Below are 56,155 nucleotides of genomic sequence, written 5' to 3'. Positions count from 1 at the left end.
AGGGCGCCATCGCGCGCCTCGAAGCGGTGCTGGACGAGTCGAAACAGTTGATGCGCGACTTTCCCCACCTGGCCGCGTTCCTGCAAGCCACCCGGGTGCAAAGCACCAGGCAGTCCGGGCGCAGCGGGCCGAGGTACCCGGGTTCCAAGGCGCTACGCGACGTCGTCACCGATATCGTCGAGGACGCGCAGCGCGCCGGGACCCTCTCATGCAATGCCACGCCGGCGGTGGAAACCATCTGCGCCCTCACCCGCGGGCTGTCCGAGCAAGCCGCCAGGCTGCCAGGCGAGGACTATGACGCCACCCTGGATGCAGTCAAGCGATTGATCCGGGGAACGCTGTTCGGCCAGGCCCGGCTGGCCTGATCCGGGCGGCTGAAACACAGCTGCCTACCGTTGGTCGAGCGGGGCTATGGACAGTGCGTCTATGCTGGTCACCGTCCTATGCTGATGATTTCGCCCGACCGTCGAAAATCGCTGTTTTAGGAGGTAATCCCGTGGGCACATACTGCGTCATGAATGCACGTCAACTCGTTCGTTTCCTTGCTCCCGCGGCAGTCGCAGCTTCGGGTCTGTGTGCTTCCGTAATTCCCGGCTTGCCCGTTCCCACCGCGGCAGCCGCGTGTCCCGATGTCGAGGTCGTTTTCGCCCGCGGCACCGGCGAGGAACCTGGTGTCGGCCCGACGGGTCAAGCGTTCGTCGACAACCTGCGGCCGCGCCTCGGTGCGCAGTCGATGGAGGTCTATCCCGTCAATTACCCGGCCAGCGATGAATGGGCGACCGGTGTGGACGGCGTTCGCGACGCCGGCGCTCACGTCAACTCAATGGCGGCCAGCTGCCCCAAGACCAAGATGGTGCTTGGCGGTTTCTCGCAGGGCGCGGCTGTGATGGGCTTTGTGACATCGGCCGCGGTGCCGGACGGCATCGACCCGGCGACCGTGCCGAAACCACTGGATCCCGCTGTGGCTGACCACGTCTCCTCGGTTGTCCTGTTCGGGCTTCCGAATGTCCGGGCCATGGAATTCCTCGGCCAACCGCCGGTAGCCATCGGCCCGCTGTATCAGGCAAAGACGATGAAGGTCTGCGCCACCGACGACCCGGTGTGCTCCCAAGGATTGAACTTCGCCGCGCACAACACCTACGCGGACAACGGCGCGATGATTGACCAGGGTGCAGCTTTTGCCGCCAGTCGCCTCGGTGGGGGCTCACCGGCCCCGGTGCCGCCGCCCGGTTTCGGGGAATGAACGTCCGCGACTGATTTCACGGTCTCAGGGTCAGGCGGGCAGCCGTTCCACTGGCTCGGCTACCGCCGATCCTGAGACCTGCGAAGCCGAGAAAGATCAAGCACTCGGCAACGGGCCCAGGTGCGCAACCGACGGCGTGAGAGCTACTCAGCCGCATAGCGATCGCGCAGCTTGGTCAGCGTGGACTCGATGCCGGTCGCGTTGGCTTTTGCGAACCCCATCCGCTCGTAGTACTTCAACTTGTTCTTGAGCTTGCCGGCGTCGTGATAGTCGAAGGTCTCAGTGACCCGCGTGCGGGTCGGAGCGAGCGACTCGAACTGCCACCGCCAGCGGTGGCCAAGGGGGTGCCGCCATTCGATCACCTCGTCCGGCGTGAACTCGGTCACCGTACTGGTGATCCGATAAGGCACTCCGAGCATGCGCATGTTGGTCGAGAATTTCGATCCTTCGCCGAGCTGGGCTGGCGCCTTGACGTTGTCCCGAACCGTGCCCGATCCGTCCAATTCACTGTGACGCCGGGGATCGGCGGCCATCGCGAACAGTTCGTTCGCCGGTGCGGCCACCTCGACGGCTCGACTCACCCTGCGGGGTCCGGCGTCGACAACCGTGACAGTCATTCGTTACTCCTTCCGGTTCACTCCTTCGCTGAAGTCAGGGTCGCAGCTTTGTGATCGCAAAAACAGACGGCTGCTCGCCCGGCGTTCCATCCGGGAATTTCACGCCGATGGTGGTACGGTTCGCTGCTGTGGTGTCGTCGCTGGTCAAGCCTGGTAATCGTCCGAATGCGGGCGTGCCTGCTGTGCGGCGCACCGGGAGATCGAGTTTGGCCGACGCATGTCCGACCTGAGCCGCCGCCGTTTTCTTGGCTCCCTCGCTGTCTCCACCGTTGCCAGCGTGGGTCTCGCGCGGTGCATGGTCGATCCCCAGCCGCGGACCTTCGCCCAAACCCCCGCCGGGCTTGCGCCACCCACCGGACCAACCGCCGCGGGCCTGCTCCCGCCGCCCCCTCCGACGGCTCGCGTGCGCCTTCCCGGCGGAGGCGTGCTCAGCCAGCTTCCGGGTGATGGCGACCTGCTGGCACTGACGGTCGATGACGGCACCAGTAGCGAAGTGGTCCGTGCCTACACCCAGTTCGCCAGGGACACCGGCATCCGGCTGACTTTCTTCGTCAACGGCACATACGACTCGTGGACCGACAACGTGTCCATACTCCGGCCGCTGGTCGAATCCGGGCAGATCGAATTGGGCAACCACACCTGGTCCCATCCTGACCTGACCACGCTGCCGAGGGGCGAGATCGCCAAACAGCTGATGCGCAACGACGAATTCCTCAAGAAGACGTATGGCGTTGCCGCCAAACCCTATTGGCGACCGCCCTATGCGAAGCACAACGCTGACGTGGACTCGGTGGCCGAGGACCTTGGATACAGCGTTCCGGTGCTGTGGTCGGGCTCCCTGTCGGATTCGACACTGATCACCGAGGAATACATCGTCAAGATGGCCGACCAGTACTTCACGCCGCAGGCCATCGTGATCGGACACCTCAACCACCTGCCGGTCACTCACGTCTATCCGCAGTTGGTCGAGATCATTCGCGAGCGGAAGTTGCGCACCGTCACCTTCAACGACGTATTCCTGAAGACCCCCTGAGTTCCTGAAGACCCCCTGAGTTCCTGAAGCCGCCCAAAGTCATTGACGCGTAGTGCTCGGCGCCCGTCGGTCCCCCTTCGGATATTAGTGTCCATTGTGGGTGACACGAAACTGTGATTTCATGTACATCAACATGGACACCAAATCGCGACGCTATGAGATGCGGGCCCGCAAGGAAGCCACGCAAGCGACCCGTGACTCCATCATGGCGGCAGCCTTGTCCGTCGTTGCCGCGCGACGATCGCTGGACGTCACCCTCAAGGCGGTTGCCGAGCGCGCCGGCGTCACCGTCAAAACAGTGTTGCGCCACTTCGGCAGTCGGGAAGCACTCATCGATGCCACCTGGGCTATGGCAAGGGCGGATACCGTGGCCGAGCGCGCCGTTCCGCCGGGCGAGCCGGCACAGGCGATAGCCGCGCTCGTCGAGCACTACGAGAATCGGGGCGCCATGGTTCTGGGTTTGCTTGCCGAGGAGCACGAAGAACCGCGCGCCCGACTGATGTGCGACGACGGCCGGCTACTGCACCGGGAATGGGTTGCGCAGGTCTTCGACGCGGGTTTGCCTACCGAATCCCCTGTCCGCGATCGCATGATCGACGCGCTGGTGGTGTCGACGGACGTGTATTGCTGGAAACTGCTGCGGCTCGACCGCGGTTTAACTGTCGAAGACGTTTGTGACCGTATGCAGTTCATGACGGGCGCCGTCCTCACCGCATTGCAGCGGACCGAATGATGAAGGTGCTTTTCGCCGTGGTCGACGGGGGTGGCAACATCCCTCCGCAACTAGGCGTCGCTCGTGCGTTGCGCAGTCGCGGCGTACAGGTCCGGTTCCTGGGCCACGACGGGGTTGCGGACCGGTTGCGCGATGCCGGGTTCGACTTCGAATCGTTCAGTACAGGAACACAATTCGATCCCTGTCGGCGTAGTCGGGGTACCGGCGTCATGGGTGGAATCGCCCGGGTGATCACCGATCGCCGGTTCAGCCGCGACATCATCGCCGCGGCGCGGCACCACGGCGCGGACGTCGTTGTCGTCGACATGCTGCTGACGGCCGCATCAGCGGATGTCGTGGCGGCCGGCCTTCCCACTGTGGTATTCGTGCACTGCTTCTACCGCGCGGTCCAAGATGCGGCCGCGGGACCGCTCGGCTGGCTGCTACGTCTTCGAGGCGTCCGACCCCTGGGGGCCGAACACAATGGAGCGCTCCAGATCGTCGCTGCGCGTGCGGATCTGGATCCCGTCCGCGGTGTGCCGCCAGTGCACCATGTTGGTGTGGTGTGGCAGGGCGTGCCGACGCAGTCACAACCGCGGCCTGTTCCGCATGTCCTTATCAGCCTGAGTACCTGCGCATACGCCGGTCAACGTCGCATGCTGCAGCACATACTCGACGCGGTCGAAGGTCTGCCGATACGGGCGGCGGTGACAGTCGGACCCGCCATTGACGGCAGCGGTCTGCGCGTACCTGCCAACGCAACAATTCACCGATGGCTGGACCACGACGAGGTTTTGGCGACGGCCTCGCTGGTAATCGGTCACGGCGGACACAGCACAGCCATGCGCGCGCTGTCTTTCGGTGTCCCCCTGGTGATCATGCCGGCCAACGGGCTGATCGATCAGAAGCGTGTGGGTGCGGCGATACAGCGAGCGGGTGCCGGGATGCTGCTACCCAAGAGCGCCGGCGCGCAACGCATTCGCGCTGCCGTGACTGCCGTGTTGGGGGACCAGCGCTACCGCGAAGCTGCCGGCCTGCTGGGCGAACAGATCCGCCGGCGCGATGGCGCCGAAGCGGCAGCTGACGCCATCTGCCGATTGGTGAAGACACCCTCATGCTGAGGCTTTGCTAGTCACGCGCGTCAATGAATGCGTGATCTGACAGTCGATCAGCGAAGATGTAGGCATGGTGGCGGTAACCGCGGGTCGCGTTCTGCGCGGGATTTGCACTGCCCGCCGAACTCGTCACGGACCGCATGGCTCGGAGAAGTTTGCAGAAGCTTGGAGAAGCCCTGCGGCACAACTACAGTCGCTCCGGCGACACCATGAGAGGTGGATGACCGGTGCTCTTGCTCGGTGAGTGCTGAGATGCTCCGAGACCGCCGCTACCTCATCCTGGCCCTACTGCCGCTGTTGACCGCCTGCCCCGGCGGTTCACACCAGCCCGCCAACCTATCTTCCCCAGCTTCGACCACCACGAAGCAGGCGATGCACGGCCCGCTCTTCCCCGACTGTGGCGGCGTGACCGACCAGACCATTGCACAACTCACCGGGGTCGCGGGACTGGTCGTCACCGCGCATAACTCGTTGGGCTGTCAATGGCTGGTGAACGGCCGCATCGACGGCCCCTGGTTCTCCTTCAGCTGGTTTCGCGGTAGCCCTATCGGTCGCGAACGCAAGAACGAGGACCTCAGCCGCTCCTCGGTCAACGACATCACCATCGACGGGCACACCGGTTACATCGCAGTTGCAACCGACCGGCTTGGCACCCGACTCTGCGATATCGGCATCCAATATCAGGACGACTTCTTCGAGTGGTCAATCCAATTCGTCAGGAAACCGTTCCCCGATCCGTGTGAGATCGCCACCGAACTGTCCCGCCGGACCATCGCGGCAGTGAAATGACCGGACCGGTCAGGGCCAAGGCGTTGCGTAGTTGGCGTAGTTCGCGTTGAACGCGCCGCAGAAGTCGCCGGAAGTGCCGGCCAGCAAGATGTAATAGGTCTCCGGGCGGTGGTTTTCGCCGGACGTCGGATAGGTCCACCCGTTGGCGCACATCCCGCCGACAGTGGATCCGGGCCATATCGACTTGACACAGCTTGTCAGCGCCTCGAGGTCAGCCGTCGCACTCTTGGCGATGACGAGCGCGGCGCCGCCCCATTGCCCGTCGGCCCGGCGGTAGGCGCGCGCCCCGAATGAGGTGTTGTCTTTCTGGCATCCCAACGCCCGCCGCAGCGGAACGAAGGGAGAGCTGAAGCGGGGATCGGTCAACCCCGCCGAATCCATGATGAAGGATGCCGCGTCCGCACCGTCGGCCTGCGGCACATCGGCGGGACCGATGTTGGTGAGCTGCATCATGATTCGGTTCTGGGCCGCCTCGTCGCCCCCACCGATGATGGGTCCGCCGCCGGTGGATGCGAGCGGGGGCAGCACCTCGCCGGGATCGGCCGCGGCCGGTGGCGCCGCGACGGCTGCGGCCAGCGCCAGCACGCCTGTCGCGATGCTTACCCCGATACGAAATGCCATGGTGTTGGGCAGCTTACTCGATACGCCCCGCTCTACAGCTTCTTGAGTGCCCGTACGATCTTGTTGAACGACGTCGTCGCCATGAGCCCCTTGCGCAAACTCTTCTGCATGGTGCTCAGATTCACCAGCACCACATAACGGACTCCCCCGTCGCGCCACTGCGCGACTTGCTCGACGATTTCGGCGGGTGTTCCGTTCACCAGAAAGTCCCGCACCACCGCAGGCGGGATCTTGGCGGCATGCGACAGGGCCGTCGGCTCGTCCATGTCCTGGGGCACCAAGTCTTGCGCGCCGGAGAACCCCGCCCCCAGCGGGTGCTGAGCGCCTCGGCGAACGAACATCTCGTCGGACGCGTTCAATCCGAAGATCCGCAACGTCTGAGAATCAAGTGCTTCCTCGACATCGTCGCGTGTGCGACCGGTCACCACGAACAGTTGCAGCGCCGGCAGGATGGACATCGGGTCGCGACCTGCGTCCGAGGCCGCGTTCCGGACGGCGTCCAATCGCTGGGCGTAGTCCGCGGGCGGATGGGGGAAGGCCGGAAAGTAGGCATCCCCGTACCGCCCCACGGCACGCAGCATGCGCGGACCGTGCGCGCCGATCCAGATTTCGGGCCACTTGCCGCCGTAGGGCGCCAGGTCGAATACCGCGTTGCGCAACGGAAAGTACGGAGAGTCCCGGTTGACCAGTTCTCCACCGGAATTCCACAGCGCGCGGATGGTCGCCATCGCTTCTTCGAAGCGTGCGACAGGTTTGGACCACTCGACGCCGTAGGGCTCATTTCCCTCCCGCTCGCCGGGGCCGATACCCAGAATCGCTCTGCCCCGGGTGAGCAGGTGTAGTGTCGCTGCGGCCTGCGCGGTGACCGCCGGGTTGCGTCGGCCGGTGTCGGTCACGCCCACCCCTAACCGCAACCGGCCGAGTCGGTTTCGTGCCGCGGTATGGCCGAGCATGGTCCAGGGCTCCATGACGGCATCGATCTTGGGAATTAGTCTGGCTGCGCCACAATACTTTTGCTGCCACAACGAACGTGGAAACAACTGGTTGAGGTGATCTGGAACCCAGAATGAGTCGACGCCGTTCGCGACTGCACCGAGGTAACCGACTCGTGTCAACACCTCGGCATAGGGACGCGCGGAGAGGATTCCATCACTCACTCCGACCCGGAACCTCGTCATGGTTGGCCCTCTCACGCGGTGGTGTCAAAAGGTCGGTAGCAACCGCTCCCTATTCGTCCTCGAGCATTCCGTCGATCATCCGATGCAGCACCCGGCCGATCTCCTCGCGGGCACGCTCCTGATCGTCGGCAGTGGCGATAGCCATGGCTGCCTCGTCGAGCGCACCGATCAGCACGGTAGCCAGTGGTCGCACCGGCAGTTCCTTGAGCTGTCCGGCCTTGATGGCTTCGCTGATCAGTTGTTCGGTCATCCCCAGGCTGTAGCGCTGCGCAACGTCGCGGAATGCGGTCCACCCGAGCACAGCGGGCGCATCCAGCAGGATCAATTGCCGCACTTCGGGATCGGCGGACACATCAAGCCAGGCATCGACGGCGGCCCGGATCATGCCCGCCGGCGTCGAAGCTCCCGAGGTGGCCACCAATCCCGCCATCCGGCCCATTACATCCTGTTCCACCGCCTCCACGACGTCGCGGAAAAGCGCTGCCTTGTCGGCGAACTGGTGATACATCGCACCGCGGGTCACCCCCGCCTCTTTGGCGATCTCGGGTGTCCCGACGTCGGCGTAGCCACGCCGGCCGAACAGCGTGCGCGCAGCCGAGATCAACGCTTCGCGGGTCGCCGCGGAGCGTTCCTCTTGGGTACGCCGCTTGATTTCCATACAACCTGTTGGTAATTTACGAACAGACAGACTGTTTCTAAATTGTATCTTTCTTAGGGGTGATCCATGCCGACGATCGAGATTAGCGCCGGAACGATTCATTACGAAGCAACGGGACCCGAAAACGGCAGGCCCGTCGTGTTCGTGCACGGCTACATGATGGGTGGCCAGCTCTGGGGTCCGGTAAGCGAGCGACTGGCCCAGCTTGGTCTGCGTTGCATCGCCCCGACCTGGCCGCTCGGTGCGCACCCAACGCCGCTGCGCCGCGGAGCCGACCGAACCATTACCGGCGTCGCCGGCATGGTGGCTGAGGTACTTGCCGCTCTCGATCTCGACGATGTGGTCTTGGTTGGCAATGACACCGGCGGGGTGGTGACCCAACTCGTCGCGGTGCATCATCCGGACCGCCTCGGCGCGCTGGTGCTGACCAGTTGCGATGCGTTCGAACACTTCCCGCCCCCAATTCTCAAGCCGGTGATCCTCGCGGCCAAGTCGAAGTCGTTGTTCCGAACGGCAATCCAGACCATGCGGGCACCGATGGCGCGGCGGCGCGCCTACGAAGGTCTCGCGTATGGCGAGATCGACGACCTGACCCAGGTCTGGGTGCGTCCGGCTCTGTCGGACCCGGAGGTCGCCGAAGACCTTCGCCTGCTGTCGCTCTCGCTCCGCACCGAGGTCACCCTCGATGCCGCGGCCAGGTTGCCCAGCTTCGACAAGCCCGCGCTGATCGCCTGGTCGGGTGATGACACGTTCTTCGAGCTCGAGGACGGACGACGCCTCGCGGCGACCATTCCCAATGCCCGGCTCGAAGTCATCGAAAGAGCGCGGACCTTCTCGATGGTTGATCAGCCGGATCGGCTTGCCGATCTTCTGTCATCGGTCGCGGTGCGCGCCTAGGACGCGGCGAAAGATTAGTTTCGCCAGGCGCGTTCGGCCACCCGGGCGAAGTTTCCACCGAGCACCGCGACAATGTCTGCGGTTCGCCAGCCGCGCTGGTCGAGATGCTCGGTGAGGGTCAGCAACGTCTCGGGCGGCATCCACTGGATCGTGCCCCAACGGGTGTAGCTGTCGTCGAACAGGTGCGGGTTGCGAGTGAATTCTTCCACGAAATCGGCGTAGTCGAAGGAGAAGTCGCTGCTGATCCCGACGTGATCGATTCCGACCAGCTCCACCGCGTATTCCAGATGTCGGGTCATCGCCTCGAGGGTGGGAGTGTTGGGTCCCAGGAAGATGCCCACACCGGTGATGCCGATGACCCCACCGCTGGCTGCGCAGGCGCGTGCCTGATCATCGCTGATGTTGCGCGGGTGGTCCCACACCGCACGCATACATGAGTGGCTGTAAATCACTGGGCCGGAGGATACTTCGCACATGTCGAGGCCGGTGCGGGTGCTGCAGTGTGACCCGTCCGGGACGATGCCGACGTTGTTCATCTCGGTGATGATCGAACGTCCCCAGCCGGTGAGGCCGTCGTCCCTGGCGTCCAGGCAACCGCTGCCGGCACGGTTGGCGTGGTTGTAGGTGGGTAACAGCGTCCGCACACCGAACTGGGCCAGCACCGCGAGGTTGTCCAGGTCATCGTCGATGGGCCGGGAGTCTTCGAGGTCGAAGACCACCGCGATACGGTTGTTGCGCGCAATGGTTTCGACGTCGGCGACAGTGGCGGCCAGCTCTAGGTCGGGGTGGGCATTCACCGCGCTGCGGAAGTGGTTCAGCAGCGTCATCGTGTCGTTGAAAGTATGTGGCGAATAACCGGCGTTGACCGACACGAATGCGCCGCCGCGACGCTGATATCTAGTCAGCGGGTCGATATCGGCGTCGGCCTGCAGAGGCAGGCAGGTGTGCTGGTCCCACAGCAGATGCGGCATAACTACCGATACTGCCCGATAGCCGGTTAGCGTTCTCTCCATGACCGAGGCGACGCCGTTGCAAGGCCGACGAATTCTGGTGACGGGTGGCGCCACCGGCATCGGTGCGGCAGCGGTCGCCGCGTTGGCCGAGGCGGGCGCTCAGGTCGCCGCCACCTATCACCAGACGCCGCCACCGGACAACCTCGTGGCGAAGTGGCTGCAGTGCGACGTGCGCGACGCCGATGCGGTTGCGTCCACGGTGCACGCAGCCACCGAGTATCTGGGTGGACTGGATGTCCTGGTGAACGCCGCCGGCCTGTGGCAGCCGGGCATACCCGGCTACATCGGTGCCGACGAGATCTCGTTCCTGTTGGACACCAATGTGAAAGCCACCATCCTGACGAACCAGGCCGCTTACGGCGTGATGAAGGGCCACGGCGGGCGGATCATCAATTTCGGTTCGTCCGAAGCTGTGATGGGCAGTCCGATCTCGGCCGTCTACGCCGCGACAAAGGGTGCCGTGCAGGCGTGGACACGGTCGGCTGCGCAGGCCTGGGCTGCCGACAAGATCACAGTGAACGCGCTGGCGCCGGCCGTGCAAACCCCCGGCGCAGACCGGCTGCGTGACTTCCTGGGTCCGGAGGCGGGCCACTTGATCGATCAGCAACTCCAGGCCAGGATTCCGCTCGGCGGTGCACTCGGGGACCCGGAGCGAGACCTGGGACCGGTCCTGGTGTTTCTCGCCGGGTCCGGCTCAGGCTTCATCACCGGCCAACTCCTGGCGGTCGACGGCGGCCTGATCATGGTCGGCGCCTGACCGGGCTCAACTTCTGGACGCGCGGCGCCGCATCTGCCCCTTGGGCCGTCGTACCCGGCGGACGGGATCTCTTTGTGTTCCCGCGGCGATCTCGTCGCGCAACTGCCCGATATTGGAGATCTCCGCGTATAGACCGCGGATGGCGTAGTCGAGCACTGCCAGCGAGTAACGCTGATCCGGGTCGTCCGGGATGCCGACCTCGCGGGAACGCTGCCGCGACCAGAGCGCCTCGTCCAATCGGGATCGAGTCGCTTCGAGATGGCGGTCCAAAGTGTCCACGACACGTTCGGGATCCTCGCCACGGGCCAGCCACGTCCGCAGGATGACCGGATGCTTGATCACCACCTGGTCCTCACCCGGGAAGTGGTGCACCCAGCTACGCAGCCCGTCGAGCCCGGAATCGGTGGTCTCGTACAACGTAATGGCGCGCTTACCGGCCCTGGCTTCGATCTCGTTGACCATGCCCCGCGCCAGCAGCCGGTTCAATTCGCGCCGCACGTGACTGACCGACGGCGACCAGTAGAAGTGACCGACCGAGAGTTCGGCGCGCATCTTGATCTCGCCGGCGGTGAGTTGTTCGTCGTTGCCCGCCAGCACGCCCAGCACCAGATAAGCCGTCACCGGTAGACCATTGGCCGTGTGCCGGGGACTCATGGCGACCTGGTGAAGCATGGCAGCGTGAGATCGTCTGCGACGGCGTGGAATTGGACCCGCACCCGCATGCCGACCGCAATATCCTCGGGTGCCATGCCCACCAGGTTGGTCAGCATCTGGTAGCCCTCGTCCAGCGTTACGATCGCCGGCGCATAGGGTGGTTCGAACTCTGCGGTCACCGGTCGGTAAACCACTGTCCAGCTGTAGATTTCGCCGACACCATCGCTCGACAGCCAGACCAGGTCGGCGGACAGGCAGTGCCGGCAGTGCTCGGTGGGGGGGAAGTTCGCCGCATCACAACACCGGCAGCGTTGATATCTCAGCTCCTCGGCACGGCAGCCGAGCCAGAACGGTGTGCTGAGCTGGCTGCTGGCGTGCGGCACCGCGCCGGTCTGCGGCCGCAGCACGTTGTCGGCATTCACCGCGGTTCATCTCCGAGTAACAGCACCGTGGTGAACAGGGCGCCAGCTCCTCCGTTGCTGCACAGGGCAACATGGGCATCCGGGACCTGCAGGGCGCCGGCGTCGCCGCGCAATTGCTGCACGGCGCGGACCGCGCGCTGCATCATCTGCGGGTTGGCGCCGGCGTGGCTGAAGGACATAGTTCCTCCGTCCGTGGTGATCGGATGACTACCGCCGATGTCGATATGACCATCGGCGACGAAGGGTCCCCCTTCGCCCTCCCCGCAGAATCCGAAGGCTTCCAATTGACGAATGATCTCGAACGAGAACGGATCATAGAGTTCCAGTACGTCCACTTCGTCGCGCCGCAGACCAGCGTGCGCGAAAGCCCGATCGGCGGCGCGCCGGCCCACCACGCCGTTGACGTGCTCACCGCGGCGGCCCGTCAGATCCCATGCAGGCGGGTGCTGATACGACGGGCCGTGGAAGTCTGCGCCACTGCCCAGGATGAAGACGGGTTTCGCCGAACCCTGCGTCCTTTCCAGATTGGCGACCACCAGTGCGCAGCCCCCTTCGGATGTGGTTGCGCAGTCGAGAAGATGAAACGGATCGGCGATGCGGCGGGATGCGGTGATGTCAGGCGGGCGGAACGGACCGCGTTGGTAATAAACGGCTTCGGGGTTGCGCGAGCCGTTGTTTCGGATCGTCGCGGCCACGATCGACAGCTGTTCGCGGGTAGTGCCGTAGACGTGCATGTGCCGGCGCGCAATGAGGGCGAACTCTGCGGCGGTGAACATGCCCCAGGGAGCGACGAATTCGTTCTCCGGCCTGGTCCACGGCGCCGTCGCTTCGTGGTCGCGGTATTCACCCGCTTGGGCGGCGACCAATACCACGACGTCGGCCATGCCGTGTTCGATCGCGGTGGCCGCTTCGGTGATCATTCCGACGCCGAAACCGAGGCCCTGCCACGCCGGTCCGATCCGCAGGTCGTAGATCAACGCGGTCGACATCGGACCGGCGCTGATGCCGTCGACGTCGTCCAGGCTCAGGCCGGCATCATCGAGGGCGCCGTTGATGGCCTGGATCGCGAGGCTCCGCGAGGTCTCGCCGTCCAACCGGCGGCCTTGTCGAGTGTTGAACACGCCCACGATCGCTGCGGTGGGTTTGGTCCCGCGGTTACGCACATCCCTCCTCAACGTCTGGCGCGCTTTAATTTTCGTCAGCTACGACGCCGAGGTAGGTGCCCACGATGTCGTACCGTCGTTCGTCCCGCATGATGCTCCCGATAAGCCGGGCCCGCCCGTCGACTCGCGATGCGGGATCGGCGACGACATCGATTCGCACGTCCACCGGCCGCGCAGTCTGCGGGTCGGTGATTTCCACCACCATCACAACGGCCCGTTCGCTCTCATCCCATTCGACACCGGTAATTCGGTGCCGCGCAGTCAGTTCCATCACTACCGAGTCCTGGCGCAGCAGAAAGCGGACCGGCGCGCACAACTCCCCAGGGCGGGGCGGCACACACAGGGTTACTGCCATGTCACAACCCCGCCGGCCGGGGCGCAGTGATCCCGGCTGCCGTCAGAGCGGCCAATTGCGCTGAACCGTAACCCAGAACACCGGTCAGGACCTCAGTGGTGTGCTGACCGTACAGCGGAGCGACCCGGCGGATCCAGCCTCGCGGTTTGCCGACAAACGCAAAAGGCATGCCGGTACACAGAAACGAACCCGCTGCCGGATGGTCGACCCGTTCCCAGAAACCCCGGTGCCGCAGTTGCGGGTCGGTAAGCAAGTCGGCCGGTGGTTTCACCGGCGCGGCGGCCACGCCACCCGCACGCAAGGCCCTGACCGCGTCAGCCACCGTGCGGTTTGCCGCCCAGTCCGCGATCAGCTTGTCACGTTCGTCCGCTTGATCTCGCCAGCCGGCCTCGCCGTGCCCCAGGTCGGGCCGCCCGATCAGCCGAGCCAAGGAACCGCGGGCGGCGTCGTCCGTCGCGGCCAGCGCAACCCACTGATCGTGGCCCTGGCAGGAATAGATGCCCTGCGGGGCCGCGCCGGGGCCACGGTTACCGTTGCGGGCCAGTTCTACTCCGTTGCACGAGTATTCGACCAGCATCTCCGCCGATACGTTCAGCGCCGCCTCGGCCATGGTCGACTCGACATGCACACCAATCCCGTCGCGGTCCCGGATCACCAGTGCCGCCACGGCGGCGAAGGCCGCGTGCAGTCCAGCGATCGGGTCACACACGCCTCGCGGAATCAGGGGCGGCCCGTCGGCATGACCAGTCATCCATGCCATTCCGGTGGCCTGCTCCATGGTCTGCGCGAAACCTACCCGGTCGCGCCACGGCCCGTCGAGCCCGAAGGCCGGCATCCGGACCATCACGGCTCTCGAGTTGGTCGCGCGCACCGTCTCCCAATCCAGGCCGAAATTTTCCATCACGCGCGGCGAGAAGTTCTCGATGACGAGATCGCTTGCGGCAATGAGGTCAAGCGCCACCCTACGACCGGCATCGGTACCGAGTTCGATACTCGTCCCACGCTTATTGTTGTTGCTGCACAGAAAGACCGGACCCCATTCCCACCACTGATCCCAGGTCGGTGGGCGGCCTGCCGAGAACCGCATGCCGTCGGGTCGTCGCACCCCCTCAACCTTGACCACGTCGGCGCCGAGGGCACCGAGGAATTGCGTGGCGACTGGACCGGCCCAGAACGCGGTCAAGTCGGCGACTCGAATGTCGGACAACGGAAGCGCGTCGGCACAGCCAGGGTCGGGGCGCTCGGCCCGTGACGGCCATGCCGCCGTGCCGGTGTCGGCGCCGAGTTCCGGCACCTGTCCGGGCGGTCTGGTCGGGATCGCTTCGCCGCGGTACGGCACACGCGGTTGCAGGACACCGCGTGCGGACTCGACGAATACCTGCCGTTCCACGAAATGGTCGATCGTAGGCAACGTGGCCGGGGTGGCAATGGGCGCCACCGGGATTCGGAAGGCCACCGCGAGGTCGACGATCTCCTGAGTACTGCGCTGCTCTGTCCATTGCGTGACCATGCCCAGGAATTCGTCACGGCGGGCGATCCGCCCATCGATCGCCGCCAACTCGGGGTCGGCAATCAGATCGGCGCGCTCGATCAACACCAGAAAGTCCTGGAATTGTTGCGCGGTGATGGTGCAGAAACCCACCATGCCGTCGGCGGTGGGAACGATCGACGGTAATTCCAGACTGCGGGAATTGATCACGGAGTCCGCCCCCATCACGCTGGCCGACATCGCTGGCAGGCCGCCCATCGCGATCGCCATCGCCTCATACGTTGACACGTCGATGATTTCGCCGCGGCCGCACCGCGCGGCATGGCGCGCCGAAGCAGCGCCGACAGCGGCCGCGAAGGCGCCCGCCAGCCACTCGCCGAGCCGGCCACCCGCCTGCACCGGTTCGTCACCCGGCCAACCGCGACTGGCGATCGAGCCGGACAGCGCCTGCAGGATGAACTCGTTGGCGACCACTTGATCGTCGACATACGGACCCGTGGTTCCGAAGGGCGTCACCGCTACCACCACGGTTGCCGGGCCGGTCTGGGCCGCAAGGCTTTCCAGCGTCCACCCGTCGGTCAGATCGGTGAACACCACGTCGGATGCGGCCAGCAGGTTGGTGATCTGTGCGCGGTCATGGGCGACCACCGACCTCTTTCCCGCAGCCAGATAGTCGAACAGTGCCCCGGGCGGCCCGCCACCGGCTGACCACTTCCGCATCGAATCACCTTGTTTAGACTCGACTTTCACGACGTCAGCACCCGCATCGGTAAACATCTTGCCGGCATAACCCGCCGCGATCCCGTTGGACAGTTCAAGCACGCGCCAGCCTGCGAACGCCGGTTGAGGGGCCACGTTCAGTTGCCCAGGGCGGTCGCGCGCCCGGCGATTCCGGGGGCCTCCACGGTCACCGGCCCGGCACCCTGGGCTTGCAGGGCGAATTGAGTCATTCGCGTCCACGCGTCCCGGTCGCGCTGGCTGGCCTCGTGGCCGACATGGGTCACGACGTCGACGTCACCCGCCTGGCTGCGTAGCCGGCCGGCGCGCGCCTGTTCCTTGGGGATGTGCCGGAAGGGGTCGAAAGAGTAGGCGGCCATGGCGTTTTCGTGGGTGATCTTATTGATGACGGCATCGTCGAGGTGACCCATCGTCTCGATCACGTCCTCCGGCGCGAAGGGCCAGTTGCTGTCGGAATGCGGGAAATCAGACTCCCAGCACAACATGTCCTCGTTGAACCAGTTCATGTTCTGTACGCCGACCTTGTCGCTGATGAAGCAGGTGTAGAAGTGTCGCCGAAAGACATCGGCGGGTCCCGCGTAACCCTGCGGGAACTTGGCCAGCGTCCACCCCGAATGGCGTTGATAGACATGCTCGGCGCGCCACAGGAAGTACGGCATCCAGCCGACGTCACCCTCGGTGAGCGAGAACTTCAGCTTCGGGAAGTCAGCCCAGAACTCGGCCCAGATCAGCTCGGTGAAGGTGAACATGCTCATCATCGACGAGGCCGTCATCATCACGCTGGCCGGAGCGTCCATCGATACCATCGGTGAACGCGAGGCCGAGCCAACGTGGGTGCACAGCACAGTGTCGTTGTCGCACACCGCTTCGAACAGGGGATACCAGTACTTGGTGTGGATGCTGGGCATCTGCAGCGCTTCCGGATTCTCCGAGAACGTCACCGCGTGACAGCCCTTGTCCGCGAGTCGCTTTACCTCTTTGGCCGCTTCGGCCACGTCATAGAGCGGCAGGATGCCGCAGGGAATGAACCGGCCCGGGTAGGCGGCGCACCACTCGTCCACATGCCAGTCGTTGTAGGCCTTGATCATCACCAGGTTGACGTCGCGGTCAGGTCCCTGGTTGAGCACCTGCCCGGAGAAGCCGGTGAAGTTCGGAAAATTCAAGCCGGCCAGCTGCCCGCCCGCGTTCATATCGCGGACCCGCTCGTCGACATTGAAGCAGCCGGGCCGCATCTCGTCGTAGCGTGAGGCGTCGACGTTGTACATCTCGCGGGGTTTGCCCGCGACCGCATTCAACTCCATGTTCCGTCCGCGGATCTCCCCGTAATACCACTGCTGAATGCCGTCGGGTTCGACGACCACCCGGGGGGCGAGGTGTTTGTACTTTGCGGGCACATGCGCATCGAACATGTCCGCCGGCTCGGCGATGTGGTCGTCGACGCTGATCAGGATCAGATTGTTTTTGTCCATGGTCTGCACCCCGTTTCGCTGACTAGTAGACAATGGTTCCAATCGCAGTGTCAACGATGTAAGACCTGTTGTACGAGGTTGTGCGGCTTCTAGATACCGATAGTCCTCGTCTGGTGACGCACTATTAGTCGATCTGGATCGGCTGTGAGGCGTGCACCGCTCACCGCGATCCGGCTGGGCGTGCCACGATGAGGCATCACGGTGCCCGGAAGGTGACGAGTTGAGCACGGATAAAGGTGTGCGGCCCACCACCGCCGACGTGGCTCGCCTGGCGGACGTGTCGACCGCCACCGTCAGCTATGTCCTCAACAACGCCGAGGGCCGCCGGATCTCCGCACAGACCAGGGACGCGGTCAACCGCGCCGCGAAATTGCTCGGTTACCGCCCCAATCTGGCGGCGCGCAATTTGGCCCGCGGCAAGAGCGGCGTGGTGCTCTACGTCGTGCCGCACGTGGCGGTGGGTGACATGCCCATGCAAGCGGGGAGTCGGATGACCACCGAGCTGGCAAGGCTGGGTTTGCTGCAGGTGCAGATCTTCGAGACCGAGGACGACCATCACGTCGTCGACGCGATCGAGAATCTCGATCCGGTCGCGGTCACCAGCCTGTTCCCGCTCAGCGAGGCAGCTTCTCGCGCGGTGACAACCGCGGGCATCCCACTCGTCGAGATCGGAACGTTGCCGGCCCTCGGCGATCCTCACCTCGCGGTCGGTGAGATGCGCATCGCGCATCTGGTGGCGCGCGGCCACCGGCACATCGCCTTCGCCAATACCGGCATCGCCAAGTGGCGGGCGCTGGGCGAGTACTGGCTTGAAGGCGTCGCCCGCGCGGCCGAGTCGCGCGACCTGCCGCCCGTACCGGTCGCCGAGATCACCGTGGACAACGCCGCTGCGGTGGTCGCCGACTGGGTGCGCGCTGGGGTGACGGCGGTCTGTGCGCAGAGTGATGAGATCGCCTGCCTGGTGCTGTACGGCATGCACCTGGCCGGACTGCACTGCCCGACCGATCTCGCCGTCATGGGGGTCGACGCCAGCACCATGGGCATGGTCAGCACCCCGCCGTTGACTACGGTGCAGTTCGACCCGAATGCCGTCGCCGATGCCGCCATCGCCGCCGTTTACGAACGGCTGGGATACCCGGCCCCGCCGTCTCCCGACATCACCGACATCGCCCGGGTAGTCGTGCGCATGTCTACCTGAACCACCCGCTGTGCAACTCTGGACATTGCTTGGTTAAGCGCATAACCTCGCCATGACGAGGCAGATACTCAAGGAGGAGTACCGATGACGGTCCAGGCTGTTTTGGACGAAATCCGGGAGCGCCCGGGCACCGGTGAGGTTATTCCGATCATCGATCCCGCCACCGAAGAACAGATCACCGAGTTCACCGACTGCGGCACGGAAGCGGTCAACGACGCCGTCGCGCGGGCGAAGGAGTCGTCTGAGTCGGGCGTGTGGAAGCTGCTGCCCCCCAGCGAGCGGGCCAAGGTGCTGTGGAAAGTCGCCGACTTGATCGACGAGAACAAGGACATCCTGGCCGAATTGGAAGCGCTCAACGCCGGCATGCCGCCGGGTCAAGCCGAGATGATTGTCTCGGTGGGTTCCGAGTGGTTCCGGTACTACGCGGGATGGTGCACCAAGATCGAGGGCATCGCCGTGGACGTGAACGCGAGCGGGCTTACCGGCATTGACTCGCGCCTGCACGCCTACACGCTCAAGGAACCGTATGACGTTGTCGGACTGATCTTTCCGTGGAACGGTCCGGTGTTCAACTTCTGCGCCAAGCTCGCGCCGTCACTCGCGGCGGGCTGCAGCAGCGTTGTCAAGCCCGCTGAGGAGACTCCGCTGTCGGCGATCGTGCTGGAACGAATCCTGGCAGAAGCCGGCGTGCCGGACGGCGTCGCGAACATGGTGATCGGCTACGGCCACACCGCCGGTGCTGCAATCACCGCGCACCCCGACGTCGACAAGGTCGCGTTCACCGGATCGACCGAGGTCGGTAGGGCCATCGTGGCGGCCTCGGGCCAGAGCAACCTGAAGAAGATCACGCTGGAACTCGGCGGAAAGTCGCCGGTCGTCATCTTCGACGACGCCAATCTGGATCTGGCCACGGCCGTCGCATCCTTCGGCACCTTCATCCACTCCGGCCAGGCCTGCGTGTGCGGGTCGCGCATCTTCGCGCAGCGTGGCGTCTACGAGGAGGTCGTGCAGCGCGTCGCGGCGATGGGGAACAACCTGAAACTGGGCGGCCCCAAGGAAGACGGCGTCATGATCGGCCCGCTGATCAGCCAGAAGCAACTCTCCCGCGTACTGGGATATATCGACCAGGGCAAGTCCGACGGTGTCGAGGTCGTCACCGGTGGACACCGCCTGGATCGAACCGGATATTTCGTGCACCCGACCGTGCTGACCAACGTCTCGACCAGCAGCCGGCTCTTCCAAGAGGAGATCTTCGGGCCCGTGGTGACGATTCTTCCGTTCGAGGACGAAGACGAAGCGGTCGCATTGGCGAACGACAGCACCTACGGGCTGGCCGCCACCGCGTGGACCACAGACCTCGGTCGCGCACACCGGATTGCCAAGCGGCTCAAGGCCGGAACCGTCGGCCTGAACTGCCAGATGCAATTCGACCACTCCGTACCATTCGGCGGGTACAAGCAGTCCGGTTGGGGCTACGAGTCCGGCAAAGCGGGACTCGACGCATACCTGCAGACCAAAATCGTGTGGGCGCAGATGTGATCTTTTCCTGCGCGAGCAACGTCAGGCGGGCTCGTACCGCAGCATCGTGACGTCGTGCTCGGGGTAGTCGCAGAACACCGGCCGTACCCGCATGCCCACGCTTAGCCGATCGGGTTCGACATTGACCATCTCGGTGGAAAACCTTGGCCCCTCGTCCCATTCGACGATGGCCAGCAACTGCGGGACAGCATCGACGAAATGCGGGCTGACCGGCCGGCGTGCCACGGTATAGGAGTACAGCGTGCCCATCCCGGAGATCTCCCGCCATTCCAGGTCGTCGGCCAGCGTCCGCGGTGCCCGCACTCTCGGGTAGAAGACATAGGTCTGCGATGACGGGGAGTACTGAATGACGATGCGGTGCTGAGCCAGCGCATCCCAGAATGGCGCGGTGGTGGGTGTCTTGACCGGCATTGGCCGTTCGAAGCTGATCGCCATGGTTGTTCCCCTCAATCGCCTTGGAGAATGAGCGCCGTCTGCTCGGACAGGATTCCGCCATTGCCCGACACGAACGCCCGGTTGCAGTCGGCAACTTGAGCCGCACCGGCACGGCCCATGATCTGCCGTGTGGCGTCACACACGTGGTGCATACCGCCGGCCAATCCCGCTTGCCCGAAACCCAATTGGCCCCCGGCGGTGTTGAGAGGGAAATCCCCACGGAAAGTGAGGTCGTGCTCAGCGATGAAGTCCAGGCCCTTGCCCTTCTCGCAGAAGCCCGCGTCCTCCAGTGACAGCATCACGGTGATCGTGTAGCAGTCGTAGATCGAGACCATGTCCATCTGGTCGCGTGCCAGGTCCGTCATACCGAACGCGGTATCAGCGGCCGCCTTCATCGGGGTGTTCAGCAGATCGTCGGCATAGGTTGGAGTTTTGAACGGCACATGTTCGCCGAATCCCCGGATCCACACGGGCCGATGCCGGGATCGCCGCGCGAGATCGGCGTTGGCGACGACGACGGCGGCACCACCCACGCAGGGCATCACAATCTCCAGCATGTGCAGAGGATCGGCGATGACGGGGCTGGCGAGCACATCGTCGATGGTGAGGGGTTTGTGTCTCCAGATCGCGCCGTCCGTGTGGTTGGCGTTGACCCGTTGGTCGACAACAAGTTTCGCCATGGCCCGCTCGTCGTATCCGTAAACGGCCGCGTAGCGCTGTGCTACCTGGCCGTAGGGTCCGTTCTGGCCGAGGTTGCCGTAGGGGATCTCGAATTCTGCTTGCGGGGAGCCGTACTGGTTGCTCGACGAGCCGAAGAACATGGCGTCCACGATCGGTCTGGGCTTCTTCTTGGACGACGGCGTGATGTAGCGCGCCGGCAGCGCACACAGCACCGCGTCGCAGATGCCGAGTTCGATCGCGGCGGCGGCCCGCCACACCATGGCGGCGGCGCTGGCGCCCCCGAGGTCTACGAGCTCGGCGAATCGTGCTGGGACACCGAGATATTCGGCGATAGTCGAGGGGACGAAGATCTGTGACTCGGCCAGGTGTGATGCCACGATGCCGTCTACTACGTCACCGGTGAGGCCCGCATCCTCGAGTGCGCTTGCGGCCAGTTCGGCCCACTGTTCCAGCACGAAGGGCGCGGGCGAGGCCTTGTTGAGACGTTCGGGCGGCAATTCGACATACCCGACGATTGCGGCTTCTCCGCGTAATCCCATGTCGCTTCCTCGTTGTGTTATTTGCGGGGCAGGCCAAGGATCATCTGAGCGATGATGTTCAGCTGAATTTCCCTGGTCCCGCCGCCGATCAGCTCCGCGGGCAGGTGCAGGTACGGCTCGACGATGGGGGGGTCGGAGACCGCTACCATCGCCAGCCGGCCAGTCATCTGCAGCGTGGCCTCGAAAGTACGGCGCAGCAACACATTCATCGCAACCTTGGCAATGCTGGACGCCGGCCCAGACGGCTGGCCGTCGAGGAGGCGGATCGTCTCGCGCACACCGAGCGCCCGGATGGCGTTGGTGTAGGCGTCGAGTTCGCCAAGCGCACGCAGCGCGTCTTCGCGGTCCGGTCCGGCTTCCGAGGCGATTCGACGCAGGGCCGCGGCACGGTCGAACTTGACGTAACCGCTGATGGCCGAACGTTCTTCGGCCATGGTGGCAATGGCCAGATTCCAGCCGCCGACCGGGTCTCCCAGCAGCATGTCGTCGGGCACGAAGACATCGGTCAGGAATACCTCGTTGAAATGTGCCTCACCCGTCGCGGTCTTGATCGGTTGGATCTCGATGCCGGGGGTGCGCATATCGAGGATGAAGTAACCGATGCCGCGGTGCTTGCTGGCCGCCGGATCGGTGCGAGCCAGCAGCGCACCGTAGTCGGCCCGCTGGGCCACCGACGTCCAGATCTTGTGTCCGTTGATATTCCAGCCGTCCTCGACCTTGGTGGCGCGAGTGGTCAGCGCGGCCAGATCGGAACCCGCGGCAGGTTCGCTGAACAGCTGGCACCACGCGATCTCACCGCGCTGGGTCGGCGGTATCAGCTTCTCCTGCAGATCTTCGGGTGCGGCACGGAGCACCGAGGGCAAGATCCACTCGGCGATGCCCAGCGACGGGCGGACGAGTTCCGGGCGCTTGGCGAATTCGTCGTCGATGATGAGCTGGCGCAGCGGACCGGCGTCCAAGCCCCATGGTGGCGGCCAGTGCGGCGCGATCAACCCCGCGTCGGCGATCAGTGTGCGTTGCGGCCCCGTCTTGAAGTCTTCGTAATCACCCTGTCGTCCAGGTTGGTCGTTGCGCAATTGCAGTGCCGCGTCCAATTTTTGGGCCACCCAGGAGCGGAATTCCGAGTCTGCGTCGCCCAAGTTGACCGACATGTCACGTTGCTGCGTGCAGGTCAGCCGCCCCAGCCGGCGTGCCCAGCGGTTCGCGTGGCCGATTGATGCCGCCAGGCTGATCGCCCGCCGCCAGTACAGATGCACATCGTGTTCCCAGGTGAAGCCGATGGCACCGAACATGGTCAGCGCGTCCAGCACCAGGTCGGGCACCGGCGAGATGGCTATAACCGCCGCGCCGGCCGCAGCAATCCGGTGCTGGTCCAGCGATTCGTCCTGGGCGCGCACCGCATCCCACGCCGCCGCGGTGGCCAACTCGCTGTTGATCAGCAGCATCGCCGCGCTGTGCTGCAGCGCCTGGAAGGTGCCGATGACCTTGCCGAACTGCTCGCGGATGCGCAGGTGCGCCGTGACCGCTTCGACACACCACTGGGTGATGCCGGCCGTCGTAGCGGCCACTAGCCCGACGACGACGCATTCGGCCCGCTCGGGATCGATGCCGGTCAGTACCTCGTCGGTGCGGTGGTCAGCCAGGCGCAGTCGACCGACGTCGGTCACGATGTCGGTGCCCTCGACCGATTCGATTGTGGCCGTGCGCTTTCCGGGATCCACGCTGACCCATACCAGGTCGTCGTCCGGGTTACGGGCCGCGACCAGGATCACCTCGGCCGAACACGCTCCCGCGGTGACGTCCGATGCGCCGGAGACCAGCCAATGGTCACCGTCGGGCCGGGCGTGGAAGTGGCCGTTGCCGGGTAGTACCACCAAGGCGGGCCTACCGGCGGCCAACCCGCTCAACAGCGCTTCCCTGGCCGGTGTCGGATCTGCTTGCAGCGCAACAGCACCCGCCGCCACCGTCGGCAGCAACGGACCGGGTAGCAACGCCTTTGCCGCGGCTTCCAGCACACATGCGCTGTCGATCAGTTGCCCGCCCTGCCCGCCAACGTCCTCCGGTAGATGGACGGCGTGGAAGCCGTTGGCCACCAGCGCATCCCACCAAGCGGGAAGCTCCCCGCGGGCCAGCGCGCCGAAGCTCTCTCGCGTCGCGGCGACCGGAGCGTGGCGGGCGGCGAACTGCCCGACTGCATCGCTCAGTTCCTGCTGCTCGGCGGTCAGTCCCAGGGTCACCGGCGTGCCCGTTCGGAAAGCCGCCCGAATGTGCTGCGCTTCGCCCCCACGGACTGCTATCCTTTCGACCTCACAAGACGAACCGTCTCGTCTTGTGGCAGAGTAACAAGCCTGCCGCCAGGAAGTCGAACGGGACCACCCCTGATGCCATCGGAACTCACTGAGACGAGCACCCCTCGTCGCCGCAGCCAGAAGTCGCGCACGGCCATCGTGACCGCCACGCGTGAGTTGCTGCTCGAGCGGGGCTTCGACGGCTTGACCATCGAGGCGGTGGCGGCCAGAGCCGGGGTGGGCAAGCAGACCATCTACCGCTGGTGGCGCAGCCGCCCCGCACTCGTCGCCGATGTGATGCTGGAAGACGCCGACAGGATCCTGGCGACGATGAACCACACTGACGACCTTGCAGCGGACGTCGTCGAATGGGTGGGCAAGCTCGTCGCGAGTCTGACCACGGCCAGAGGTTCGGCGATGTTGCGAACCTTGACTGTGGCCGGCATGGAGCATGAGGACACGGCCGTCAAGCTGCGCACCGGATTCAGCAAACCGCTGCATGACAGTGTCCGGACACGTCTGATCGCCGACGACATCGAGACCAAGGTTGCCGAGTCCGCGGCGGACGCAATCGTCGGCGGCGTGGTTTACCCGATTCTGTCCGACGCCCAAAGGTACTCACGCGAGCGAGCCGAGTTGACCACCCGCATCATCGTCGAGGCGCTCACTCGATCGAGATGACGGCCAGTCCGCCACCCATTCGGGTAACGATCCACCATGGCTCAGCCAGTCATCCAGCGCGATACGGGTGGCGGCCATCGCCAAAGCGCCGATCAGTCGCGGCCGGGGATCTTGTGGGCCAGACCGGAGCGCTTCGGGGTCCCCACCGAGCGGCTGCGGTGAGAAGTCCGAAATCCGCCGGAAATTCGGGTCGAGTTATCTCCAAAAAACGTGACGAACAACATAGACTTCGGCCTTGTGACGACCCCGTCGAACCCTTGGGGCGACGAACGACGCAGACTCTCGCACCAGCTGCAGATGCGAGGTCAGATTCTTGGCCGCGGGCAGGCGCGTCGGCTGAGTCGGCGCTTCGCGGGCGTGGGCGTGGACATCCCGCCGAAGCGCCTTCAGCAATTGGCGATCGGTTCACCCGTAGCGGACCAAGAAATGACTGACGTCAACTTCGCGCTCATCGCCACTCACTACAATCTCGAGAAGAAGAGCGCGAAAGTCGCACATGTACAACGGCGTTGCAGACATGCCGTGTTATGTGCGGGCTTGATTCTGGTAGCGCTGAACTTTCTTTTCTGCATCGCCTACCTTTTCTTCACCCTGACCCAACAAGCTGCACCGATGTAATAGGCGCGGTTTGGCGTCAGGTTGCTGAGGCGGGAGCCGATCGAATGCCGGGTAGCGGCGCCGGAATTTCTGACGGCCGGGGCGGCCGCCGAAATGCAGCACCTCCGGGCTGGCCGGTGCCGGAGGACTCGCGTAGCTATACGTGGGCAGGACGAGTAGAACTACGCAGGCGTAGCCCCGCCGCGAACGGCGATGCTGCTTGAATGACCACACTGATGGGGTTTCCTAGCCCTACTGAATTGGCCGCGCGCACGCCCGCCGACCGCGACCGCGCAATCGACGTCATCCGGATCACCGCCCTGCTCGGCGTGGTGATCGGCCACACCGTAATGGCAATCAGCACCATCCGCGGCGGCGTGCTCATCTGGGACAACCTGCTCACTACGTCAACGGTCTTTCAGGCTTTGACCTGGATTTTCCAGATCATGCCGCTGTTCTTCTTCGCCGGCACCGCGGCATGCCTGACATCGTGGCATCCCGGCACCAACTGGGGCGGGTGGCTGATGAAGCGCTGCACCCGGCTCTTCCGGCCAGTGTTCTACTACCTCGCCTTCTGGGCGGTCGCACTGACCGCGCTGTATCCGGTACTTCCGGAACATGTCTACGAGCCCGTCGCCGGCATCAGCATTCAGCTGCTGTGGTTCCTCGGCGTCTACGTGGCGGTACTCGCCGTGATCCCGGCGCTGTACCGCATTACCACCCCCGCCCGTCTGGCCGCCGGCGTCATCGGCGTCTACGCGATGGTCGCCGTCATCGACGCCATCCGGTTGCACTGGTCCGACGCGGCGTCACTCGGCTACCTCAATCTCGCGGCCTGGGTGATCCCGGGGATGTTCGGGGTCGCCTACCGGCGCGGACTACTGACCCGGCGGGCAGCGCTGGTCATTGCGGCGGTGCTGTTGGGGGTAGACGTAGCGCTGGTGCAGTGGGGGCCCTATGAACTGAGTCTGGTGGGCATCGAGGGTCAGCACCTGCCGAACATGAGTCCCCCTTCGCTGCTGCTGGCAGGGCATGCAATCGTGTTGAGCGCGTTGGCAATCGCCGCGGCCCCCGCAATCAACCGGTGGGCGCGGCGACCGCGGGTGTGGTGGTTGACCGCGATCGGCAACTCCGGCGCGATGACCCTGTACCTCTGGCACATGCCCGCACTGCTGGCCGTGCACGTGCTTTTCGACACCTTCGGGCACCCTCGCTACCCGGGCCAGCCGGATTTCCTCATGATTACCTTTGAGCAGCTCGTCATCATGATCGCCGCGGTGGCAGTGCTTTTCGTGACGTTGCGTCCGTTGGAGAACGATCCGCTGCCAGGGTGGGACGGCGTCGGGCCCGTCACCTCAACCGGGCGCGGCACGGTGGTCGGCGTACTGCTCTGCGTGGCGGGAGCGGCGATCCTCGCCGCGGTCAAATGGGGCCTCAAAGACGAGGGCCTGGCGTGCGTCTCGGTGATGCTCGCCGCGTTGCTGAGCGCCCGTATCTTGGCCGGGGTTCGACCTGCTGTCACTATGGGCTGATGGCATCGCTAGGTGCTCGGGCCCGCGCCGCGTTGGTGGTTGCCGTGCTAGCCGCTTTGCTGGTGGGGTGCCCCGGCAATCGGCATGCTGTTGGATCTCCAGAGGGCCAGACAATTCCGGCCGGGCAGTCCTCGCAGAGCATCGAGTGGGCCGGTAGTAGCAGGACGTTTCACCTGTACCGCCCGCAGGGCTTGACCGGGGCGGCACCGTTGGTGGTGATGCTGCACGGCGGATTCGGCAACGGTGCCCAAGCCGAACACTCCTACCATTGGGACCGCGAGGCGGACAGAGGAAACTTCCTGGTCGCTTATCCGGACGGCCAGGGGCGGGCCTGGAACGCCGGTTCATGCTGTGGGAATCCCGCGCACTCCCAAATCGACGACGTCGGCTTCATCACCGCCACGGTTCGCGTGATCGGAAAACAGACCGCCATCGACCCGGCGCGCGTGTATGTCACAGGCATGTCAAATGGAGCCATGATGTCGCTCCGATTAGCCTGTGACACCGACATATTCGCCGCTGTCGCTCCGGTTGCGGGCACTATGGTGACCAATTGTTCGCGGGCACGACCGACCTCCGTGCTGCAAATCCACGGTACCGCCGATGCCAGCGTGCCTTACAACGGCGGACCCGGTAAGACGTTGAAATCTGACGGCAGCCCGCGGGTCGACGGTCCACCGGTGCCGATGGTGACCGCCGCCTGGCGCGCCATCGACAGGTGCCCGGCACCGAGTTCGACCGCCTCCGGTGTGGTCACCACCGAAACGGCCGCCTGTCCGGAAGGCCGCACAGTGCAGTTGATTTCGGTCGCCGACGCCGGCCATCAATGGCCTGGCGGTGTACGCGGACCCGTCTTGGACCGGCTCGGCCTACCGGAGCTCTCGACAGCACTCGATGCCACCGACACCATCTGGCAGTTCTTTGCCCAGCACCACCGTTGACAGGGTGGGACTCAGTGACGCCTGCTGGGCCACAACGCCATTCGGTCAATGATCCCGTCGCGCAGGACCAGCGTGTGGAACAGCACCGCGCAGACATGGGCGGTGAAGGTCAGGAACAGCAGAAAAGCGAAGACACCGTGGCATTCGCGCAGCACGGCGTACACGTCGATGTTGGCCGGAGCGATACCCGGCAGTTCAAACGGCCCCAACGACACGACGGGCGACCTTGCCGCCGATAGCATCGCCCACCCGGTCAGTGGCTGGACGATCAGCAGGGCGTACAGCAGGTATTCCGACCACGAAGCGACACGGCGTTCGAGCGGTCCCATGGTCGCCAGAAAAGGCGGCAGCGTGTGGGTGAGCCGATTGATCAGCCGTATCACAGCGAAGATCAGGATCAGCACCCCTAGCGGACGGTGAATCTTCAGCAGCACCGGGTAATACGTCAGTGACGCGATCATCGTCACGCCGATTACGAGTTGGGCGATCACCATCGGCGCCATCAACCAATGCAGAATCCGCGACGCCATAGCGAAACGTGGTGCACTGCTCGCTGATTCGGCCATCAAACGCGCACCTCGCTCGGCGACTTGCGTTCTTCGGCACGACGGGTGAACGACCGCGCGTACACCCCGGCCCGGGCGGCCGGCAGCGGATCGTCGGATAACGCCATGCCGTCCGGCAACACCGTCGGGTCGAAGTTGACGTCACGAGCATTGCCGGGTGCTTCGGTCTGCACCGCCGTGATGGTGAGGAGCCCCGCGTCGATGGTGCGACGCGAAGGCGGCCACGGCTTGGTGGCGTCATGGGTCGGGTCGCCGGACTCCCCGACCGTCAGCAGCAGGCGCCACCGCAGCGGTCGCCGCGCTGCCGTGCGGATGAGTTCGTCGAAAAGGTAGTCCTTGCCGGGCGAGGGCGCCTGACCAGCCGACGCATCAACCGGCAACAACGACCAACGCACCGCGACCGTCGCACCAGCCTCGTTGGTGAAGCGAAACGCGTTCAACCCGTGGTACGCGCTGTCAGCGAAGCCGGCGCTGGGCGGTGTCTGTTTGATGATCTTCATAGCCGCAGCGGTTTCCGGATGCCGCTCCATGAAGTCCGCCATCCGCTGCGGGTCCGGCTTTCCAGTGTCCGGGTTCGGCTTGGAAGCCAGGAGTCGCTCGAAGAACCCCTCCGGGGTGCTGTCGGTGAAGACGGGCAGGTTGACCATTGCGGTGCGCCATTGCTTTCCGTCGGGCGGCTGGAACGCCAGCCCCAACCCGCGGACCGTGTCAGGCTTGTCGGATTGATCGGGCAAACCACCGCCCAATGAGAAGCGGCCGACCACCGGGACCGTCCCGCTGCGCAATACCGAAGCTCGGCAGATTGCCGCACCGGCTCCGTTGCTCTCGAAAGTCCCTGCCGCACTGAGGCCTTTGGCGTGGTTGCGACGAAAACCCTGATGTCGGCCGTACACCTGCTCGAAGCGATCGGCGAATCGTTCCGGTGTCAACGCGTCGGGTCGCAACCAAGCTCCCGCACACGCGAACGCACCCACGTCCACCGCGGCGAAACCTGCCACGGCGCTCAGCCCCAGCAGCGCGCCACGCCTGCTCAGCGCTGCGCGCCAGGATGGAGCGGGTTTGTCCTCGGTGAAATCGTCATCCCCCGGCTCCATACCCACCGTCCTTCCCGCGCGAACAGACACAGTGTCGGCGACACCAGTCCAATCCGCATGACGAGGAGACGGTCAGATCCGTTCAACCCGACTATTCGTCGGCGGGTTCGAATTGTTCGGGTCGTCGTTCGCCCGTAGTTGGCGCAGTGACTTTCAGTCCTCGCCCAGCTCGCGATGCTCGATCATATGGCGCACGCCACCCATGCCCAGGCGTCCGCGGAAGGCCTGTGCTGTGTAACCGACGACGGTGGCGTCGGTCCGGGCGCGAGCCGTCGCCGAACGCGGCATGTGAAAGAGCACGCCCATTTCACCGAAATAGTCCCCGGGACCGGCTACCTTGATCAATTCCTCACCGCCGTCGGCCATTTCGTGAACCAGGTCGAACTCCCCCTCTTTGACCACATAGATGAGTTCGCCCATGGTGCTCTGTTCGAACAACACCTCGCCGGCTTTGAGCTCGAATGTCTCCGGCGGCCGGTTACTGTCCACGAAATTCGGCGTCAATTCGACGACCCGGTCGGCCATCGGCAGCATCCGGCCGTCGTGGGTCGCCACGACCACCACCCGGTCCCCGTCGGCGAGTTCGCGAATCAAGCGCAGCACCTCCTCGACTTGGATGAAGTCGAGGTGGGCGGTCGGTTCGTCGGCCAGGATCAAGGGCGGATCCAGCGCGATCGCGCGCGCGACGGCCACCCGCTGCTGTTGACCGCCGCTCAGGTCGCCGGGGCGATGCTTCATCCGGTCGCCGAGGCTGACCCGCTCCAGGAGTTCGGTGGCACGCTGACGGGAATCCTTGAGGGACATGCCGGCCGCCCGCAGCGGAACCATGACGTTCTCCTGCGCGGTGAGGCTGGGCACCAGATTGAACGCCTGAAAGACAATCCCCACCTTGTCGCGGCGGTACCTGGCCAGATCAGCGCCGTCCAGGGAGGTGATGTCGAGGTCGTCGAACTTGATGGCGCCCGACTTCGGCCGCAGGATGCCACCGAGGCAGGACAGCAACGTCGTCTTCCCGCAACCGCTGGATCCGAGCAGGATCACCAGTGAGCCGGCCGCCACGTCGAGGTTCAACCCGTTGATGGGCCGCAGGGCGTAGCCGCCGCTGTAGTACTCGACGACCAGATTCTGAATGCTGAGATCGCCCACTGGTTACGGACCTCCGAACGCGAGTGCGGGATCGATGGCTACCACGCGCCTCAGACCAGCGAGGCTGGCCAACAGGCCGATCACTATCGCGACCACCGGCAGTAAGACGTATGCCTGCATGGGCACCGCGACGACCATCGGGAACAACGGCGCCAACAACATGGACAGCAGTAAACCCACTGCCGCCGCGAACAGTGAGACGATGAGTGCCTGTAGCGCGAGACCCGCGAGGATCGAGCGGTTCGACGTGCCGATCGCCTTGAACACCGCGAAGTCGCGCACCCGCTCCAGCGCGGACAGGTAGACGACCGAACCGACGATCAAAACCGCCACGATCCACAGCAGTATCGCCACGATCGTGATGGAGGTGACCGCTACATGCAGGGGCCGGATCAAGTCGTCGACGGCACCGGTTCGGTCGTAGGTGCGGTAGCCATCGGGTAGCGATTGGGGCGTGCCTTTGACACCGATCGAGGTGACCATCGGCTGACCGTTGTAGGCCACCCGTTGCAGTCCCTCGGTCGTCAGAAAGATGTTGGGGATTTTCGCCAGCGCGGTCGAGCGCGGCACGATGCCGACGATGCGGAGGGTATGCGCGCCGACCTGCAGGGTGTCGCCGATCCGCCGGCCCAGGACGCTGGACGCTGCGACCTCGTCCGGTCTGGCCGGCACCCGGCCCTCTGAGACCTGCGGCATCCCCGGCCCGCGCTCTGGGGCGCCGAATGCCGTGACATTGCGCGTCGACGACCCTTCTCGCATGATCGTGCCGACGCAGCCCAACGGCGCGGCCGCCGATACCCCGGGCCCGGACCGCACCCGGGCCAGGTCAACGTCGGGGAACGGGGTCGACCCCAGGAATGGCCCGGCGGAACCGTCCTTGACCACAAAAGCGTCGACACCGAGCGAATCGACGGTCTGCCGCGCTTCCACTCGAAAGCCATTCGCCAGGCCGCTCATCACCAGCGTCATGCCGAAGATCAGTCCGGTACTGACAATGGCGATAACAAGGCGCCGTTTTCGCCATTGCATATCGCGCAGCGCGGCAAAGAGCATTCTTCGACGCTACCAACGTGCACAAGTCCCTGACCGGATTGCGCCGGCTCAGAGGTCCCGTTTGCGCTGGCGCATTGGTATCGGTGACGACGGCGGTTGTGAGGGTTTAGCTCGTGTGGCTTAAGATCGGTGTCTGCTAGCTCCCGCAGCGCTGTATTCGGTGCGCATATCGGTGGCGGTGCTCGGCGGGTTGAATCAACAGCCCTGGCTTGGCGTGGTTGTCTGAAAGCAGTGTTTCCCGCAAGGACGGATTTGGATAAAGCATGGTCGATCAACCCGGCGATCCGGTGAATAGAGCCTCTTTCGAGGTAGAACAGCACGAAAGAGACGGGGCCGTGGTGCTGGCCGTTTCCGGCGAAGTGGACATGCTCAGCGCCCCGCAGTTAGCCGAGGCGATAACGACCGCGTTGGCCGTCAAGCCCGCTGCCCTGATTGTGGACCTGAGCAAGGTGGAGTTCTTGGCCTCGGCCGGCCTGAGCGTTTTGGTCAACGGGCAAGCCGAGGTCGTGCCGCCCACGAAGTTCGCGGTAGTCGCCGACGGACCTGCCACCAGTCGCCCGATCAAACTGATGGGTATCGACAGCCTGCTTTCGCTGCACCGCACCCTCGACAACGCGCTGAGCTGGATCGCTGGTGCGTAAGACCGCTCGGACCCCGGAGGGCTGGACGCACTGATCCTCGGTCGAAAATGACGCCTCTCGACGACCGATCCAGCTTCGTCCGCACGCGTGTCGCCGCGGACGGCTCCAATGCTGCACGGCTGCGCGTCGAGTTCCGCAATTGGCTGGACCGACACTTCGCGCTGGGCGCCGAGCGGTTCAGTGATTTGGTGCTGGCAGTCAGCGAAGCCTTGGCCAACGTCGCCGAGTTCGCCTACTGTGACCTGCCCGGCCGGGGCACGATGGACATGCGGGCGGCCTACGATGCCGCCTCGGACACGCTGGCGGTCCGGGTCAAAGACCGTGGCCGGTGGCGTCAGCACAAATCATCTGTGGATTTCTCCCGTGGGCGCGGAATTCTGTTGATGCAGGCACTGGCCGACGAGGCCGAGATCAGCGGTACACCGCAGGGCACTGAGGTGCTGCTGCTCTGGAACCACCTGACCGCACCGACCAGTTGACCGCCTGACGCTGCTGAGTCATTGACTCGCCCTGACCGGGCGCATACCGTCATACATACGCTACGCGGCGTAGCGTAATAATTTCCCAGCCCGGGTTCGTGCCGCGGAGGCAGTCATGTTTGACCTGAAAATCACTGGCGGGACCGTCGTCGACGGGACCGGCGCGCAACGGTATCGCGCCGACATCGGCATCAAGGACGGCAAGATCGTCGAGATCGCTCCTCGCGGCGCGGACAGCGCCGAGTTGGCCGGGGAGGCCGCCGAGACCATCGACGCGACGGGACACATCGTTGCACCGGGCTTCGTCGACATCCACACGCACTACGACGGTCAGGTCAGTTGGGACAGCCTGCTCGAGCCCTCGAGCGGCCACGGCGTCACCACCATCGTGACCGGTAACTGCGGCGTCGGCTTCGCTCCGGTTCGTCCCGGTAGCGAAGACTGGCTGATCAAGCTGATGGAAGGCGTCGAAGACATCCCCGGCACCGCCCTGACCGAGGGCATCACCTGGGGTTGGGAGACCTACCCGGAGTACCTCGACGCGATCGGGAAACTGCAGTTCTCCGTCGACGTCGGCAGTCAGATCGCCCACGGGGCCGTCCGTGCGTACGCGATGGGCGGGCGCGGCGCTCGCAACGAACCCGCCACACCCGAGGACATCGAGGCGATGAGCCGACTGGTCCGCGAGGGCGTCGAAGCCGGTGCCCTGGGCTTCTCGACGTCGCGGACGCTGGCCCACACCGCGATGGACGGCGAACCGGTGCCCGGCACGTTCGCCGCGGAAGAGGAATTGTTCGGCCTCGGCCGCGCCATGGCCGCCGGCGGCCAGGCCGTGTTCGAGCTGGCACCGCAGGGAGCCGCCGGCGAGGACATCGTCGGCCCCAAGAAGGAATTGGAGTGGATGCGACGGCTGAGTCGCGAGATCGACCGACCGGTGTCGTTCGCATTGATCCAGGTCGATGCCGACCCCAACCTGTGGCGGGAACAGTTGGACGTGTCGGCCGCCGCGCACGCCGAAGGCAGTCGGCTCCATCCGCAGATCGCGGCACGCCCATTCGGCATGATGATCGGGTTCCAAGGCCATCACGGTTTCACCCATCGGCCGACCTACCGCAAGCTCAAGGCCCAGTGCAGTCGCGAGGAACTCGCCCAACGCCTGGCGGATCCGGCGGTCAAAGCCGCGATCCTGTCCGAGGACGACCTGCCGATCGACCCGACCCAGTTGTTCGACGGCATGTTCGCCATGGTCCAACACTCGCTGGGACGGCTGTATGCGCTCGGCAATCCGCCGGACTATGAACCCACGCCCGAGCGCACCGTCGCCGCGATTGCCAAGGCCCGCGGCGAGGATCCGCTCTCGACTCTCTACGACCTGATGCTGGAATCGGACGCGACGGCCATGCTGATGTTGCCGCTGTTCAACTACGCCGAGGGCAACCACGACGCAATCCGGGAAATGATGTTGCACCCGGCCGGCGTGTTGGGGCTGTCGGACGGCGGCGCGCATTGCGGAATGATCTGTGACGCTTCCTATCCCACCTTCCTCTTGACGCACTGGGCGCGTGACCGGCAGCGCGGTGAGAAACTGCCGCTGGAGTACGTGATCCGCAAGCAGTCCCGAGACACGGCGCACCTGTTCGGGCTCACCGACCGCGGCACCATCGAGCGCGGTAAGAAGGCCGACATCAATGTCATCGACATGAATGCACTGACCCTGCACCCCGCGGCCATGGCCTTCGATCTCCCGGCCGGGGGTCGCCGGATCCTGCAGGGCGCAAGCGGTTACGCGGCCACGATCGTCAGCGGCACCGTAACCCGCCGCAAGGACATCGATACTGGCGCCCGCCCGGGTCGGTTGGTGCGCGGAGCGCGTTAGGGGTGCATGCCCGTGACGACGACCGAGGGTAATCCGGCCCGCACCCGGGAAGAGGACGCGATCGGCACCCCGCCGGCCTCGCCCACCCTGGTGCCGGCCGAACGCTACTACTCGCCGGCATTCGCCGCACTGGAGGGCGAGCGGATGTGGCCGCGGGTATGGCAGATCGCGTGCATGGTGGACCATGTCGCCGAACCGGGTGATTACTTCGAATACCGTTGTGGCGCAATCAGTGTGTTGATCGTCCGCGGTGACGACGGCGAGTTGCGAGCATTCCAGAACGCCTGCCGCCATCGTGGCAACTCGCTGTGCGTCGGTTCGGGCTCGGATCTGCGCGAGCTCAAATGCGGTTACCACGGCTGGACCTGGGACCTGGCGGGCACGCTGAAGCGGGTGCCCAACCGCAAGGGGTTCGGTGCACTGAAGTTGTCCGACTTTCCGTTGCTGCCCGCGCGGGTCGAAACTTTCGAGGGCATGGTCTTCGTCAACATCGACCTCGACGCGATGCCGCTGATCGAGTACCTGGACGAGATCCCACGGGACATCGCATGGTGCAATATCGGCGACTTCCGTTGCTACGCAACGCTGACTGTCGAGGTCGAAGCCAACTGGAAGACGATTGCCGACGGCTACAGCGAGACTTACCACGTTCAGACGCTGCATCCGGAACTGTTGCGTTGTGTCGACGATATCCATGCACCGCAGCAGATCTCGATTCACGCCGGCAAATCCGATCAGCCCTACGGTGTGCCGAGTCCTCGCTTCGACGGCGCCCTGAGCGACGAAGAGGTTTGGGACGCCTACGTTTACACGCAAGGTGCGCTGATGGGCGCTGCCGAGGGCACGCCGTTTCCGGCCGACGAACGCAGGCCCGGGCAAACCGTCCAGGACCTGATCGCCGACCGTACCAGGGCATTCGCAGCCAGTCGCGGTGTCGACCTGGACTGGGCAGACACCGACCGGATCACCCGCCTGCACCAGTACAACGTGTTCCCGAATATGACGTTCCTGGTCAACGCCGACCATCTGACGGTTATGTGTTCGCGCCCCGGTCCAAACCCCGATCGCGGTGAGTTGGTCATGTTCCTGATGTCGCGGATGCCGCCGGGCGCGGGGCATACCAAGCCGACAGACGTCCGGATGTCAGCCGAGGCCGCCGAACCCGGCATCGTGCTCACCCAGGACATCCGAGTGCTGCCGGGCCTGCAGCGCGGACTGCATCAACCTGGCCTCACCCACCTGGTGCTGTCCAATGAGGAGCGCAGGGTGATCAACATGCACCGCAACCTCGAGCGCTACCTCGACCTCCCCGAGTCGCAGCGGATGAGCGGCGGCTGAGTTTCCGGCGCGAGCAGGGGTAACTCAGGCGTGGCGGGCCGCCTCTTGGGCGAGTTGGACGCGGGAGCTCAGACCGAGCTTGGTGTACACGTGAGTGAGGTGTGTTTCGACGGTGCGCGGCGAGATGAACAGCCGGGCGGCAATGTCTTTGTTGGCCAATCCCTCGCGGAGCAGCCCTACGACGTCACGCTCTGCCGGGGTTAGCGAGGCCCAGCCGGTGGACGGCCGTTTGCGTTCGCCGCGGCCGCGCTTCGCATAGGCAATCGCCCCGGCGGTCGACAGCGCCGCACCCTCGGCGAACGCCGTGTCGAAGTCGTTGTGGCCCATCGCGTCTCGTAGCGCGGACACGGTCTTTTCGTAGTCGGCCTGGTGGATTGCGTACCGCACCTCACCGGTGCGCCGACGGACGGCTTCCGCCGCGCCGAAGAGCCTGGCCGCTTCCGAGTGACTGGACGCTCGCGCAGCCAATTCCCCAAGGCCCTCGAAAACGTCGGGTACGCCAAGTTGCGCCCCCGTCTCGGCCGCACACGCCAGCGCTTCGTGCAAGTCACGCTCGGCTGCATCGACGCTTTCCGGATGGTCTTCGGCAAGGGCTACCCGGGCACGTGTATTGAGCGCAAGCATCCGAAAATATCCAGCGGTTGCCGCTACCCCCTGATCGGCCCAACGACGCGCCGCGACGACATTGCCTGCCGCCAACTCACCTTGGGCTCGCCACATCAGGTTCGTCGAAGCAAAGCCGGCGTCCGGGATGCGACCATAGGCCTTCGCCAGCGCGTCCCTCGCGGCCGCGACATCTCCCGCGGCCAGCAGTGTCCAACCCAACGCGAGATAGCCGAGTCCCTCGATAGCCGCGCCGAGTTCGGCGACGGACTCAACGGCTGTTTCGACTGCGGCGAGCGCCGCAACCGTCTTGCCATGCCGCCCGAGGACGAAGCTCAGCGCCATCAGGGCGTTGAACCGGCTGAAGAGATCACCCGCCGCCTCGGCATCGGCGAGTAGGTCGTGCAATTCGTCCTCGGCACCCTGGAGGTCGCCGCGCATCGTCCGCCCACCGGCAATACCCCAGAGGCGGCACTGACCCGAGGCGACTCGGTCACCAATGGCCTCGGCAAGGTCGCGCCCTTCGGCGGCCGCGGCCTCGGAGATGCAGGCGCCGGCCATAGTTGCCGCGTACGCCTGGAACCCGAGCAGCTGGCTCAATCGCCACTTGTCGTCCAGGTCGCGCGCCAACTCGATGGCCTCGGCGAAGTATGTTGCCGCCTGTTCGGGTTCGAACGCGGCGGTGCCGACGCAGCCGGTGAGGGCGCGGACCAGTAGTGCCGGGTCGTCGAGTTGACGAGCAATCGCGAGCGCTTCAGTTGCTTGTTCCCGTCGCGCCGGCACCCCGACCCACCCGTCGAATAGAGCAGCGTCGGCCAGCGCCCGCGCCAGCACCGCCGGCGCCACCTCGGCCTCGACAGAGCCGGCCAGCGCCTCATCGATCCAGCCGAGTCCCTCCCGCAGCCGGCCGCGGGTCAGCCACAGCGGCTGTAGCGACGACGCGATCTGCAGCGCGAGCTCGATGTCGAGATTTTCCAGACTCCAACCGAAAGCGGCTCGCAGATTGTCGATTTCGACTTCGGTGTCCTCGACTCGGCGTTGGTGTCCGGTGGCGGCGGGCGCATCAAGCATCGCGGCCATCGTTGTGTAGTAGTCGCGGTGACGTGCGCGCACCGCATCGGCCTCCCCGGATTCGCCGAGCTTTTCCAACGCGTACTGACGAACGGTCTCCGGCAACCGATAACGCGTTCGGTCACCGGTGTTGTCAGCCACCACCAGCGACTTGTCCACCAGCAGCGTCAACTGGTCGAGCAGTTGGAAGCGCTCGAAGGCGTTGTCTCCCGCGACGGCCCTGGCCGCAGTGAGATCGAATCCCCCCATGAACGGCGCGAGCCTGCGAAACAACACCTGTTCGGGCTCAGTGAGCAGAGCGTGGGACCAGTCCACCGACGCGCGCAACGTCTGCTGACGGCGCACGGCCGTGCGCCGCCCACCGGTCAGCAGGCGGAAGCGGTCAGTCAAACTTCCTTCGATCTCGTCCAGCGACAACGCCCGCACCCGAGCCGCCGCCAATTCGATGGCCAGCGGCATGCCGTCGAGGCGTCGGCAGATTTCCCGGACCTGGGCGACCTGGGCGATCTGGGAGACCTGGTCGTCGGGGGTGGCGAAGTCGGGACGCACGCGGCGCGCCCGGTCCACGAACAGGTCCACGGCTTCGTCTTCTAACGACAGCGACGGCACCCGCCAGGTCACCTCGCCGGCCACGCCGATGGGCTCGCGGCTGGTGGCCAGCAGCGTGAGGCTCGGACAGGCACCCAGCAACACGGTGACGAAAACGGCAACCGCGTCCACCAAGTGCTCGCAGTTGTCCAACACCATCAACATCCGACGGTCCGAGACGTACCGTGCGACCGCCTCCGTCGTCGACCTTCCCGGTTGCTCGGAGAGGCCCACGGCTTCGGCCGCCGTAGCTGGGACGAGGCCCGGGTCGGTGATCGGTGCCAGATCGACAAACCAGACTCCGGCATCGAAATCGGCGGTCAGTTGGCCGGCTACCTGGATGGCGAGTCGCGTCTTTCCCACGCCGCCGGTCCCAGTCAAGACAACCAGCCGCTCGGCGGCGACCATCTGACGCAAGTCGGCAACCTCGCCGCTGCGCCCGACGAAACTGGTGAGTTGCGCCGGAAGATGTTCGCCGACCGGCCTTTTCGGAGTGTTTAGTGGCGGAAAGTTGTTCTTGATGTCTGGGTGGCAGAGCTGTACGACCCGCTCGGGGCGCGCAACACCGCGCAGCTCGTGCGTCCCGAGATCGGTCAGCCACGCATCCGCCGGCAGCGCATCGACGACCAGATCCTCGGTGGTGCCGGACAGGACGGTCTGGCCGCCGTGGGCGAGGTCACGAAGACGCGCGGTCCGATTGACCGTCGGACCGATGTAATTGTTCTCATCGCGCAACTGCACTTCACCGGTGTGCAGGCCGATACGAAACCGCAACGGCGCCAACGGCGCACGCTGCAGGTCCAAGGCACAGGCGACAGCCTGGCTGGCACGAGCGAACCCGACGACGAAGCTGTCGCCTTCGCCCTGCTCGACCGGCCGCACCCCGCCGTAAGTTGCGAGTAGTCCGTCGAGCGTGCGATCCAACAGCGCAACCGCCGCCGTCATCTCCGCCGGCTGGGTTTCCCACAGCCTCGTCGAACCCTCGATATCGGCGAGCAGCATGGTGACCGTCCCGGTCGGCAGCCCGCTCACACCCAATTCACCCCAGTTCACCGGCGGTGCGTCCACACGTGGATGCGTTTCGGTCATGCTAGCCAGATTCGGCCGGCGGCCACCAGAAAACATCGGGGAAATCCCGTATTCGGACCCCGCGTGCTGGTCGTGGGCGCTTTGGCTCTGCGCTCACGGCACGGTCATCTCGCTCTTTATCGCCGTAACCGCAGACTCAGCCGCTGCCACATTTGCGTGTTGTCCCCGATGGTTTTCTCCTCCCGCCGGCAGAGGCTGAGCGGCATGACCACCACTATCGATCGACCCAACGTCTTCGACGCCGGCCTACCGACCGTCAACTACGAACACGCCCAACACCCCGACGAAGCCCACGCGATCATCCGCGAGGCCCGCGCGCGGGCACCTATCGCGATGGGACCCTACGGACCCGAGCTGCTCACCTACGACCTGGTGCACGCCGCGCTACGCGACCCGCGGTTGCGCGTCCCGCAAGGCATGTTCCTTGCCGCACAGGGTATTACGTCCGGACCGGTGTGGGACCGCGTCGCCGTCAACATCCTCAGCCTCGACGGAGACCAACACCGTCGGCTGCGCCGACTGGTGAGCAAAGCCTTCACTCCCAAAGCCGCCGCGCGGTTGCGCACCATGATGACCGATGTCATCACCGGGCTGGTCGATCGCCAAATCACCAGGGGCCGTTGCGATGTGGTGGCCGACGTGGCCCGCCGGTACCCGATCCCGGTCATCTGCGCGCTACTCGGAGCACCCGCCGAAGACTGGGAACTGTTCTCCGACTGGGCGGACGACATCTTGAAAGCATTCAGCTGGGATGCCGCCAGTACGGCGCCCGCGATTATGACCGCCTGGGAAGCGCTCGACACGTATATCGACAACATGGTCGCGCGGCGACGGCAGAACCCGACCGACGATCTGATCTCCGCGCTGATCCAGGCCGAAGACGACGGTGACCGCCTCAGCGGCGACGAACTCCGATCGCTCGTCGCCGCACTGCTGTTGGGCGGCACGGATACAACTCGTATGCAGTTGGGTGCGGCGGCACATGTGCTGTGCGATCATCCCGAGCAGTGGACCCTGCTCGGCGAGCACCCCGAGTTGGCAGCCGGTGCCGTCGAAGAACTGATCCGCCATTCGCCCATCACCTTCGTGACCCTGCGAACTGCCCTCGCGGATGTCGAGATCGCCGGCGTCCTGGTTCCGGCCGGCACACTGGTGGTGATCAACACCGGAGCCGCCAACCGCGATCCCGCCGTCTATCGCGAGCCGGATCGCCCCGACATCTGCCGCCAGGGTGCACCGCCGATCCAGACGTTCGGCGCCGGGATGCACTTCTGTCTGGGCGCCAATCTGGCCCGTCTCGAACTCGCCGAGGCCCTGAGGGTCATGACGCGGCGGATGCCCAACGCCCGCCGCACCGGTCCGGCTCCGTGGAAACCGGTCAACGCGCTGGGCGGCCCGATCGCCGTGCCAATCGAGTTCGGCGCCGGTGGGTGATTTGGGTTTCGCCAGCACCGGGTCACTAGGATGGCCGCAACTCGAGTGCTGGAGACCGAACAAAGGCGGAGTGGATGGACGTGCGGTTCGCAGGTCTGTCCGACATCGGCCACCTTCGATCCAGCAATCAGGACCGCTGGGGCGCCGCCCCGGAACAGTCGTTGTTCGTCATCGCTGATGGCGTGGCGTGCAGCACCGACGGGGGGCTCGCCGCTGCCCTGGTGGTCGAGCTACTGCCGACATATGTAGACCGGCACCTCAATCCGGAAAACGTCGATAATCCGGAAAATGTCGACGCCGAGGATGCGGCCGACCTGCTGCGGCGCGCGGTGGTCGAATACTGCGACGACTTCCGTGCCTATGCCCGGACCGACGTCCGCGCGGCCGGCTCCAACACCACAGTGGTCGCGGCCGTTGTGGCGGGGTCGCGGGCGTTGGTGGCTCATCTCGGTGACAGCCGCGCTTATCTGTTGCGCGAGGGGCAATTGCGGCAACTGACCCGCGACCACAGTGTGATCCAGGACCTGATCGATGCGGGCGAAGTCGCCCCCGAAGACGCCGAAAGACACCCGTCGCGGGCCACCCTCACCCGGCACGTCGCGATGCTGCCGTGCGCTTTACCCGATGCCACCGCGGTCGACCTGTCCCCGGGTGACCGGCTATTGCTTTCCACAGACGGTTTACACGGCGTGGTCACCGATGCCGCCTTGGCCGAGACACTCGAAGCCCATCCCGATCCCGACGATGCCTGTGCGGGTCTGGTTGAGGCCGCCCTGAAAGCGGGCGGTCCGGACAACGTCACCGCGGTGGTCATCGATATCGGTGATATCGATGGAGACCGCACTTTGGGTGAGGACTGACCGTGGACGCGGACGTCGAATGGGTGGCCGACGTAGTGGTGGTCGGATTCGGTGCGGCGGGCGCCTGCGCGGCGATCGCCGCGCGCGAGCAGGGGGCCGACGTGATCGCGGTCGACCGCGCCAATGGGGGCGGTTCGACGGCGGTGTCGGGCGGAATCATCTACGCGGGCGCCGGCACCGCCGTTCAGCAGCAAGCCGGTGTCCAGGACAGCGCCGAGCAGATGCTGACGTACCTTCGGCTCGAGGTCGGCGACGCCGTCAGCCCGCAGACCCTGGAATCCTTCGTGGCGGGTAGCCCGGAGATGATCCGCTGGCTCAGCGACTACGGCGTCCCGTTTGATTCCACGCTGTGCCCCTACAAGACTTCCTATCCGAACAATCGTTACTACCTGTATCACTCGGGCAGCGAGAACTCCGGCGCCTTCCGGGCGCACACCCCACCGGTCCAACGCGGGCACCGCGTGAAGGGTAAGGGCGTGTCCGGAAAAATGATGTACGCGCCGTTGGCCAAATCCGCACTCGCCCTTGGTGTTCGGCTCCGGCCCCATACGCGCGTCACCCAGCTGATCCAGGAACCCTCCGGCCGGGTATGCGGTGTGCAGGCAACGACCCTGCATGACGCGCCACCCCGGGTCCGACGTCTGTATGCCCGGCTGGCCGGACTGTCGACCAAACCGGGCGTCTACTACCCGCCGCTGCGCTCGGCAGTCGAACGTCGCCTCCGCAACATCGAGCGGCGATATTCGCGGCCAGTGCAGATCCGAGCCCGCCGCGCCGTAATCATCTGTGCCGGCGGGTATATGGCCAACACTGACTGGATCGAGCGGTTCGCTCCGCAGTACCTCGGCGGAATGCAACTGGGCACCAGCGGTGACGACGGCAGCGGCATCGCGCTGGCACAGAGCGTGGGAGCCGTCGCCGAACGGATGGACAACATCTCGGCCTGGCGCTTCATCACGCCGCCAAGCGCTTTCATCAACGCGCTCATCGTCGACCAACACGGTCGCCGGGTGATCGACGAGAGTCGTTACGGTGCGGCGGTAGGGCATGCGTTGGTGCGACAGCACGACGGGAAGGGCTGGATCCTGGCTGATGCCGCGCTGATGAAAGAGGCGCGACGGCAAATGATCAAGCAGCCGTTATGGTTTCAGCGCGCTCAGTCCGCAGCGCTGATGTTGTTCGATTCGGTGAAAGGCGATTCGCTGCGCGAGGTGGCCGAACGTTGTGCCATCGACCCCGACGGTCTGGCGGCTACCGTCGAAGCGCACAACAACGCCATCGATGACGGCGCGCCGGATCCGGCGGGCAAACCCGCCGACTTCGTCCGTCGAGTCGGCCCGGGTCCGTACCGGCTGCTGAATGTCTCCGTTCGGCCCAGTCTGATCAATCCCACGCCGATGCTGACCCTCGGTGGTATCCGCGTTGACGAGGGCACCGGCGCCGTGCTCGACGAATCCGGCGCCCCGATTCCCGGGTTGTTCAGCGCGGGACGCACCGCGACCGGGATCTGCTCCAATTCCTATGTCAGCGGGCTCTCGCTGGCCGACTGCGTGTTTGCCGGTCGTCGCGCCGGGAGATGCGCTGCGACACACGCTTAGTGGGTCGGGGACCGTTGAATCACCAATTCGGCGGCGGCCGCGACCAAGTCAGGTTGGTGAATCTGAACGAAGTGGTCGCTGCCGCTGGCCTCGATGTAGGGCGTCTGTGGCCGTAGCGCGACGAGTGCGGCAGCGGCGTCGCGCCAGGCCTGCTCCAACTTCGCGCTCTTGTCGGCCGGCAGATCCGGCGGAATAGTGAAGGGCTCCGTCCGGGTCAAGACGACCGTCGGCACCGGCGGAAAGCTGGGAGCGGCCGCCACCTGCGCCACACTGCGATCGATGTCGACCACTTCGAACGACGACGGATCCTTCAACTGCGGCGGCGCGGCGTCGAGCGCCTGTCGGTACGCGGGCCAGTCCGATCCCATCAGGTCCGGTATTTCGACGCCGAAGGCATCGACGAACACCAGTCCCCGGACCTGTTCCGGATGGGTCTGGGCATAGAGCCGAATGAACAGCCCACCCAGGGAATGCCCGACGAGGACATACGGGCTGGGGACGTGTCCGGCTTCCAGCAAAGCATGTAGGTCCGCCACCACGTCGGCGGCGGTACGGGGCATCGGTACCGGTGAACTGCGCTCGGCGATGGTGGGCGGGTCGGAATGGCGCAAGGTTCCGGGGCGGTCGTACGCGCAGACCCGATGGCCACGGGCCAGGGCCGGCAGCACGGCCGGGCCAACCGCCGGTGCGGCCGCATCGGATTGGTTCCACGGGTCCGCCGAGTTGTGGTAGCCGGATTCCAAAATGATGGTGGGACCGCCGCTGCCGTGACATTCGAGGTACAGGTGGTGTCCGTTGCCGATCTCGACCGAACCGGTGAAGTCGCCCGCAACGGCGGCAGCGGGCGGTTTGCCCGGTGGTCTGGCACCACACCCCGCAGACGCAAGAAGCAGTGCCGTCGTCAGCAGGATCGTCAACGGGCGCATCCGGCCATTGTGGCGGCACTGAGAATTCGGCGGACGGCGTACCTGGGGAGGCCGCCGATCGAGGTGTCGGGGCATACCGGGTTGCCACGCAAACCCGGTCGCGACGGCGATAGACGTCCCCTCGCGGATTCCGGCTGAGTTCCTAAAGTGTCTGTACCCGCCCTGAGTGCGGCGTCTGTCTCGATCTCCGGTGTCGGCCGTGCGTTAGGGTCGCTGTTGTGGCTGGCGATGAAGTAAGCCCAGAATCTGACCGACACTGACGCCGGGAGAATACGTATGAGCGCCGAACAGCCGACCATCATTTACACGCTGACCGACGAGGCGCCAATGCTGGCGACCTACGCCTTCCTTCCGATTGTGCGTGCCTTCGCCGAGCCCGCGGGCATCAAGATCAAAACCAGCGACATCTCCGTGGCCGCTCGCATTCTCGCCTTGTTCCCCGACGAGTTGGACGAAGATCAGCGCGTCCCCGACAACCTGGCCGAACTGGGCAAGCTGACCCAGGACCCGGACACCAACATCATCAAACTGCCCAACATCAGCGCCTCGGTGCCGCAGTTGGTCGCGGCCATCAAAGAGTTGCAGGGCAAGGGCTACAAGATTCCGGACTTCCCGGGCAACCCCAAGACGGACGAGGAAAAGAAGATCCGTCAGCGCTACGCCAACGTCCTGGGCAGCGCGGTGAACCCGGTCCTGCGCGAAGGGAACTCCGACCGTCGCGCCCCCCAGGCGGTCAAGGAATACGCCCGCAAACATCCACACACCATGGGTGAGTGGTCGATGGCTTCCCGCACCCACGTCGCGACCATGAAGCGCGGCGACTTCTACCACGGGGAGAAGTCGATGACGCTGGACCGCGCCCGCAACGTGAAGATGGTGTTGACGACCAAGAGCGGCGAGACCCTTGAACTCAAGCCCAAGGTGTCGCTGCTGGAGGGCGACGTCATCGACAGCATGTTCATGAGTAAGAAAGCTCTGCTCGAGTTCTACGAGGAGCAGATGGAGGACGCGCACAAGACCGGCGTGATGTTCTCCCTGCACGTCAAGGCGACCATGATGAAGGTTTCGCACCCGATCGTCTTCGGGCACGCGGTCAAGGTCTTCTACAAAGACGCTTTCGACAAGCACGGGAAACTCTTCGACGAGTTGGGCGTCAACGTCAACAACGGCTTGGTCGATCTCTACGACAAGATCAAGTCGCTGCCCGCCTCACAGCACGACGAGATCATTCGGGATCTACACGCCTGCCACGAGCACCGCCCCGAATTGGCGATGGTCGATTCCGCCAAGGGGATTTCCAACTTCCATTCGCCCAGCGACGTGATCGTCGACGCCTCCATGCCTGCGATGATTCGCGCCGGCGGCAAGATGTACGGCGCCGACGGGCGGCAGAAGGACACCAAGGCGGTCAACCCAGAGTCCACTTTTTCCCGGATCTACCAGGAGATCATCAACTTCTGCAAGACGAACGGCCAGTTCGACCCGACGACGATGGGCACCGTACCCAACGTGGGTCTGATGGCCCAGCAGGCCGAAGAGTACGGCTCGCACGACAAGACGTTCGAAATCTCCGAGGACGGCGTCGCCGACATCATCGACCTGGAGACCGGTGAAGTGCTGCTCACCCAGAACGTGGAGGAAGGCGACATCTGGCGGATGCCCATCGTGCGGGATGAACCGATCCGCGACTGGGTGAAGTTGGCCGTCAACCGCGCACGGAACTCCGGGATGCCGGTGCTGTTCTGGCTCGACCCGTACCGGCCGCACGAGAACGAACTGATCAAGAAGGTCCAGACGTACCTGAAGGATCACGACACCGAAGGCCTGGACATCCAGATCATGTCGCAGGTTCGGTCCATGCGTTACACGCTCGAACGGCTGATCCGCGGGCTGGACACCATCGCCGCGACCGGCAACATCCTGCGCGACTACCTCACCGACCTGTTCCCGATCCTGGAACTCGGAACCAGCGCCAAGATGCTGTCCATCGTTCCGTTGATGAAGGGCGGTGGACTGTATGAAACCGGCGCGGGCGGTTCGGCTCCAAAGCACGTCCATCAATTGGTGGAGGAGAATCACCTGCGCTGGGATTCCCTCGGCGAGTTCCTGGCTTTGGGCGCCTGTTTCGAGGACATCGGGATCAAGACCGGCAACGAGCGGGCCAAGATCCTGGGCAAGACCCTGGATTCCGCGATCGGCAAACTGCTGGAGAACGACAAGGGCCCGTCCCGCAAGACCGGTGAGCTGGACAACCGGGGCAGCCAGTTCTACCTCGCGCTGTACTGGGCGCAGGAACTCGCCGGCCAGGACGACGACAAGGAACTGAAGAAGCATTTCGGCAGCCTCGCCGACACGTTAGGCAAGAACGAAGAGAAGATTGTCTCCGAACTGAACAAAGCGCAGGGTGAGGAGGTCGACATCGGCGGCTACTACTACCCGGACGCGGAGAAGACCGCGGCCGTGATGCGGCCGAGCAAGACGCTCAACGACGCCCTGGACGACATCCGGGAGTAACACTCCGTACACCGCGAGCAGACGCAGAATCGCACAAGACGACACGCTGCAGTGCGATTCTGCGTCTGCTCGCGGCTTAGCCTGGTTCGAATCGACGACGAGGAGCTTGCCGCCAAGCAGCATCTGCGGCTACCGAGCCCGGCGTGACCGGTTCAGTAAGCCAGACTCTTGGTATGTCCCTCTTCGCTATTTCCGAGCGCGCCCAGCAGTACCAGTCCGATCTGAGCGGATTCATGGATTCGCATGTCTACCCCGCCGAGGCCGTCTACGACGAGCAGATGCGCGCCGACGGGGACCCGCACTTCCATCCGCCGATCCTCGAGGAACTCAAGGCTGAGGCGCGAAAAAGGGGTCTGTGGAATCTTTTTCATCCGCACGCCGAGTGGGGACCCGGCCTGACCAACCTCGAATACGCACCCCTCGCCGAGATCATGGGCCGCAGCCATCTTGCCTCCGAGGCATGCAACTGCAGTGCCCCCGATACCGGCAACATGGAGGTCTTCACGCTTTTCGGCAGCGACGAGCACAAGGAGCGCTACCTCAAGCCCCTGCTGGACGGAAAGATCCGCTCGGCCTTCGCGATGACCGAACCCGCGGTCGCCAGTTCCGATGCGACGAATGTCGAGATGTCGATGGTGCGGGACGGAGACGAATATGTGCTCAACGGCCGGAAGTGGTTCGCCTCCAACGGAATGCACCGAAACTGCAAGGTGCTAATCGTGATGGGCAAGACTGATCCGAACGCGGCACCGCATCGGCAGCAATCGATGATGGTGGTGCCCATCGACGCACCTGGCGTCACGGTCCGGCGCAACCTATCCGTCTTCGGCTATCAGGATCGCGAGGGGCACGCTGAAATCGACTTCGAGGACGTGCGGGTGCCGACCAAGGATGTGCTCAAGGGCGAGGGTGAGGGGTTTGCGATCAGCCAGGCCCGACTCGGCCCGGGCCGTATCCACCACTGCATGCGGGCGATCGGTATGGCCGAGCGTGCCTTGGAGCTGATGTGTAAGCGAGCCCAGTCGCGCGTCACTTTCGGCAAGCCGATCAGCGAGAACGCCAACGTTCGGGACTGGATCGCCGAGGCCCGCATCGAGATCGAGATGATTCGGCTGCTCACCATGAAAGCCGCTTACCTGATGGACACGGTGGGCAACAAACAGGCCCGCACCGAGATCGCGGCAATCAAGGTCGCCGCGCCCAACATCGCCCTGAAGATCATCGACCGCGCCATCCAGGTACACGGCGGCGGCGGAGTCACCGACGACTTTCCGCTGGCGATGGCATGGGCTCACCTGCGCACCCTTCGCCTGGCCGACGGACCCGACGAGGTACACAAGCGAGCCATCGCCAGCCAGGAGTTGCGCAAGTACCGCGAGGGTGGTCCCAAGTGACTGTCGTCGGCCTGGACCCCGACGCGATCGCCCGCTGGCTCACCGAGTTGGGCATCGAGTTCGAGCCACCCTTGGGTTTCCGGCGGATCGGCCTCGGCCAATCCAACCTGACTTATCGCGTCGAGGACGGTGCCGGGCGGGCGTGGGTGTTGCGCCGTCCGCCGCTGGGTCATCTGCTGGCTTCGGCACACGACGTGCTGCGGGAGGCCCGGATCATCGCAGCACTGCAGGAGACCGATGTCCCGGTCCCCCAAATCCTAGGAACCACGACGGATTCAGAATTCTCTGAGGTGCCGTTGGTCCTGATGCAGTTCGTTGACGGCCTGGTGGTCGATACGATGAGCGTTGCCGAAGCGCTGACCCCGCAGCACCGTCGTCAGATCGCGGTGGACCTCCCGCGCACCCTGGCCCGGATTCACGCCGTCGACCTCGGCGAGGTGGGGCTGGCCGACCTGGCCAGTCATAAGCCTTATGCGCAGCGACAACTCAAGCGCTGGACCGGACAGTGGGAATTATCCAAGATGCGGGAGTTGCCGGAACTCGACGACCTCACCCGCCGCCTGGTTGCCGCCGCACCTGAACAACGCGAAATCAGCTTGGTACACGGGGACTTTCATCTGCGTAACCTGATTACTTCACCCGAGACCGGAGCGATCGTAGCGACGCTGGACTGGGAACTGTCCACGCTGGGTGACCCGCTGGCGGACATGGGTTCGTTGCTCACCTACTGGGCCGAACCGGGCGAAGCTCAGCCCGGCGACTATGCGCCGTCGACCCTGGAAGGGTTTCCCGATCGCGCCGAGATGACGCGGCTGTACCTGGAAGCCACCGGCCGTGATTCGGCCGCACTGCAATACTGGCATGCGTTCGGGCTCTGGAAGTTGGCAATCATCGCCGAAGGCGTGCTGCGCCGCGCCCTGGACCAGCCGCAGAACAAGGCTTCGGCCGGCACCCCGGATACCAGCTGGATCGATGCACGGGTGCACAGAGCCCGCGAAATCGCCGACGCCGCAGGCATCTAACCTCCGCGTATGCCGACGAGGTGCCAGGTGTGCATCAAACCTTTTCCTTTTACCTCGATGTCACCGCGGTCCTCGAACACAAAGGCATGCCGAAGCCGTTCGTAGACGTCCTGTGGAACCTGGATTCTGCCTTCGACACCGGTGGATTCCATTCGCGATGCAACATTTACCGCGTCGCCCCACACGTCATAGAAGAACTTCCGCGCTCCGACTACCCCGGCCACCACCGGTCCGGCCGCTAGGCCGATCCGCAGCGGCACCTCCCGGCCGCGTGAGTCCTTAAGCCCAGCAACAGCATCCACTATTTCCAACGCCAGGTGTGCGAGCGCCTCGAGGTGGTCTGGCCGCGGCTCCGGCACACCACTGACGACCATGTATGAGTCACCGGTGGTCTTGATCTTCTCCAAACCGTGCCGGTCGACGAGTGCGTCCAACCGGGTGTAAAACCCGTCGAGAAACCCAACCACTTCGGTCGCGGGAATATTGCTGGCACGTCGGGTGAAACCAGCGATATCAGCGAACAGCACCGACGCGTCGTCGTACTTGTCGGCGATCACCGCGTCGGACCGGGCCTTTAACCGCTGGGCGATGGAAGCCGGCAGAATGTTGGTCAGGAGCGCCTCGGACCGATGGTATTCGGCCTCGATAGTCCTTTCGGCACGGGTGATTTCGCGCAGCGCGTACCAGACGGTCGCTACGACCATGAACCAGGCCGAGACGATCGACAGGACGAATCCGAAGTCGTAAGCCCAATCCGGTTGTACCCCAGTTTTTTCCGGGACCAGCACTTGCAGCGCGATAGTCAGGGCGGCCCCCGCGGCGGCCAACACCGATGCCAACGCCAGGTGGTCGATCCCCAGCACCAGCACGACAATCGACGCGCCGACCAGATAGTAGAACTGCAGCCCTGATCCCGTTCCAACGTGAATGCTGACGGCGGTGATCAACACGTAGGCCGCGACGGTGAAGGCGATCGGCGGGACCAGTTGGCCGAAGCGATATAACAACGGAATCGCAAGGTAGACCACGGTACTGACCACACTCAGGGTGACGGTCAACAATCCACCATGTCCGATGAAGATCGACGCACAGGTGAAGAACAGGCCGATCACCGCGCTGATACGAGTGGTCATGATGAGCACTCGCTCTTGGCGGGCAAATCCTTTCGCGCGCTGCGGGTCGTGCGCAGCGGCTGCACGCGCTTCGAGCGCCATGCGTGCAGCCTAACCTGCTACCGCACCACCTCACGGTGACCCGCATCGAGTCGACGGGTCCAACCACGCGAGTCGAGGTATTCCAGCAGCGGGATAACCACCCGTCGGGTGGTATGCAGCGCCTGCCGTGCCTGGCTTGTGGTGAAGGGCTGATCCAGCTGAGCCAGCAAGCGCATCGCCCGGGCGGGCGCGTCCGGTAGCAGCACGACGCCGTCGCGCAACCGCAGCATTCGGCCGAGGCGTTCGGCGGCGGCCAGCTCCCGGTTACCCAGGCGCAGGCCTTGCAGCTCGTAAGCCTCCGGTGCCCCAAACGGATCCACGCGCAAGCGACTTTCCAGCTCGGTTACCGCCGCCTCGGCCTGACCGAGGTCGGTTCGGGCACCAGCTATCCGGAAGTGGCCGCCGCGCCGTTCCAGCCCGGCATCGCGTGCCACGATGTCGAGCAGCGACTCGTCCGGCAGACCCAGCAGGTCGGCTGCCGCACCCCGAGACAGCCCTTCGGCCAATGGGTCTCGCGCGTGCAACGCATCGACCGCGGTACGCAGCCGGTGCTGCCACGCCTGATGCGCCGCAACGTGCACCCACCACCCGTCGAACACCAGAATCTCGGCGGGGACGGTGTCGGCCAACAATCCGAGCCGACGCAGGTGGCTGGAACGCATCGCACCTCGGCGCGCCACCTCCAGCACAGCATCACCACCGACGTCCGTCGCGCCCAGCACCGCGGCCCGGCGGGCACCGTCGCCGCGCCTGCGCAACGCGGGCGGTTCGGCATCCAGCACCTGGGCCCCGCCCAACACCCGGACGTTGCCGGGGTCGCGCAACACCAACCGGTCGCCGAGCACCAGCGGCAACTTCCGGTGCAGGGTGAGCCGGGCGTGGTCGTCGTCGAAAGGTCGCAGCCGCGCGGGGACCGCCGCAGTGCCGACATGAACGACCAGCTGCGCGGGCATCTCGGTCAGCGGACCGCCCGCCGCGCGGCGCACATCGAGCAGGCGGGTACTCGGCCACGCGTCGGGGGTGACCAGCGCGTCGCCACGCCGGACGACATCGCGCGCGATGCCGCGCAGGTTGAGCGCCACCCGGGCCACCGGTCCCACCGACGAACGGGGCAGCCCGCAACTCTGCAGACCGCGCAACGCGACCGATCGGGTGCGCGCGGCGCCGAGTAGATCCAGCCGGTCACCACCGGCCAGCGTGCCTGCCGACAGGGTGCCGGTCACCACCGTGCCGGCGCCGGTGATGGTGAAGGACCGGTCGACCCAGAGCCTCACCCGGGCGCCGGTGTCGGGTTCGGGAATTCGGGCGAGGACGTCGTCCAGGGTGGTGCGCAGTTCGGCCAACCCGGTGCCGTCGACCGCGGACACGACCACCCCCGGTGCGCCGTGCAAGCCCGTCGCCGCAAGTTCCGCGCGGGCCTGCGCGAGCACTTCGGCTCCCCGGTGCGGGGCCAGGTCGGCACGGGTGATCACGATGAGACCATGCCGAATGCCCAGGGCGGCAACGGCATCGCGGTGGTCGCTGGATTGCGCCTGCCAACCTTCGTCGGCGGCGACGACGAAGCAGACGACTGGCGCCGGACCGAGCCCGGCCAACGTGTTGGCGAGAAAACGATGGTGGCCGGGCACGTCGACGAAGGCGACCTGGGTGCCCGACGCCAGAGTGGTCCAGGCGAATCCGAGGTCGATGGTCAGGCCGCGGCGGCGTTCCTCTTCCCACCGATCCGGCTCCATCCCGGTCAGAGCGTGAATGAGGGTGCTCTTGCCGTGGTCGACGTGGCCGGCAGTCGCGACGACGTGCGTGCTCAGGAGCCGGCGCCCAACGCCGCCCGCACTGCCCCGAGAAGCCGGTCGTCGTCGGCCTCGGGGATACAGCGCAGGTCCAGTAGGCAGGCGCCCTCATGCACACGGGGCAGCACCGCGGGGGTGCCGGTGCGCAGCGCGCCGGCCGTCGACTCCGGTAACCGGACCGCCCAGCCCGGCAAGGGAACACCGGGCGCTCCCCCACCACCGACGCGGCCGTCATGCGGCACCACGGTCGCGCCCACGGCGGCGGCGAGTCTTTCCGCACGTGCCCGCAACAGCCTGCCGTCCGCGCGCAGTGCAGCGGTAACCGGAGACGCGCCTGCGTTCACGGTTGCCTCCAGCGCGGCCAGCGTGAGTTTGTCGGCCCGAACCGCCCGTGCCAGCGGGTGCCGGGCCAGCCTGGACACCACGTCCGCGCGGCCGAGGACGATGCCGGCCTGCGGGCCGCCGAGCAGCTTGTCGCCACTGGCCGTGACGATGTCGGCGCCCTCGGATAAGGCGGTGGCGGCGTCCGGCTCATCGGGCAGCAGCGGTTCGGGCGCCAACAGGCCGCTGCCCAGGTCGGCGATCAGCGGGATTGCTTTGTCGGCGACCAACTCGCTCAACTCGGTGAGCGGCACGGACGCGGTGAATCCCTGCACCCGGAAATTGCTCTGATGCACCTTGAGCAGGCAGCCGGTGTCCGGACCGATCGCGTTCGCGTAGTCGTCGAGGTGGGTGCGGTTGGTGGTGCCGACTTCGCGCAACCTGGCACCGGTGGAGGCGATCAGGTCAGGCAGGCGGAATCCCGCGCCGATCTCGATCAGCTCGCCGCGGCTCACGATCGCTTCGGCGCCGGCGGCCAGTGCGGTGGTGGCCAGTACCAGTGCGGCGGCGCCGTTGTTGACGACCAAGGCGTCCTCGGCCGGCGGACACGCGTCGAGCAGCGCCCGGCGGACGGCGACCCCGCGCTTGGAGCGGACGCCGGTATCAAGGTCGATTTCGACGTCGACGTAGCCGCTGGCCGTCTCGAGGGCCTCGACCGCGCCGACCGCCAGCGGAGCACGTCCCAGGTTGGTGTGCACGACCACGCCGGTGGCGTTCAAAACCGGCCGCAACGAGGTGGTGGTGCGTTCGGTCAGCGCCGCTTCGAGCGCGCCCCGCACCTGGTCCGGCGCCAACTCGCCGCGTCGAGCCTGACTCTGGACGGTACTCACTATCGCTCGGACCACGTTGTCGCCCAGCCGGTTTCGTTCCCGCTGCACAGACGGTAGGGACAGCAACTGATCCGTCCGCGGGATCAATCGGCGTGGGTCGACCTGCGTCATCGACGTTCACTGCTTCCTGGCTAGGCAATTCGCGGAGGCGGACGGGAATCGAACCCGCCAGACCGAGATGCTCGATCTCACCGGTTTTGAAGACCGGGGGGACCACCAGGAACCCAAACGCCTCCACCGGTAAACGTAGCCCGGGTCCGCCGGGCGCCCCTCCCCGGCCGAGCGTGAGCGTCGAGCGTGAAGCTGGCTTCACAGTCGGCGTCGAGCGTGAAGCTGGCTTCACAGTCGGCGTCGAGCGTGAAGCTGGCTTCACAGTCGGCGTCGGGCGTCGAGCGCGAAGCTGGCTTCACAGTCAGCGTCGAGCGTGAAGCTAGCTTCACAGTCGGCGTAAGGCGTCGAGCGTGAGCGTCGAGCGTGAAGCTGGCTTCACAGTCGGCGTCGAGCGTGCAGCTGGTTTCACGTTCGCAGGCGCGGCTCGTACGCTCGGGCCATGACCCGGCTCACCGGCTACGCGCACGGCGGCGGCTGCGCCTGCAAAATCCCACCCGGCGAGCTCGAGGAGGCGGTGCGCGGGCTTACCGGCCAATCGGGTGAAAACGTGCTGGTGGGCCTCGACGATGGTGACGACGCCGCGGCGGTCCTTGTCGGTGATGTAGCGATTCTGTCCACCGCGGACTTCTTCACGCCGGTCGTCGACGACGCCTACGACTGGGGCCGGATTGCTGCCGCCAACGCGCTGTCCGACATCTACGCGATGGGCGGGCGCCCGGTGATCGCGATCAACCTGGTCGGCTGGCCGCGTGAGACGCTGCCCCTGGAGCTGATGACCGAGGTGCTGCGCGGGGGGCTGGCGGTGGCTTCGGAGGCGGATTGCCCGGTGATCGGCGGCCACTCCATCGACGACCCGGAACCGAAGTACGGCATGGCAGTGACCGGGGTCGCGGACCCGCAAAAGCTGCTCCGCAACGACGCCGCCGCACCCGACCTGCCGCTGACCCTGACCAAACCGCTGGGCACCGGATTGCTGAACAACCGGCACAAGCAGACCGGCGAAATCTTCGATGAGGCCGTCGACACCATGACCCGCCTCAACCGGGACGCCGCGGCGGCCGCCACCGACGCCGGGGTGCGCGCAGCCACCGACGTCACCGGCTTCGGGTTGCTTGGCCACCTGCACAAGATGTGCCGGGCGTCCAAGGTCGGCGCCGTCGTCGATCGGGCCGCGGTGCCGGTAATCGAGGCCGCCCGTCAGGCGCTCAAAGACGGTTTCGTCTCCGGCGGGACCCGCCGCAATCTCGACTGGGTGCGTCCCCACCTCACCCGAGGCCCGGACGTCTCCGACGAGGATCTGCTGCTACTGGCCGACGCGCAGACCTCCGGCGGGCTGCTGGTGGTCGGCGAAGTACCGGGTTACCCCGTGATCGGGCACACCGTCGCGGGCGGCGGCATCCAAGTGCGCTGAGTCGCGCCGAATGTGAGGGTGGTGGCCCGACATGCCCGATTCCGCGCGCATAGGGCCCACGCCGATAGCGCTTGATCAACGCCCGGTGGTTATCGAGTCGTCGGTGACACCCGCCGCCCGGCGCGCGGCTAGCCGGCGCTTCTGTGGCTCGATCGTGTAGCGGGGATCGCGAGCCGACTCTTTGCCGGCCTCGAAGAAACCGAATCTCAGCAGCGCCGACGCCGTCAGCAGCGTCAAACCGGACAGGGCCGCAACACCCCGGTGTCCCCCGCCGAGCAACGCACCCACACCCCCCGCGGCGGCCAGCCGTTCACTCCATTCCAGCATCCGGCCGGGTGTGCCCTGGTGCAGCGGTTCGGCGGTGACCGGGTCCATCCGATGCTCGGTGACTCTGGCGGAGATCAGATCAGCGACTGCTGCGATGACGGCCAGCCTGCGGGCGGGCGCGGCCTCAGCGACCGGGGTGGTGATCATGGCCAGTCCCGATGCGGCCAGACTCGCCGAACTGACAAACACGAACGGCAGGTCTCGATACGCGGCGTTCCAGGTCGGGGTCGCGGTATCGGACAGCAGCACCGCGGTGTAGACCGCCAGCGGCGCCGCGAACAGCGCCGCTTCCAACCCAGCCGGCCCCTCTACCGCACGCAGCACTGGCCGCAGCGGCCCCAGCGGCAGCCGTTCGCCGGTCAGCCGGTCGACCTCGGCCACCGACGCGACACCGATGCCTGCGCTGAAAAAACTGAGGATCCACGAACCCAGGCTCATCGGCGAGGTCAGCTTGATGGTGCGCAGCATGTTGACGAACCGCTCCGGTCGGCCCAGATCCTTGACCAGTGCGATCGCACCAAGTGCCACCGCGGCGAGCGCGGACAGCCGTGCGTTGCGCCGGAGGGTCGGTCGCCCGGTGAGCTGGGCCCCGGCGGCCAGCAGGCCCGACCCACCGGCCACGCCGCCCAGGAACAAATACGCCCCCACTTCGTGGCCCCACGGTGCCGGTTTCACCACCGGCCGCCCGTAATACGAGGTGAATTCGGCCTCGGGCACCATCATCGACTCGTCCCGACGGCGGCCTCCTTTGCCACGGCGCCGCCGCTTACCGCCGGCCGGCTCGGGCGGTCGCAGGCTGTCGAACTCCGAAGTGCTCATCGGTTGCTCCAGAACGCCAATGCGGCCGCGCCGACCATGCCGGCCGCGGCGACGCCGGCCCGTTTGAACATGGTCATCAGGTCTGCCGTGCATACCCGCGGGTCGGGCGGCAGGCCGTACACTTCCGGCTCGTCGAGCAGCAGGAAAACCGACCCGATACCGCCGACGCCGTCGTTTTCGTTGGCGCCGTAGAGGCGGGCCTCGGTGAGCCCTTGCTCGTGCAACTGCGCGACGCGCTCCCGGGCTTGTGCGACGAGGTCGTCGTGGTCGCCGAACTTGATCGACGTGGTCGGGCAGGTCTGGGCGCACGCCGGTGTCTGGTCTTCGACGAGCCGGTCGTAGCAGAGGGTGCATTTCTGCGCGACGCCGGTGACGAAGTCGTGCCCCGGCCGTTCGGAACGCTTTGCGGGCGTGGTGTAGGTGCCGTCGCTGCGGCGCTCGACGACCCCGAACGGGCAGCCGGCCACGCAGGTTCCGCATCCGTTGCACACGTCGTCCTGCACGACGACGGTGCCGAATTCGGTGCGGAACAGCGCGCCAGTCGGGCAGACATCCAGGCATCCGGCGTGGGTGCAGTGCTTGCACACATCGGAGGCCATCAGCCAGCGGAACTCCGGGGTGGGGGG

Annotated in this window: 49 protein-coding genes, 1 tRNA gene and 2 pseudogenes; 25 read left to right on the top strand and 27 right to left on the bottom strand. The window is 65.4% G+C overall.

The window, feature by feature from the left end:
• Positions 1-365 (top strand): annotated as a pseudogene (locus A5636_RS26690) (TetR/AcrR family transcriptional regulator); the annotation flags it as partial.
• Between the two features lie 149 nt (positions 366-514).
• Complete coding sequence (locus A5636_RS23135; protein ID WP_065160973.1) at positions 515-1,243, top strand: cutinase family protein; 729 nt, start codon at positions 515-517, stop codon at positions 1,241-1,243.
• 143 nt (positions 1,244-1,386) lie between these two features.
• On the opposite strand, the gene A5636_RS23130 is transcribed toward A5636_RS23135, so the two are convergent.
• Positions 1,387-1,860: an SRPBCC family protein gene (locus A5636_RS23130; protein ID WP_065160964.1), complete on the bottom strand. Its 474-nt coding sequence runs from the start codon at positions 1,858-1,860 to the stop codon at positions 1,387-1,389.
• A 226-nt stretch (positions 1,861-2,086) separates the two neighbouring features.
• Between A5636_RS23130 and A5636_RS23125 the strand changes: the two genes are divergently transcribed.
• The 4 genes from A5636_RS23125 to A5636_RS23110 all read left to right on the top strand — a co-directional run bounded on the left by A5636_RS23125 (position 2,087) and on the right by A5636_RS23110 (position 5,509).
• Positions 2,087-2,893, top strand: coding sequence for a polysaccharide deacetylase family protein (locus A5636_RS23125; RefSeq protein WP_065160972.1), 807 nt, complete (start codon positions 2,087-2,089; stop codon positions 2,891-2,893).
• Positions 2,894-2,993: 100 nt separating this feature from the next.
• Entirely contained in the window at positions 2,994-3,626 is a 633-nt protein-coding gene (locus A5636_RS23120; RefSeq protein WP_155763965.1) for a TetR/AcrR family transcriptional regulator, read from the top strand.
• Positions 3,626-4,726, top strand: coding sequence for a glycosyltransferase (locus tag A5636_RS23115; RefSeq protein ID WP_081287953.1), 1,101 nt, complete (start codon positions 3,626-3,628; stop codon positions 4,724-4,726). The genes A5636_RS23120 and A5636_RS23115 overlap by 1 nt, the downstream gene beginning before the upstream one ends.
• Before the next feature lie 246 nt (positions 4,727-4,972).
• Positions 4,973-5,509 carry a DUF3558 domain-containing protein gene (locus A5636_RS23110; protein WP_065160961.1) on the top strand — a complete coding sequence of 179 codons (537 nt, stop codon included), beginning with the start codon at positions 4,973-4,975 and terminating at the stop codon, positions 5,507-5,509.
• Between the two features lie 9 nt (positions 5,510-5,518).
• On the opposite strand, the gene A5636_RS23105 is transcribed toward A5636_RS23110, so the two are convergent.
• The 3 genes from A5636_RS23105 to A5636_RS23095 are packed head-to-tail and all read right to left on the bottom strand — an operon-like array spanning position 5,519 to position 7,966.
• Positions 5,519-6,130: a hypothetical protein gene (locus A5636_RS23105; protein WP_065160960.1), complete on the bottom strand. Its 612-nt coding sequence runs from the start codon at positions 6,128-6,130 to the stop codon at positions 5,519-5,521.
• 32 nt (positions 6,131-6,162) lie between these two features.
• Positions 6,163-7,308, bottom strand: a complete 1,146-nt coding sequence (locus A5636_RS23100) for an LLM class flavin-dependent oxidoreductase (RefSeq protein WP_065160959.1) — start codon at positions 7,306-7,308, stop codon at positions 6,163-6,165.
• A gap of 49 nt (positions 7,309-7,357) precedes the next feature.
• Complete coding sequence (locus A5636_RS23095; protein WP_065160958.1) at positions 7,358-7,966, bottom strand: TetR/AcrR family transcriptional regulator; 609 nt, start codon at positions 7,964-7,966, stop codon at positions 7,358-7,360.
• A 66-nt stretch (positions 7,967-8,032) separates the two neighbouring features.
• Here A5636_RS23095 and A5636_RS23090 point away from each other — a divergent pair, with 66 nt between their 5' ends.
• The gene (locus A5636_RS23090; protein WP_065160957.1) at positions 8,033-8,863 is read left to right on the top strand and encodes an alpha/beta fold hydrolase; all 831 of its coding nucleotides are present in this window, start codon (positions 8,033-8,035) and stop codon (positions 8,861-8,863) included.
• Positions 8,864-8,877: 14 nt separating this feature from the next.
• Here the strand turns inward: A5636_RS23090 and A5636_RS23085 are convergent, their stop codons facing one another.
• On the bottom strand, positions 8,878-9,834 hold the full coding sequence (locus A5636_RS23085; protein WP_065160956.1) for a dipeptidase: 957 nt from the start codon (positions 9,832-9,834) through the stop codon (positions 8,878-8,880).
• Positions 9,835-9,874: 40 nt separating this feature from the next.
• Between A5636_RS23085 and A5636_RS23080 the strand changes: the two genes are divergently transcribed.
• A complete protein-coding gene (locus tag A5636_RS23080) occupies positions 9,875-10,633 on the top strand; it encodes an SDR family NAD(P)-dependent oxidoreductase (protein ID WP_065160955.1) in 759 nt (252 codons plus the stop codon).
• A 6-nt stretch (positions 10,634-10,639) separates the two neighbouring features.
• On the opposite strand, the gene A5636_RS23075 is transcribed toward A5636_RS23080, so the two are convergent.
• Genes A5636_RS23075 through A5636_RS23050 form a run of 6 tightly spaced genes read right to left on the bottom strand, consistent with a single transcriptional unit; the run spans position 10,640 to position 16,923 of the window.
• Entirely contained in the window at positions 10,640-11,287 is a 648-nt protein-coding gene (locus A5636_RS23075; protein WP_065160954.1) for a MarR family transcriptional regulator, read from the bottom strand.
• A complete protein-coding gene (locus A5636_RS23070; protein ID WP_081287952.1) occupies positions 11,284-11,709 on the bottom strand; it encodes a Zn-ribbon domain-containing OB-fold protein in 426 nt (141 codons plus the stop codon). The genes A5636_RS23075 and A5636_RS23070 overlap by 4 nt, the downstream gene beginning before the upstream one ends.
• Complete coding sequence (locus A5636_RS23065; protein ID WP_065160953.1) at positions 11,706-12,872, bottom strand: thiolase family protein; 1,167 nt, start codon at positions 12,870-12,872, stop codon at positions 11,706-11,708. Before A5636_RS23065 ends, A5636_RS23070 begins: the two co-directional genes overlap by 4 nt.
• A gap of 25 nt (positions 12,873-12,897) precedes the next feature.
• Positions 12,898-13,227: a hypothetical protein gene (locus A5636_RS23060; protein WP_065160952.1), complete on the bottom strand. Its 330-nt coding sequence runs from the start codon at positions 13,225-13,227 to the stop codon at positions 12,898-12,900.
• A 1-nt stretch (position 13,228) separates the two neighbouring features.
• Complete coding sequence (locus A5636_RS23055) at positions 13,229-15,571, bottom strand: CaiB/BaiF CoA-transferase family protein (RefSeq protein WP_065160951.1); 2,343 nt, start codon at positions 15,569-15,571, stop codon at positions 13,229-13,231.
• A gap of 2 nt (positions 15,572-15,573) precedes the next feature.
• Positions 15,574-16,923, bottom strand: coding sequence for an amidohydrolase family protein (locus tag A5636_RS23050; RefSeq protein WP_065160970.1), 1,350 nt, complete (start codon positions 16,921-16,923; stop codon positions 15,574-15,576).
• A 220-nt stretch (positions 16,924-17,143) separates the two neighbouring features.
• On the opposite strand from A5636_RS23050, the gene A5636_RS23045 reads away from it, so the two are divergent.
• Positions 17,144-18,121 carry a LacI family DNA-binding transcriptional regulator gene (locus A5636_RS23045; RefSeq protein WP_065160969.1) on the top strand — a complete coding sequence of 326 codons (978 nt, stop codon included), beginning with the start codon at positions 17,144-17,146 and terminating at the stop codon, positions 18,119-18,121.
• A gap of 84 nt (positions 18,122-18,205) precedes the next feature.
• Complete coding sequence (locus A5636_RS23040; protein ID WP_065160950.1) at positions 18,206-19,660, top strand: aldehyde dehydrogenase family protein; 1,455 nt, start codon at positions 18,206-18,208, stop codon at positions 19,658-19,660.
• A gap of 21 nt (positions 19,661-19,681) precedes the next feature.
• Here the strand turns inward: A5636_RS23040 and A5636_RS23035 are convergent, their stop codons facing one another.
• From A5636_RS23035 to A5636_RS23025, 3 genes are read right to left on the bottom strand one after another with little or no spacing between them, the layout of a single operon-like run.
• On the bottom strand, positions 19,682-20,095 hold the full coding sequence (locus A5636_RS23035) for a Zn-ribbon domain-containing OB-fold protein (protein WP_065160949.1): 414 nt from the start codon (positions 20,093-20,095) through the stop codon (positions 19,682-19,684).
• An 11-nt stretch (positions 20,096-20,106) separates the two neighbouring features.
• On the bottom strand, positions 20,107-21,315 hold the full coding sequence (locus A5636_RS23030; RefSeq protein WP_065160948.1) for a thiolase family protein: 1,209 nt from the start codon (positions 21,313-21,315) through the stop codon (positions 20,107-20,109).
• Between the two features lie 17 nt (positions 21,316-21,332).
• A complete protein-coding gene (locus tag A5636_RS23025; RefSeq protein WP_065160947.1) occupies positions 21,333-23,552 on the bottom strand; it encodes an acyl-CoA dehydrogenase in 2,220 nt (739 codons plus the stop codon).
• 144 nt (positions 23,553-23,696) lie between these two features.
• On the opposite strand from A5636_RS23025, the gene A5636_RS23020 reads away from it, so the two are divergent.
• The gene (locus A5636_RS23020; protein ID WP_065160946.1) at positions 23,697-24,284 is read left to right on the top strand and encodes a TetR/AcrR family transcriptional regulator; all 588 of its coding nucleotides are present in this window, start codon (positions 23,697-23,699) and stop codon (positions 24,282-24,284) included.
• Here the strand turns inward: A5636_RS23020 and A5636_RS27970 are convergent.
• Positions 24,222-24,401: pseudogene (locus A5636_RS27970) on the bottom strand (hypothetical protein); the annotation flags it as partial. The gene A5636_RS23020 and the pseudogene A5636_RS27970 sit on opposite strands and share 63 nt — an antisense overlap.
• Before the next feature lie 120 nt (positions 24,402-24,521).
• On the opposite strand from A5636_RS27970, the gene A5636_RS23015 reads away from it, so the two are divergent.
• The 3 genes from A5636_RS23015 to A5636_RS23005 all read left to right on the top strand — a co-directional run bounded on the left by A5636_RS23015 (position 24,522) and on the right by A5636_RS23005 (position 27,354).
• Entirely contained in the window at positions 24,522-24,902 is a 381-nt protein-coding gene (locus A5636_RS23015) for a hypothetical protein (RefSeq protein ID WP_065160968.1), read from the top strand.
• Between the two features lie 203 nt (positions 24,903-25,105).
• Positions 25,106-26,413: an acyltransferase family protein gene (locus A5636_RS23010; RefSeq protein ID WP_065160945.1), complete on the top strand. Its 1,308-nt coding sequence runs from the start codon at positions 25,106-25,108 to the stop codon at positions 26,411-26,413.
• Positions 26,413-27,354 carry an alpha/beta hydrolase family esterase gene (locus A5636_RS23005; protein ID WP_065160944.1) on the top strand — a complete coding sequence of 314 codons (942 nt, stop codon included), beginning with the start codon at positions 26,413-26,415 and terminating at the stop codon, positions 27,352-27,354. Before A5636_RS23010 ends, A5636_RS23005 begins: the two co-directional genes overlap by 1 nt.
• An 11-nt stretch (positions 27,355-27,365) precedes the next feature.
• On the opposite strand, the gene A5636_RS23000 is transcribed toward A5636_RS23005, so the two are convergent.
• The 4 genes from A5636_RS23000 to A5636_RS22985 form a co-directional block, all read right to left on the bottom strand.
• The gene (locus tag A5636_RS23000; RefSeq protein WP_065160943.1) at positions 27,366-27,920 is read right to left on the bottom strand and encodes a cytochrome b; all 555 of its coding nucleotides are present in this window, start codon (positions 27,918-27,920) and stop codon (positions 27,366-27,368) included.
• On the bottom strand, positions 27,920-29,014 hold the full coding sequence (locus A5636_RS22995; protein WP_253900677.1) for a catalase family peroxidase: 1,095 nt from the start codon (positions 29,012-29,014) through the stop codon (positions 27,920-27,922). Before A5636_RS22995 ends, A5636_RS23000 begins: the two co-directional genes overlap by 1 nt.
• 153 nt (positions 29,015-29,167) lie before the next feature.
• On the bottom strand, positions 29,168-30,160 hold the full coding sequence (locus tag A5636_RS22990) for an ATP-binding cassette domain-containing protein (protein ID WP_065160942.1): 993 nt from the start codon (positions 30,158-30,160) through the stop codon (positions 29,168-29,170).
• A gap of 3 nt (positions 30,161-30,163) precedes the next feature.
• The gene (locus tag A5636_RS22985) at positions 30,164-31,213 is read right to left on the bottom strand and encodes an ABC transporter permease (RefSeq protein ID WP_065160941.1); all 1,050 of its coding nucleotides are present in this window, start codon (positions 31,211-31,213) and stop codon (positions 30,164-30,166) included.
• 263 nt (positions 31,214-31,476) lie between these two features.
• On the opposite strand from A5636_RS22985, the gene A5636_RS22980 reads away from it, so the two are divergent.
• The 4 genes from A5636_RS22980 (at position 31,477) to A5636_RS22965 (ending at position 35,547) form a co-directional block, all read left to right on the top strand.
• Positions 31,477-31,854, top strand: a complete 378-nt coding sequence (locus A5636_RS22980) for an STAS domain-containing protein (protein WP_065160940.1) — start codon at positions 31,477-31,479, stop codon at positions 31,852-31,854.
• A gap of 47 nt (positions 31,855-31,901) precedes the next feature.
• Positions 31,902-32,333, top strand: a complete 432-nt coding sequence (locus A5636_RS22975; RefSeq protein ID WP_065160939.1) for an ATP-binding protein — start codon at positions 31,902-31,904, stop codon at positions 32,331-32,333.
• Between the two features lie 115 nt (positions 32,334-32,448).
• On the top strand, positions 32,449-34,209 hold the full coding sequence (locus A5636_RS22970; RefSeq protein WP_065160938.1) for an N-acyl-D-amino-acid deacylase family protein: 1,761 nt from the start codon (positions 32,449-32,451) through the stop codon (positions 34,207-34,209).
• Between the two features lie 6 nt (positions 34,210-34,215).
• A complete protein-coding gene (locus A5636_RS22965) occupies positions 34,216-35,547 on the top strand; it encodes an aromatic ring-hydroxylating oxygenase subunit alpha (RefSeq protein WP_065160937.1) in 1,332 nt (443 codons plus the stop codon).
• Positions 35,548-35,571: 24 nt separating this feature from the next.
• Here the strand turns inward: A5636_RS22965 and A5636_RS22960 are convergent, their stop codons facing one another.
• Positions 35,572-38,898: a helix-turn-helix transcriptional regulator gene (locus A5636_RS22960; RefSeq protein WP_172827302.1), complete on the bottom strand. Its 3,327-nt coding sequence runs from the start codon at positions 38,896-38,898 to the stop codon at positions 35,572-35,574.
• 204 nt (positions 38,899-39,102) lie between these two features.
• Between A5636_RS22960 and A5636_RS22955 the strand changes: the two genes are divergently transcribed.
• The 3 genes from A5636_RS22955 to A5636_RS22945 all read left to right on the top strand — a co-directional run bounded on the left by A5636_RS22955 (position 39,103) and on the right by A5636_RS22945 (position 42,790).
• Positions 39,103-40,332 carry a cytochrome P450 gene (locus A5636_RS22955; protein WP_065160936.1) on the top strand — a complete coding sequence of 410 codons (1,230 nt, stop codon included), beginning with the start codon at positions 39,103-39,105 and terminating at the stop codon, positions 40,330-40,332.
• Positions 40,333-40,406: 74 nt separating this feature from the next.
• Positions 40,407-41,192 carry a PP2C family protein-serine/threonine phosphatase gene (locus tag A5636_RS22950; protein ID WP_065160935.1) on the top strand — a complete coding sequence of 262 codons (786 nt, stop codon included), beginning with the start codon at positions 40,407-40,409 and terminating at the stop codon, positions 41,190-41,192.
• Positions 41,193-41,194: 2 nt separating this feature from the next.
• The gene (locus A5636_RS22945) at positions 41,195-42,790 is read left to right on the top strand and encodes an FAD-binding protein (RefSeq protein WP_155763964.1); all 1,596 of its coding nucleotides are present in this window, start codon (positions 41,195-41,197) and stop codon (positions 42,788-42,790) included.
• On the opposite strand, the gene A5636_RS22940 is transcribed toward A5636_RS22945, so the two are convergent.
• A complete protein-coding gene (locus tag A5636_RS22940) occupies positions 42,787-43,716 on the bottom strand; it encodes an alpha/beta fold hydrolase (RefSeq protein ID WP_065160933.1) in 930 nt (309 codons plus the stop codon). The two genes, A5636_RS22945 and A5636_RS22940, sit on opposite strands and share 4 nt — an antisense overlap.
• A 276-nt stretch (positions 43,717-43,992) precedes the next feature.
• Here A5636_RS22940 and A5636_RS22935 point away from each other — a divergent pair, with 276 nt between their 5' ends.
• The 3 genes from A5636_RS22935 (at position 43,993) to A5636_RS22925 (ending at position 48,646) form a co-directional block, all read left to right on the top strand.
• Positions 43,993-46,230, top strand: a complete 2,238-nt coding sequence (locus A5636_RS22935) for an NADP-dependent isocitrate dehydrogenase (RefSeq protein WP_065160932.1) — start codon at positions 43,993-43,995, stop codon at positions 46,228-46,230.
• 173 nt (positions 46,231-46,403) lie between these two features.
• Positions 46,404-47,624, top strand: a complete 1,221-nt coding sequence (locus tag A5636_RS22930; protein WP_065160931.1) for an acyl-CoA dehydrogenase family protein — start codon at positions 46,404-46,406, stop codon at positions 47,622-47,624.
• Complete coding sequence (locus A5636_RS22925; RefSeq protein WP_065160930.1) at positions 47,621-48,646, top strand: phosphotransferase family protein; 1,026 nt, start codon at positions 47,621-47,623, stop codon at positions 48,644-48,646. The genes A5636_RS22930 and A5636_RS22925 overlap by 4 nt, the downstream gene beginning before the upstream one ends.
• Here A5636_RS22925 and A5636_RS22920 read toward each other — a convergent pair.
• The 4 genes from A5636_RS22920 to A5636_RS22905 form a co-directional block, all read right to left on the bottom strand.
• Positions 48,643-49,860 carry an adenylate/guanylate cyclase domain-containing protein gene (locus tag A5636_RS22920; RefSeq protein ID WP_081287948.1) on the bottom strand — a complete coding sequence of 406 codons (1,218 nt, stop codon included), beginning with the start codon at positions 49,858-49,860 and terminating at the stop codon, positions 48,643-48,645. The two genes, A5636_RS22925 and A5636_RS22920, sit on opposite strands and share 4 nt — an antisense overlap.
• Positions 49,861-49,877: 17 nt before the next feature.
• Positions 49,878-51,668 (bottom strand): selenocysteine-specific translation elongation factor, encoded by a 1,791-nt coding sequence (gene selB / locus A5636_RS22915; protein WP_065160929.1) that lies wholly within the window; start codon positions 51,666-51,668, stop codon positions 49,878-49,880.
• Positions 51,665-52,972: an L-seryl-tRNA(Sec) selenium transferase gene (gene selA, locus A5636_RS22910; protein WP_065160928.1), complete on the bottom strand. Its 1,308-nt coding sequence runs from the start codon at positions 52,970-52,972 to the stop codon at positions 51,665-51,667. Before selA ends, selB begins: the two co-directional genes overlap by 4 nt.
• 32 nt (positions 52,973-53,004) lie before the next feature.
• Positions 53,005-53,097: transfer RNA gene (locus A5636_RS22905), tRNA-Sec, on the bottom strand.
• Between the two features lie 314 nt (positions 53,098-53,411).
• On the opposite strand from A5636_RS22905, the gene selD reads away from it, so the two are divergent.
• On the top strand, positions 53,412-54,383 hold the full coding sequence (gene selD / locus A5636_RS22900; RefSeq protein ID WP_065160927.1) for a selenide, water dikinase SelD: 972 nt from the start codon (positions 53,412-53,414) through the stop codon (positions 54,381-54,383).
• A gap of 75 nt (positions 54,384-54,458) precedes the next feature.
• On the opposite strand, the gene nrfD is transcribed toward selD, so the two are convergent.
• Together nrfD and A5636_RS22890 are read right to left on the bottom strand one after the other, a co-directional pair.
• Complete coding sequence (gene nrfD / locus A5636_RS22895; RefSeq protein WP_065160926.1) at positions 54,459-55,529, bottom strand: NrfD/PsrC family molybdoenzyme membrane anchor subunit; 1,071 nt, start codon at positions 55,527-55,529, stop codon at positions 54,459-54,461.
• Positions 55,526-56,155 (bottom strand): 4Fe-4S dicluster domain-containing protein (locus A5636_RS22890; RefSeq protein WP_065160925.1); only part of this gene is annotated, 630 nt, incomplete at its 5' end. The genes nrfD and A5636_RS22890, both read right to left, overlap by 4 nt.

This window comes from Mycobacterium asiaticum, from assembly GCF_001673315.1.
Classification (GTDB): Bacteria; Actinomycetota; Actinomycetes; order Mycobacteriales; family Mycobacteriaceae; genus Mycobacterium; species Mycobacterium asiaticum_B.
Note: the sequence above shows the minus strand (reverse complement) of the source record. Positions and strands in the feature narration are given on the sequence as shown.

Excerpts from the sequence above, each read along its gene's own strand:
- A5636_RS23135 (WP_065160973.1), top strand. The coding sequence starts at position 515 with ATGAATGCACGTCAACTCGTTCGTTTCCTTGCTCCCGCGGCAGTCGCA.
- selA (WP_065160928.1), bottom strand. The coding sequence starts at position 52,972 with ATGACGCAGGTCGACCCACGCCGATTGATCCCGCGGACGGATCAGTTG.
- nrfD (WP_065160926.1), bottom strand. The coding sequence starts at position 55,529 with ATGAGCACTTCGGAGTTCGACAGCCTGCGACCGCCCGAGCCGGCCGGC.
- A5636_RS23005 (WP_065160944.1), top strand. The coding sequence starts at position 26,413 with ATGGCATCGCTAGGTGCTCGGGCCCGCGCCGCGTTGGTGGTTGCCGTG.
- A5636_RS23130 (WP_065160964.1), bottom strand. The coding sequence starts at position 1,860 with ATGACTGTCACGGTTGTCGACGCCGGACCCCGCAGGGTGAGTCGAGCC.
- A5636_RS23085 (WP_065160956.1), bottom strand. The coding sequence starts at position 9,834 with ATGCCGCATCTGCTGTGGGACCAGCACACCTGCCTGCCTCTGCAGGCC.
- A5636_RS23100 (WP_065160959.1), bottom strand. The coding sequence starts at position 7,308 with ATGACGAGGTTCCGGGTCGGAGTGAGTGATGGAATCCTCTCCGCGCGT.
- selD (WP_065160927.1), top strand. The coding sequence starts at position 53,412 with ATGACCCGGCTCACCGGCTACGCGCACGGCGGCGGCTGCGCCTGCAAA.
- A5636_RS22985 (WP_065160941.1), bottom strand. The coding sequence starts at position 31,213 with ATGCTCTTTGCCGCGCTGCGCGATATGCAATGGCGAAAACGGCGCCTT.
- A5636_RS22970 (WP_065160938.1), top strand. The coding sequence starts at position 32,449 with ATGTTTGACCTGAAAATCACTGGCGGGACCGTCGTCGACGGGACCGGC.
- A5636_RS22920 (WP_081287948.1), bottom strand. The coding sequence starts at position 49,860 with ATGGCGCTCGAAGCGCGTGCAGCCGCTGCGCACGACCCGCAGCGCGCG.
- A5636_RS22950 (WP_065160935.1), top strand. The coding sequence starts at position 40,407 with ATGGACGTGCGGTTCGCAGGTCTGTCCGACATCGGCCACCTTCGATCC.
- A5636_RS23035 (WP_065160949.1), bottom strand. The coding sequence starts at position 20,095 with ATGGCGATCAGCTTCGAACGGCCAATGCCGGTCAAGACACCCACCACC.
- A5636_RS23050 (WP_065160970.1), bottom strand. The coding sequence starts at position 16,923 with ATGGACAAAAACAATCTGATCCTGATCAGCGTCGACGACCACATCGCC.
- A5636_RS23010 (WP_065160945.1), top strand. The coding sequence starts at position 25,106 with ATGACCACACTGATGGGGTTTCCTAGCCCTACTGAATTGGCCGCGCGC.
- A5636_RS22995 (WP_253900677.1), bottom strand. The coding sequence starts at position 29,014 with ATGGAGCCGGGGGATGACGATTTCACCGAGGACAAACCCGCTCCATCC.
- A5636_RS22930 (WP_065160931.1), top strand. The coding sequence starts at position 46,404 with ATGTCCCTCTTCGCTATTTCCGAGCGCGCCCAGCAGTACCAGTCCGAT.
- A5636_RS22965 (WP_065160937.1), top strand. The coding sequence starts at position 34,216 with ATGCCCGTGACGACGACCGAGGGTAATCCGGCCCGCACCCGGGAAGAG.
- A5636_RS23105 (WP_065160960.1), bottom strand. The coding sequence starts at position 6,130 with ATGGCATTTCGTATCGGGGTAAGCATCGCGACAGGCGTGCTGGCGCTG.
- A5636_RS23020 (WP_065160946.1), top strand. The coding sequence starts at position 23,697 with ATGCCATCGGAACTCACTGAGACGAGCACCCCTCGTCGCCGCAGCCAG.
- A5636_RS23110 (WP_065160961.1), top strand. The coding sequence starts at position 4,973 with ATGCTCCGAGACCGCCGCTACCTCATCCTGGCCCTACTGCCGCTGTTG.
- A5636_RS23060 (WP_065160952.1), bottom strand. The coding sequence starts at position 13,227 with ATGGCAGTAACCCTGTGTGTGCCGCCCCGCCCTGGGGAGTTGTGCGCG.
- A5636_RS23040 (WP_065160950.1), top strand. The coding sequence starts at position 18,206 with ATGACGGTCCAGGCTGTTTTGGACGAAATCCGGGAGCGCCCGGGCACC.
- A5636_RS23115 (WP_081287953.1), top strand. The coding sequence starts at position 3,626 with ATGAAGGTGCTTTTCGCCGTGGTCGACGGGGGTGGCAACATCCCTCCG.
- A5636_RS23090 (WP_065160957.1), top strand. The coding sequence starts at position 8,033 with ATGCCGACGATCGAGATTAGCGCCGGAACGATTCATTACGAAGCAACG.
- A5636_RS22980 (WP_065160940.1), top strand. The coding sequence starts at position 31,477 with ATGGTCGATCAACCCGGCGATCCGGTGAATAGAGCCTCTTTCGAGGTA.
- A5636_RS23095 (WP_065160958.1), bottom strand. The coding sequence starts at position 7,966 with ATGGAAATCAAGCGGCGTACCCAAGAGGAACGCTCCGCGGCGACCCGC.
- A5636_RS23000 (WP_065160943.1), bottom strand. The coding sequence starts at position 27,920 with ATGGCCGAATCAGCGAGCAGTGCACCACGTTTCGCTATGGCGTCGCGG.
- A5636_RS22975 (WP_065160939.1), top strand. The coding sequence starts at position 31,902 with ATGACGCCTCTCGACGACCGATCCAGCTTCGTCCGCACGCGTGTCGCC.
- A5636_RS22955 (WP_065160936.1), top strand. The coding sequence starts at position 39,103 with ATGACCACCACTATCGATCGACCCAACGTCTTCGACGCCGGCCTACCG.
- A5636_RS23080 (WP_065160955.1), top strand. The coding sequence starts at position 9,875 with ATGACCGAGGCGACGCCGTTGCAAGGCCGACGAATTCTGGTGACGGGT.
- A5636_RS22940 (WP_065160933.1), bottom strand. The coding sequence starts at position 43,716 with ATGCGCCCGTTGACGATCCTGCTGACGACGGCACTGCTTCTTGCGTCT.
- A5636_RS22960 (WP_172827302.1), bottom strand. The coding sequence starts at position 38,898 with ATGACCGAAACGCATCCACGTGTGGACGCACCGCCGGTGAACTGGGGT.
- A5636_RS22935 (WP_065160932.1), top strand. The coding sequence starts at position 43,993 with ATGAGCGCCGAACAGCCGACCATCATTTACACGCTGACCGACGAGGCG.
- A5636_RS23030 (WP_065160948.1), bottom strand. The coding sequence starts at position 21,315 with ATGGGATTACGCGGAGAAGCCGCAATCGTCGGGTATGTCGAATTGCCG.
- A5636_RS23075 (WP_065160954.1), bottom strand. The coding sequence starts at position 11,287 with ATGAGTCCCCGGCACACGGCCAATGGTCTACCGGTGACGGCTTATCTG.